Below are 56,731 nucleotides of genomic sequence, written 5' to 3' on the forward strand. Positions count from 1 at the left end.
TCTCAGGGTCGAACTGGGGGCCCTCCCTGATGCCCCCGCCCGCACGGGCATGTGACGATCGGGTCATGCCAGCCGCCACCGCCCGAGCCACAAGCTCCCACGCCCCCGACCCGGAGGAGCCCCCGCTGCGCAAGCTGTACCGCAGCGCCGACGGCCGGCTGCTGGGCGGAGTGGCGCGCGGGCTCGCCGGGCATCTCGGACTGCCGGTCGCCTGGCTGCGGTTCGTCTTCCTGGGCCTGTTCTTCGCGGACGGTCTCGGCGCTCTGCTGTACGCGGTGTTCTGGATCGTGGTCCCGCTCGGCGTCGGCGGCGTGGACGGACCCCGGTCCGTCTTCGAGACCGCCCCCGACGGCACCCGCAGGCTCCGCAAGCCCGACAAGGGCCAGGTCTTCGCCCTCATCGCGCTGCTCGTCGGCGCCGCCGTCTTCGTCGGCAACGTCGACATGGGCAGCAAGGCCGACCGCTACATCTGGCCCAGCCTCCTCATCGGCGCCGGCTCCGTCCTGGTGTGGCGCCAGGCGGACAACGCCCGCCGTGCCCGCTGGATGGAGGTCGGCAGCCGCCGCCGCGTCCTGCACCTGGCCCGCGCCCTCGCCGGGGTCGCCCTGGTCGGCCTCGGCCTCGCCGCGTTCATGGTCGTCCGCGGCTCCGCCGCCCAGCTCGGCAACGTGCTCACCGCGGCCATCGCCGTGCTCACCGGCATCGCCCTCCTCGCCGGCCCCTACCTCGTCCGCATGACGCAGGACCTCTCCGAGGAACGGCTCATGCGCATCCGGGCCCAGGAGCGCGCCGAGGTCGCCGCCCACGTCCACGACTCCGTGCTGCACACCCTCACCCTGATCCAGCGCAATGCCGACGACGGCGGCGAGGTCCGCCGGCTGGCCCGCGCCCAGGAGCGCGAGCTGCGCAACTGGCTGTACAACCCCGAGGGCACCGGCAAGGACGAGGACGACGAGCCCGAGACCCTGGCCGAGGCGGTCAAACGGGCCGCCGCCGAGGTCGAGGACAAGCACGGTGTGCCGCTGGAGGTCGTCGTGGTCGGCGACTGCCCGCTCGACGAGAAGCTGGCCGCGCAGATGCAGGCCGCACGCGAGGCGATGGTCAACGCCGCGAAGTACGGTGGCGAGGGCGGCGCCGTCCAGGTCTACGCGGAGGTCGAGGGCCGCACGGTCTTCGTCTCCGTGCGCGACCGGGGCCCGGGATTCGACCTGGACTCCGTACCGGGGGACAGAATGGGCGTACGAGAATCGATCATCGGCCGGATGCAGCGCAACGGCGGTACCGCCCGGCTGCGTTCGGTGCCCGGCGGGGGCACCGAGGTCGAGCTGGAGATGGAGAGGACGAGCGATGAACGGGACCAGTGAGGCGACCGGGGGCCACGAGAGCCCGGAGCGCCGGGTACGAGTCGTGCTCGTCGACGACCACCGGATGTTCCGCACCGGCGTACAGGCGGAGATCGGCCGCACCGAGGAGACCGGCGTCGAGGTCGTCGGCGAGGCGGCCGACGTCGACCAGGCGGTCACGGTCATCACGGCGACCCGCCCCGAGGTCGTCCTCCTCGACGTCCATCTCCCCGGTGGCGGCGGTGTCGAGGTGCTTCGCCGCTGCGCACCCCTGATGGGCGCCGCCGAGAACCCGGTGCGCTTCCTCGCACTGTCCGTGTCGGACGCCGCCGAGGACGTCATCGGGGTCATCCGGGGCGGCGCCCGGGGTTACGTCACCAAGACCATCACCGGCACCGACCTGGTCGACTCGGTCTTCCGGGTCCAGGACGGCGACGCGGTGTTCTCTCCCCGGCTGGCCGGCTTCGTCCTCGACGCCTTCGCCTCCACGGACGCGCCCCCGGTCGACGAGGACCTCGACCGGCTGACCCAGCGCGAGCGCGAGGTCCTGCGGCTGATCGCCCGGGGCTACGCGTACAAGGAGATCGCCAAGCAGCTGTTCATCTCGGTGAAGACCGTCGAGTCCCATGTGTCGGCGGTGCTGCGCAAGCTCCAGCTCTCCAACCGCCACGAACTGACCCGCTGGGCGACGGCGCGCCGGCTCGTCTAGGGCCGCCTCGCGGGACAGACCCCGGGGCTTGCGTCCGGGTCAGGCCGGGTCCAGCGAGATGTTCAGCTTCTCGCCGACCCTGCGGTAGCCGATGGACGCGTAGATCCGTTCCACGTCGGCGTCGCCCGGCTCCAGCCACACCACCCGGCAGCCCCGCTCGAACGCGGTGCGCGTCAGGTGGGCGGAGAGCGCGGCGCCGATGCCCCGGCGGCGGAAGTCCGCGCCGACCGCGAGACCAGCGAGCTCGCTGAGGCCGTTGACCGGGACGGAGCAGCCGCCCGCGCCCGCCGGTGTGCCGTCGACGGTCGCGAGTGCGGCGACCCCGCCGCCGGCCACCGCGTTCCGCAGCCACTCGGCCGTGCCGTCCTCGGGCTCGCCCTCTCCGCCGTAGCCCAGGTGCTGGACGAGTGCGGCGGCCGCGAACTCCGCGTCGGTGGCGGGCTCCACGACGGCCAGGTCCGCGACCGGCTTCGGGTCCACCAGGTCACTGGGGGCGCAGGCGAGGATCGGGGCGCGGTTCTCGACGGTGAACCCGGCGGCGAGCAGCGCGGGTTCGACGGCGGGCGCCCAGCCGGGCAGGAACTCCAGGCGGGGCATCCGGTCCCGCTCCCGGAAGGCGGCTATGAGGGCGTCGAGTTCGGCGGGCGTCGGCGCGGCGTCCTGGTCCGGGATCGCGTAGTTGGCGTACTTCAGCGACCAGTTCGGGTTGTAGCGGATCACGAACGGCCCCACCCGGACATGGTCCGGGGAGCGCAGCGTGAGCGTACGGGCATGGGTCTGGACGTCGGCGTCCATCGGCATGTGCGGGTGTCCTTCGGGCGGTCGGGGCCAGGGCTCGGAGGCCGGAGCCTATGCCACCCGGGTCGCTCCCGCGAAAGGCATTTCGTCGATCGGCGCGACGCGCACCGGCGCTCCCGGGCGCGGGGCGTGGATCATCTTCCCGTTCCCGATGTACAGGCCGACATGGCTGATACCCGAGTAGAAGAACACCAGGTCCCCCGGAGCCAGTTGGGACCGGGGGACTCGCTGACCCGCGTTGATCTGGGTGTACGTGGTCCGAGGGAGGGAGACGCCCGCGGAGCGCCAGGCGGCCTGGGTGAGGCCGGAGCAGTCGAAGGACGCGGGTCCGGTGGCGCCCCAGACGTACGGCTTGCCGAGAGCGCTGTACGCGAAGGCGACGGCCTGGGCGGCGCGCGGGTTCGGCGCGGCGACGGCGCCGCGCGGGGCGCTGCGGTCGGCGTGGCCGGGGCCGCGGCCGTCCTCGGACGCGTCGTAGGCGGCGCGCTCGGCCGGGGTGAGGCGGGCCAGCAGGCGGCGCGCCTCGGCCAGCTTGGCCTGAACCGTCGCCCGGTGCTCCTTCAGGGCGGCCTGCTTGGCGGCCAGCACGGTCAGCTTCCCCGCGGCCTCGGCGCGTACCTGGGCGATCTCCGCGACCTGGCGCCGCACCGAACGCACCTCGGTGGCCCGGCGCTCACCGGCCTGCTCGGCGTAGGTGGCGCGGCGCAGGTACTGGTCCGGGTCGGAGGAGAGCGCCAGCTGCACGGAGGGGTCGAGCCCGGCGGAACGGTACTGCGCGGCGGCGTAGGCGCCGAGCACATCGCGGGCGGCGTTGAGGCGCTGGGTCCTGCGGGCGGCCTCGTCGCGCAGGGCGTCGACCGACTTGGCGGCGGCGGCCGCCTCGGTCTTCGCGCCGTTGTACTTCTCGGTGGCGGCCTCCGCCTCCCGGTACAGCCGGTCCACCTGGGCCTTGACCTGCGCGGCGGTGGGCGCCGGGTCGGCGTGCGCGGCTCCCGGCAGCACGGCGGCCGTCGCGGCCCCGGCGAAGGCGAGGGTCGCCGCGGTGCGGGCCGCGGAGCCGGCGGTGAGGCGCTGCCTGGGTTTGCGATGCGCTGCCACGAGGGCGGGCGTCCTTCCGTGCGACGGCCCGGCGGGGTCTACCGGCGGGCTGGTTCGGTGGTCCGGAGAGGACGGTGCCTGGGGCCGGCCACCGGGAAGGGACGCTAATCGGAGGTCACGGGAAGGTGTCGATATGGCGGTTATTGCCCGCTCTTGGCGTGGCGCTGTCGGTGACTGACCGCATATGAGCCATAAGTGACCGGAAAAATAGCCGCAGATACTGGCAAACAGTGCATTCATCATTCAAGCGGCCTGTAGGCCCCACCCTGCCCGCGAGGTGCCGGAACCTCCGGGGCTAGGGTGCGAAACCATGCGCGTACTCATCGATTTCGTCGTCGCCCTGCACATCATCGGCATCGCCGCCCTGCTCGGCGGCTTCCTCGGCCAGATGAAGGCGATGAAGGCCGGCACCGCCCGGTTCGTCCCCGGGATGCTGCACGGAGCGCTGACCATGCTGGTCACCGGCGTCGCCCTCGTCGGCCTAGACCAGGCCGACGACCACCCCGTGAACAACGTCAAGATCGGGATCAAGCTGCTGATCCTGGTCGTCATCCTGGGGCTCGTCTACGTCAAGCGGGACGAGGAGAAGGTCGAGAAGGGCCTCTTCGCGGCGGTCGGCGCCCTGACCCTCGCCAACGTCTTCATCGCGACGCTCTGGACCTGAGAGACGGACGGGCCGGCCCTGGGGAACGTACGGGCCGATGCCCGCGCTCGGACCGGTCAGGAAAAGCAGTAAGGGGGCCGACCCGTACGGGTCGGCCCCCTTTTTTCCGGTCAGGCGGGGCGCACGCTCCCGTAGATCGGCATGTAGTAGATCGACTCCTCGCGCACGTTCGCCCCGGGCTTCGGCGCGTGGATCATCATCCCGTCGCCCTTGTAGATCCCCACGTGGCTGATGTCGTCGTAGAAGAACACCAGGTCACCGGGCTGGAGGTCGGCCGTGGCGATCCGCGTGCCGACCTTCACCTGGTCCCAGGTGGTACGCGGGATGTCGACGCCCGCCGCCTTCCAGGCCGCCTGTGTCAGCCCCGAGCAGTCGTACGAGGCGGGGCCGGTCGCCCCCCAGACGTACGGCTTGCCGATCTGGGCGCGGGCGAATGCGAGGACCTTCTCCGCCTTCGTCGAGGCGCTGCTGCCGGAACCCGAACCGGAACCCGAACCAGAACCCGTCTCCGTACCACTGGCGCCCGATTTCTCGGCCTTGCGCGCGGCCTCCTTCTTGGCGGCGGCCTGCTTCTTCGCCAGCTCCTGCGCCTTGCGCTTGGCCTCCGCCTCCTTCTTGCGCTCCAGCTCCGCCAGGCGCGCCTTCTCCTCGGCGGTCAGCTTCGACAGCAGCGTCCGGGCCTCGGTCAGCTTCGTCTGGACGTTCTGCTTGCTGGTGCGCAGCGCGGTCTGCGACTCGGTCAGCGTCTCCAGGCTCTTCACGGCCTCGGCCCGCTGCTTCGACGCCTGCGCCTGCTGCGTACGGAACTCGGTGACCGCCTGCTGCTGGCGCTCGGCCATCCGGTCCATGAGGTGGGTCTGGTCGAAGAACGACTGCGGGTCGTCGGCCAGGAAGAAGGTCGCGGTCGGCGCGAGGGCGCCGTCGCGGTACTGGGCGGCGGCGTAGTTGCCGAGCGTCCTGCGGGCGTCGTTCACCTTCGCGGTGCGCTTGGCCACGTCGTCCAGCAGCGTGTCGACCTTGGTCTTCTGCTTGTCCGTGGCCTCTTTCGCCTGGTTGTACTTCTGGGTCGCGGTACCCGCCTGCCGGTACAGGTCGTCGACCTTCTTCTGCACTTCCTCGATGCTCGGCTTCGGCGCCGGCGCGGCCATGGCGCTCTGCGAGGACAGCAGGGTCACCGATGCCAGTGCGGCCGAGGTGAGCCCGACAGCGGGGGCGGTGGCGCGCACCCGGGTGCGCGGTTTGCGATGCGACGCCAAGGCCGGCATCTCCTTCCGTGGACCGCCTACCGGGTTAGCTGTCGGGTTCGGGCGGAACGGAAGGCTGCCCTACGGTCCCATGGGGACGGACCGATTCACCCCGGTGATGCGTGTGGGTCCCCGGTTCCGGGCGGACCCGGATTCGGCGTGGCGGCACGTTCGGCGTGGGTCGCCTCTGGGGGTACGGGCCGTCCGAACGAGCACGCTAGCCAACTCATGGGGCCGCTGTGAAGGTTGATGTTCGATATGCCCGATACATTTTCGTGACCTTTTCGGAGCGGGGCCGGGTGTCAGTCGGGCGCCTTAGACTCGGACAGCGATGAGCAGCCTCTTTGACGACAGTTTCCTGGCCGGCCTCCAGAACGAGGAGGAAGGGCCCCCGCCGCCCCCCGAGGACTCCGCACCCGAAGCGGTGCCGGAGGACCTGTTCGCGGGCGTGTTCGACGGGCCCCCGCCCTCGCGCGACGCGTACTACCGCGATGGCGCGCACCGCCCCGTCATCGACGCGGAGGCCCTGCTCGACGGGCTGAACACCGAGCAGCGCGCCGCCGTCGTGCACGCCGGATCGCCCCTGCTCATCGTCGCGGGCGCCGGCTCCGGCAAGACACGGGTGCTCACCCACCGCATCGCTCACCTGCTGGCCGAGCGGGGCGTGCACCCCGGCCAGATCCTGGCGATCACCTTCACCAACAAGGCCGCCGGCGAGATGAAGGAGCGCGTCGAGCAGCTGGTCGGACCCCGGGCCAACGCCATGTGGGTCATGACCTTCCACAGCGCCTGCGTCCGCATCCTGCGCCGCGAGTCCAAGAAGCTCGGCTTCACGTCCTCCTTCTCGATCTACGACGCGGCCGACTCCAAGCGGCTGATGGCCCTGGTCTGCCGCGACCTGGAGCTGGACCCGAAGCGCTACCCGCCGAAGTCCTTCACCGCCAAGGTCTCCAACCTCAAGAACGAGCTCATCGACGAGGAGACCTTCGCCGGCCAGGCCTCCGACGGCTTCGAGAAGACGCTCGCCCAGGCCTACGCGATGTACCAGGCGCGGCTGCGCGAGGCCAACGCGCTGGACTTCGACGACATCATCATGACGACGGTCCACCTGCTCCAGGCCTTCCCGGACGTCGCCGAGCACTACCGCCGCCGCTTCCGCCATGTGCTGGTCGACGAGTACCAGGACACCAACCACGCGCAGTACACCCTCGTACGCGAGCTGGTCGGCCCGGCCGGTCCCGAGGACGCCCCCGCCGAGCTGTGCGTCGTGGGTGACGCGGACCAGTCGATCTACGCCTTCCGCGGCGCGACCATCCGCAACATCCTCCAGTTCGAGGAGGACTACCCGGACGCGACGACGATCCTGCTGGAGCAGAACTACCGCTCCACCCAGACGATCCTGTCCGCCGCCAACGCGGTCATCGAGCGCAACGAGAGCCGCCGCCCCAAGAACCTCTGGACCAACGCCGGCACCGGCGCCCGCATCACGGGCTATGTCGCGGACACCGAGCACGACGAGGCGCAGTTCGTCGCCGAGGAGATCGACCGCCTCACCGACGCGGGCGACGCCAAGGCCGGCGACGTCGCCGTCTTCTACCGGACGAACGCGCAGTCCCGTGTCTTCGAGGAGATCTTCATCCGCGTCGGCCTGCCCTACAAGGTCGTCGGCGGCGTGCGCTTCTACGAGCGCAAGGAGGTCCGGGACGTCCTGGCCTACCTGAGGGTCCTCGCCAATCCCGAGGACACCGTCCCGCTCCGCCGCATCCTCAACGTCCCCAAGCGTGGCATCGGCGACCGTGCCGAGGCGATGATCGACGCCCTCTCGCTGCGCGAGAAGATCACCTTCCCGCAGGCGCTGCGCCGCGTCGACGAGGCGTACGGCATGGCCGCCCGCTCCGCCAACGCGGTGAAGCGGTTCAACACGCTGATGGAGGAGCTGCGCACGGTCGTCGAGTCCGGTGCCGGCCCCGCCGTGGTACTGGAAGCGGTCCTGGAGCGTACGGGCTACCTCGCTGAACTCCAGGCATCCACCGACCCGCAGGACGAGACCCGTATCGAGAACCTTCAGGAGCTCGCCGCCGTCGCCCTCGAATTCGAGCAGGACCGGGGCGAGGAGGAGGGCGCGGGCACGCTCGCCGAGTTCCTGGAGAAGGTCGCGCTCGTCGCCGACTCCGACCAGATCCCCGACGAGGACACCGACGGCTCCGGCGTCATCACGCTGATGACCCTGCACACCGCGAAGGGCCTCGAATTCCCGGTGGTCTTCCTGACCGGCATGGAGGACGGCGTCTTCCCGCACATGCGGGCGCTCGGCCAGGTCAAGGAGCTGGAGGAGGAGCGCCGCCTCGCGTATGTCGGCATCACGCGCGCCCGCGAGCGGCTCTATCTGACCCGGGCCGCCATGCGCAGTGCCTGGGGCCAGCCCTCGTACAACCCGCCGTCGCGGTTCCTGGAGGAGATCCCGGACCAGCACCTGGACTGGAAGCGCAAGGGACCGATGGCCGCCCCGGCGGGCCCCACCTCGGGCATCACCTCGTCGCTCTCCGCCTCCCGCGCCCGCTCCGGCCCCTCCGGCTTCGCGACCCGGCGGACCTCGGACAAGCCGACGATCACCCTGGTGGCGGGCGACCGGGTCACGCACGACCAGTTCGGCCTGGGCACGGTGACGGCGGTCGAGGGCGTCGGCGACCAGGCGAAGGCCACGGTCGACTTCGGCGACGACCGCCCCAAGAAGCTGCTCCTGCGGTACGCGCCGGTGCAGAAGCTCTGAGAGCACCGGCCCTGAGACACGCGTAACGGCCGGAGCCCCCGAGGCCCCGGCCGTTACGACGGTCTGTCACGACGGTCCGTTACGGATTTACGTCGGGTTGACGCCGTGGCTGCGCAGCCACGGCAGCGGGTCGATCGCCGCGCCGCCGCCGGGCCGCACCTCGAAGTGCATGTGCGGACCGGTCGAGTTCCCGGAGCTGCCGGAGTACGCGATGACGTCGCCGGCCTTGACCGGGCCCGAGCGGATACGGGTGCTGCTGAGGTGGCAGTACCAGGTCTCCGTGCCGTCGGCCATGGTCACGATCGCCATGTTGCCGTAGGCGCTGTTGTACTGCGTACGGACCGTGCCGTCGGTCGCGGCCATCACCGGCGTGCCGTACTGGACCGGGAAGTCGATGCCCGTGTGCACGGACATCCAGTTGACGCCCGCCTGGCCGAAGTACGCGCTCAGCCCGTGCTGCTTGACCGGCAGCACGTACTTGGGGCGCAGGGCCTCCTTGCGGGCGGCCTCCGCCTCGCGCTTCTTCTTCTCGGCCGCCTGCCGCGCCTTCAGGTCGATGCGTTCCTGGGTGCGGCTCGCGCGGTCCGCGAAGTTCTCCGCGTCAGCACTGAGGTTGGCCAGTTGGGTGTCCAGCGCGTTGTTGGCCGCGACCGGCTTGACCGTGCCGGGGTCGGCGGCGGCCATGGTGGTGGTCGCGTCCTTCTTCGCCTCGTCCCCGCCCATGCCGCTCACGGAGGCGGCGGCGATCCCGGCCACGCTCATCACGCAGGCGGAGGGGACGGCGACGGTGAGGAGTGCGGAACGCTTCGCGGGGGAACGCCTGCGGCTGCGGCCACCGCCGCGGGTGACGGGCCGGCCGGCGGGGCGGTGGGCCTCGGCCGGGGCGAGATCGGGGTGCTGCTCGTCGGCGTCGTCCGGTTCGGGACGGTCGCCGGTCTCCTCGGCGCTTCCCCCGGCTTCGCCGGCGGTGCGGTACGGCTCGTAGGGGTCGTAGTCGTAGGAGCCCGCGTGGTCGTACGCCGCGTAGCTCTCGTACGTCTCCGCCGCCGTGTGCTGTTCGGCTTCGTTCGACGCGGCCGGGCTTTGCACATTTTGCTCTTCGTGCTCGGGCGTGGCGGCGGTGTTCCAGGCGGTGGCGTCATACACGCCGGTGTCGTACGAGGCGGTGTCGTCGGACGGCCAGGCGGTCGCGGCGGTCCAGGTGGTGGTGTCCCACTGGCCGGAGGAGTCCGGGGCGCCGCCCTGGGACGGGATACCGGGGGCGTAGCCCTCCGTCGGCAGCCAGGTCGTGGCGGTGTCGTACTGCGGTGTTCCGTCGTACTGGGTTCCGTCGTACCGCGTCTCGTCGTACCGCGTCTCGTCGTACCGCGTTTCGTTGTACTGCGGGTGCTGCTGCGCCTGGCCGGCGTAGTCCGGGTAACCGTCGTAGTGGCCGGTCCCGAGGGTGTGGTGCGCGCCCGTGTCCCACTGCGTGGTGTCGTACGAGCCGCTGTAGTCGGCCTGTCCGCCGGTGTACGGGATGCCGTAGCCGGTGGTGTCGTACGAGGCGTCGTAGGTGCCGGGGAGGGAGCCGAAGAGCGGGTCACTGTCGAAGCTGTCCGTGGAGTGACCGTCGTATCCGGCATACCCGGCGGCGTGGGGGTGCTGGTCGTTCACCAACTTCTCTCTCGCCTCGGCAGCAGGACCAGTCCGGGGCGTGGGGGACCCCGGGGCTAAGCAGTGGCCGCGACTGTACCCGGCGGTATCCGCCGCCGACAATCTTCGACGGCACCACGGGGCTCGGGAAAACGGGCAATCGGCCGTCTTTCGGCGGAGCCCGCACAGACCCTTGGCTCTATGTTCGAAACCTGTTCGGTTTCAGGCGACCGATGCCGGGCCGGTGGCCCCGGGAGCGGGTTCCACCGCGTCCAGCGACTGGCGTACGGCTGCCGCCACCGCCGGGTGCACCGGCAGTGCGAGGTGCCCGATGCCGGTGACGCGTACGTTCACCGCGTCGAGGTCCGGGTGGTCGACGCAGGCCGCCTCGGCGGGCACGATCACCCGGTCCAGCTCGCTCCAGAAGCTGACGAACCGGGTACGGCAGCCGGGCGCGGGCAGCCTCAGCTCCTCGATGGGGGCCGATCCCTTGCGCATCTGGCGCACGATGGGCAGCGCGCCGGCCAGCGGGGCGACGGCCGTGCCGGCGTGCGGCGTGCCCAGCGTGACCAGGGTGCGGACCCGGTGGTCACCGGCCAGTCGCTGCACGTAGTAGCGGGCGATGAGGCCGCCGAGGCTGTGCCCCACGATGTCGACCCGGTGGTGGCCGGTACGGGCGCAGATCTCCTCGATGTGCCGGTCCAGCAACTCGGCGGCCGTACGAATGTCGCTGGTCAGCGGGGAGTAGTTGAGCGACTCCAGATGGCGCCAGCCGTGCCGGGCCAGCGAGCGGCGCAGCAGGACGAAGACCGAGCGGTTGTCGATGAAACCGTGCAGAAAGACGACGGGTGGGCGGTCGGTGCCGGCGGCGGGCGGGATGTCCGTGCGGGGGCCCTCGACGGCGGCGCACCGGGCGGACGGGGTCCTGCCCGGACGCCGCTCACCGGTGATCCCGGTCGGATACAGCAGGGCGTGCCCGGCGAGCACCACGAGTTCCAGTGCGGTCGCTCTCAGCAGTGCGGTCGGCGGGGAGGGAAAGGGCAGGCTGGGGGTCCTCATGGTCGGCCTCCTGCTCCGGCGTGCCCGGTGCTCCGGTACGCCCGGGTGGGGGAGCCGTGGAGGCCCGCGCGGACGGTGGTCCGTGCGGCCCGAGACCCGTGTGGTCCGAGGCCCGTGTGAACGGGGCCCGTACCACCGTGCCGTGCGGCTGACGGCGCGGTGATACGGCGACCCGGTGCGGCTCCCCGGGCGTCCGGCCCCACACGGCGTCTGAGCCGCGGGCCCTGGAACCGGTGCCCGTGAACAATGTCCCATGTGTGATTTCCCCCTCCCGGCTCACCGCGAAACGGCGGCTTGCGGGATGCTGTGGATAACGTTCGTTCACATCCCCGGCCCTTCAGGCACGGGAGAGGCATGTGGAGGCAGTGATGGGTGTGACCGGTCCGATCCGTGTGGTGGTGGCCAAGCCGGGCCTCGACGGCCATGACCGCGGGGCGAAGGTGATCGCGCGGGCGCTGCGCGACGCCGGTATGGAGGTCATCTACACCGGGCTGCACCAGACGCCCGAGCAGATCGTCGACACCGCGATCCAGGAGGACGCCGACGCGATCGGCCTCTCGATCCTCTCCGGCGCCCACAACACGCTGTTCGCGAAGGTGATCGAATTGCTGAAGGAGCGCGAGGCGGAGGACATCAAGGTCTTCGGCGGCGGCATCATCCCGGAGGCGGACATCGCCCCGCTGAAGGAACAGGGCGTCGCGGAGATCTTCACCCCCGGCGCGACGACCACGGCGATCGTCGACTGGGTCAACGCGAACGTCCGGACCCCGGCGGAGGCGTAGCCGGCCGGGGTCCGGGGCGCTTGCGGGGGCCGGCGCGCCCCGTGGCCGGAAGGCCCCGCGCAACGCGCCTGCGGCCTCCCGCGCTTGAGCGCGGCACGGCGCTCCCGCAGGGCTCGCACCTGAGCGGTCGGGCCTGCGGCGACCTGCCGCCGCGTGGGCCGACGGGGCCTGCGCCGGCAACCGGCGGGGCACCTCTTGGCGCCCGCGCCGGGAGCAGCCGCCCTCGCTCAAGGGTCGCCGGCGCCAGGGGGCGGTCACGCCGGGATCGCGCGCGGGCGGTCGGTGCGTGAGCCGCCCGTGGGCGAGAATCCCGCACCGGACACGGCGGGTCCGCGTGCCGCAGCAAGGCCGCGAGCGGCCGCCCGGAGGCGGGTGGCCCGCGCCAGGCGGTGCGGGCCGGATACGGCGGGTCCGTAGGTCGCAGCGGGGCTGCGGACGGCGTCGCCGGCGCGGGCGGGCGGTCGGTCGGTACGCGAACGCCCGACCGGGGCGGGAGGCCACGCACCGGACACGGCGGCCCGTGCGCGGCCCCCGCTCAGCGCACCGAGGACCCGGACAGCTCGCTGTCCATCGTGGCGCGGAGGCGCAGCGTCGAGACCAGGCGTTGGAACGCCTCCGACCAGTAGCCGTTCGCTCCGGGGGAGGCGTCCGCCGGTTCGGCCGGGGTCGTGGTCAGGACCTCCAGGCGGCTCGCCTCCGACGGGTCGAGGCAGCGTTCGGCGAGGCCCATGACGCCGCTGAAGCTCCACGGGTAACTGCCCGCGTCCCTGGCTATGTCGAGGGCGTCGACGACGGCCCGCCCGAGCGGCCGTGCCCAGGGGACCGGGCACACCCCCAGCAGCTGGAACGCCTCCGACAGCCCGTGCGCGGCGACGAAGTCGGCCACCCAGACCGCCCGTTCCGCCGGGGGCAGCACCGCGAGGAGCTTCGCCCGCTCGGCGAGCGAAGCCGTACCGGGGCCGTTCGACGGAGGTGTCGACGGCGGGCCGAGCAGCGCCCGCGCCCACGCGGCGTCCCGCTGCCGCACGGCCGCCCGGCACCACGCCGCGTGCAGCTCCTCGCCCCAGCCGTCCGCCACCGGCAGCGCCACGATCTCCTGCGCGCCGCGCCCGCCGAACCGCGCCGGCCAGACGCCGAGCGGGGACGCCTCCACCAACTGGCCCAGCCACCAGGAACGTTCGCCCCGGCCGGACGGCGGGAGCGCCACCACTCCGTCCCGCTGCATCGCCTCGTCGCACTCGTGCGGCGCCTCCACCGCGACGAACGGCTCGTCGCCGGTGAGCCCGGGGCTCACGCAGGACAGCGCACGGTCCGCCATCCGCCGGGCGAGCGCCGAACCGGGCAGCGCGGACAGCAACTCGGCGGCCGTCGCCCGCACATTGCGGCTCCGGTCGGCCAGCGCCTGCTCCAGGAACTCCTCGTCCTCGGCGGACAGCCCGGTGCGCAGCGAGTCGACGAACATCAGCCGGTCCTCGGCCCGTTCCGTCTTCCAGGTGGCGGCGAGCAGTGCGCGGGCGGCGTCCGCGTCCCGCGCCCGTACGGCCCCGAGCAGGGCGATCCGTTCCGCGAACAGGCCCTCCTCCCAGAGCCGGCGCACCGCCTCCGGGTCGTCGAGCGAGGGCAGCAGCGCGCTCCCGGACGCGCCGCGCAGCGCGAACTTCCACTCCGGGTTCAGCGCGGCCAGCCAGAGGCCGCGCGGCCCCGCGAACTCCAGGGTCTGCGGGCGCAGATCGGTCCGGGACCGGGCCGCGTCCAGCAGGGCGGGCAGGGCGGAGTCCGGCGCCCGGTAGCCGTGCTCATTGGCGGTGGCCAGCCACTGCGGGATCAGCTCCGTCAGGTCCGGGGCCGAACCCCGCCGGCCGCCGGAACCCGCCGCCCGGTCCGCGAGCAGCTGGGCCAGCCGGCCACGGGCCGCCTCCGGCAGATGCGGCCGGGGATCCCCGGGCGCCGGTGCCGGGCGTGGGTAAGCGGTGGCGGGCAGCAGCCCCGCCCGGCGCCGCACGGTGTGCAGCGCGGCGGCGTCCAGCAGTGCGGCGGCCGTGCCGTCGGGACCGGTGCCGGAGGCACCCTCGGGCGGGCGGCGGTCCGTGCCCAGCAGGGCCGAGGTGACGAGCTCCTCCCACGGCGTGGCCGCGAGCGCGTCGGTGAGCCCGCCGTGCGCGGGTGCCGCGCCCGCCGCCGTGGGCGGGGCGGCTGTCGGGGTGGCGGGTGGTGTGGTCGTACGGGACATCGCCCCTCCTTCGGAGCCGGACTACGGAGTCAGATGAGCGCGACGGTCTCGATACCGGCGGACCCGGCGGACCCGGCGGACCCGGCGGACCCGGCGGACCCGGCGGACCCGGCGGGCGCGGCGGGTGCGGACGCGCCCGCGTGGGTCGCAACCGCCGTCGGCGGCCACGCCGCCAGCGGGTCGAAGCCCCGGTGTCCGCACTCGCCGAAGACGGTGACCGGCTCGCCGCCCGAGACGGCGACGAGCTTCCAGAGCGCCGGCCGGTTCAGCGCGGCGGGGGTCACCGGCAGGGCCTCACCGCCCTCCGCGTCGATCAGCTGCCAGCCGTCCGGGGCCGGCACGGGTATGACATCGCGCAGCGTCACCGGCCAGGACTCCAGCCAGGGATCGTCGCCCAGCGCCCGGCCGTAGGAGCCGATCGCCTCGGTGGCCGTGACCCCCGCCGGGGGCGTAACGGCGGGCTCCGGCACGCCGAACCGTTCGCCCAGCTCGGCCCGCAGCTGTCCGGAGCCCGGATGGGGCGTCAGCTCGGCGTCGATCGTGACGCCCACGGGCAGCGCCTGGGCGGGGGAGCGGCCGGCCGCGCCGAAGGACAGCAACAGCGCCGTGCGGCCCGACTCCTCGCCGTACAGCCAGATGCGGCGGGTGACGATCTTGCCCTCGGGGGTGTCGTACTGGGCGAGGACCAGCCAGCGGTCGCGGACCGGCGGGCCCTCCGGGGAGGCCGGCAGGCCCACCCGGGTGCGGACCGTGGCCGCCAGCGCGGGCGGCAGCCGGTCGCGGCCCAGCCACGCCGAGTCCAGCAGATGGAGCAGCGCGCACTCCTCCAGGAGCCGCACCGGCCAGCCGGGGCCGGAGGCCGGGACGGCGCCCAGCTCCCGCACCCGGCCCGCGAGTCCGGGCGCCTGCGCGTCGACCATGCGGGCCGCCGTCTCCTCCCACATCCCGTACCCCGCCTGCTCGGCCGTCGCGAGGCCGCCGCGCAGCAGGTCGGTCAGCCGCTGCTCCAACTCCCGCGCACCGCCGCCGATCCGCTCGGCGCGCTTTTCCGCCCGCTTGCGGGCGGCCTCCGGATCGGCGGGTCCCGCCGCGCCGTCACCCGCGGCGGGCCGCGCCTTCGCCTCCGCGCGGGCGCGGCGGCCGGTCAGCCATTCCCCGGCCCAGTCCGGCGGCGTCCCGGCGGGCACCGCCGCGTCGTCGGCGGCGCGGAGCAGCAACAGGCCCAGCGCGTGCTTGCACGGGAACTTCCGGCTGGGGCAACTGCACTTGTACGCGGGGCCGGTGGTGTCGACCACCGTCCGGTACGGCTTGCTTCCGCTCCCCTTGCACAGCCCCCAGACCGCACCCGTCACGTCCCACCCGGTGTCCGACCAGGAGCCGGCCGCACCGAGCTTGTTCCCCGCCTTGCGTGAGGCGTCGTCAGGAGCCAGGGCCAGTACCTGCTCCACCGTCCAGCGCGCGGCCGAGGCAGCGGCGCCCAAGGGTTCTCCCCCGTCAGTCAGCAGCATGCCAACGACGTTAGGCGGCCCCACTGACAATCGCGCTGACCTGCGCAAAGGTCGATTGTCAGTGCCATGGTGCACGGTGGAAACCACAACCGGCCGACCGATGGGGCGACCGATCCGGAGGGGGATCCATGACCGTGTCCGAAACCACCGAAGCACACACCGGCGAGGCCCTGCGCCCGCATGCCGAGGACGCCTTCGCCGACGAGCTGAAGGCGCTCGCGGCGGCCGACGACCGCCCCAGGCCCGAGCGCTGGCGCCTGTCGCCGTGGGCCGTCGCCCTGTACCTGCTCGGCGGCACCCTGCCCGACGGCACCGTCATCACACCCAAGTACGTGGGCCCGCGCCGTCTCGTCGAGGTCGCCGTCACCACGCTCGCCACCGACCGGGCCCTGCTGCTCCTCGGTGTCCCCGGCACCGCCAAGACCTGGGTCTCCGAACATCTGGCGGCCGCCGTCAGCGGTGACTCGACGCTGCTCGTCCAGGGCACGGCGGGCACCCCGGAGGAAGCCGTCCGCTACGGGTGGAACTACGCGCAGCTGCTCGCCAACGGCCCCAGCCGCGACGCGCTGGTGCCCAGCCCACTGATGCGCGCCATGTCCCAGGGCATGACCGCCCGCATCGAGGAACTGACCCGCATCCCCGCCGATGTGCAGGACTCGCTGATCACGATCCTCTCGGAGAAGACCCTCCCGCTGCCCGAACTGGGCCAGGAGGTCCAGGCGGTGCGCGGGTTCAACGTCATCGCCACCGCCAACGACCGGGACCGGGGGGTCAACGAGCTGTCGAGCGCGCTGCGCCGCCGGTTCAACACCGTCGTCCTGCCGCTGCCCGCGACACCGGAGGCGGAGGTCGACATCGTCTCCCGCCGCGTCGACCAGGTCGGCCGCTCACTCGACCTGCCGGCCGCGCCCGACGGCCTCGCCGAGATCCGCCGCGTCGTCACGGTCTTCCGCGAACTGCGCGACGGCGTCACCACCGACGGCCGCACCAAGCTCAAGTCCCCCTCGGGGACGCTCTCCACGGCCGAGGCCATCTCCGTCGTCACCAACGGCCTCGCGCTCGCCGCCCACTTCGGGGACGGGGTGCTGCGCCCGGGGGACGTCGCGGCCGGCATCCTCGGCGCGGTCGTCCGCGATCCGGCGGCGGACCGGGTGATCTGGCAGGAGTACCTGGAGACCGTGGTGCGCGAGCGCGACGGCTGGAAGGACTTCTACCGCGCCTGCCGGGAGGCGTCCGCATGACCGGCACCCGCGCACCGGGGCCGCTGCTGCTGGGGGTGCGGCACCACGGCCCCGGCTCGGCCCGCGCCGTCCGCGCCGCCCTCGACGAGGCGGGCCCCCGGGCGGTCCTCATCGAGGGCCCGCCCGAGGGCGACACCCTGCTGGCGCTCGCGGCCGACGAGGAGATGCGGCCGCCCGTCGCCCTGCTCGCCCACGCGGTGGACGACCCCGGGCGGGCGGCGTTCTGGCCGTTCGCCGAGTTCTCCCCCGAGTGGGTCGCGATCCGCTGGGCCCTCGCCCGGGACGTGCCCGTCCGGTTCATCGACCTGCCCGCCGCCCACTCGCTGGCGATGGAGGCCGACGCGGAGGCGGACCGGGACGACACCGACGGGGAACAGCTCGTTCCCGTCGACCCGATCCGGGTGCTCGCCGAGACGGCGGGGTACGACGACCCCGAGCGCTGGTGGGAGGACGTCGTCGAACACCGCGTGCCCGGCAGCGAGGCGGCGGCCGGACCGCTCGCCGCGTTCGCCGCGCTCGGCGAGGCGATGACCGCGCTGCGCGAGGCGTACGGGGACGGCGGGCACCCCAGGGACGCGGTGCGCGAGGCGTACATGCGCATCCAACTGCGCACCGCGGCGAAGGAGTTCGGCGACGAGTTCGCCGTGGTCTGCGGCGCCTGGCACGTCCCCGCCCTGCGTATGCGTACGACGCTCACCGCCGACCGGGCGCTGCTCAAGGGCCTGCCCAAGGTCAAGGCCGAACTGACCTGGGTGCCCTGGACCCACCGCAGGCTCGCCCGGCACAGCGGATACGGCGCCGGCATCGAGTCGCCCGGCTGGTACGAGCACCTTTTCGCCGCCCCGGACCGCCCGGTCGCACGCTGGATGACGAAGGTCGCCGGACTCCTGCGCGACGAGGACCGGTTCGTGTCGTCCGCCCATGTCATCGAGGCCGTCCGGCTCGCCGAGACGCTCGCCGCGATGCGCGGCCGGCCGCTCGCCGGGCTGAGCGAGACCACCGACGCGATCCGGGCCGTCATGTGCGAGGGCTCCGACGTGCCCCTCGCGCTCGTCCACGACCGCCTCGTCGTCGGCACCACGCTGGGCGAGGTTCCCGACACCGCCCCCGCCGTCCCCCTCCAGCGCGACCTCAACCGGCAGCAGCGCACCCTGCGGCTCAAGCCGGAGGCGGACGAGCGGGAGATCGAGCTCGACCTGCGCAAGGACACCGACGCCTCCCGCAGCCGCCTGCTGCACCGCCTGCGCGTCCTCGGCATCGGCTGGGGCGAACCCGCCACCGGCCGGGGGAGCACCGGCACCTTCCGGGAGAGCTGGCGGCTGCGCTGGGAGCCCGAGCTGTATGTGCGCGTCGCGGAGGCGGGCGTCTGGGGCACCACCGTGCTCTCCGCCGCCACCGCCCGCGCCGAGTCGGACGCCCTGGCCGCCACGGCGCTCGCCGAGGTGACCGCGCTGGCCGAGCGCTGCCTGCTCGCCGATCTGCCGGACGCCCTGCCGGTCGTGATGCGCGCCCTCGCCGACCGCGCCGCGCTCGACTCCGACGTCGGCCACCTCGCGGACGCCCTGCCCGCGCTGGCCCGCACCCTGCGCTACGGCGACGTCCGCGCCACGGACACCACCGCCCTGGGCGAGGTCGCGGCCGGACTCGCGGAACGCATCTGCGTCGGCCTGCCCCCCGCCTGCACCGGGCTCGACGCCGACGGGGCCGAGGCGCTGCGCCGCCAAGTGGACGGCGTCCACACCGCGATCGGGCTCCTCGCCGGCGCCGTCCCTGCGAGCGCGGACGGGCTGCGCGAGCGGTGGCGCGCGGTGCTCCACAAGCTCACCGTCCGGGACACGGCCGCGGGCGTGATCCGGGGCCGGGCCGCCCGGCTGCTTCTGGACGACGGCCACCTCGACCAGGACGCCGCCGCCCGGCTGATGGGCCTCGCCCTGTCCCCGGGCACCCCGCCCGCCGACGCCGCCGCCTGGATCGAGGGCTTCGTCGGTGGGGCCGCGGGCGGCGGCATGCTCCTCGTCCACGACGAACGGCTCCTCGCCCTGGTCGACTCCTGGCTCACCGGCGTCCCCGCCGACACGTTCACCGATGTCCTGCCCCTGCTGCGGCGCACGTTCTCGGCGTACGAAGCGGGCGTACGGCGCACCCTGGGCGACCTCGTCCGGCGCGGCCCCGTCGCCGGCGGGGCCCCGGGCGCCGGTGCCCCGGCGGGGGCGGGTGCGACGGCCCCGGGCTTCGGGCCGGTCCTCGACACGGCCCGCGCGGACGCGGTGGTCCCGGTGCTGCGCCTGCTCCTCGGCCTGGACGAGCACCCCGTGGCCAAGGCCCCCGGCACGCAATACGACCCGGCCCGCCACACCCCCGACCCGGCCCGCCACACCCCCGCCCACCGCACCCCCGCCCACCACGACGACCCGCACCTGGGGGAGACGGCATGACGACCACCGACACCACCACCTCCGCCCACGACGAGCGGCTGCGGCGCTGGCGCATGGTGCTGGGCGCCGACAGCGAGGAGAGCACCGGCCGCAGGCTCACCGGCCGCGACGCCGCGATGGACCAGGCGCTCACCGCGCTCTACGAGAACGGGGGACGCCCCGGCGGCCGGAGCGGCGGCGGGCGCTCGGCCGGACTCGGTGCCTCCGCGCCCTCCGTCGCGCGCTGGCTCGGCGACATCCGGACGTACTTCCCCAGCTCCGTCGTCCAGGTCATGCAGCGCGACGCCATCGACCGCCTCGGCCTCTCCGCGCTCCTGCTCGAACCCGAGATGCTGGAGGCCGTCGAGGCGGACGTGCATCTCGTCGGCACGCTGCTCTCCCTCAACAAGGCCATGCCGGAGACGACGAAGGAGACCGCCCGCGCCGTGGTCCGCAAGGTCGTCGAACAGCTGGAGAAGCGGCTGACCACCCGCACCCGGGCCACGCTCACGGGCGCGCTCGACCGGTCGGCGAAGGTCACCCGCCCCCGCCACCACGACATCGACTGGGACCGCACCATCCGGGCCAACCTCAAGAACTACCTGGAGCTGCCCGGCCGGGACGGCGCCGGCACCGTCGTACCCGAACGGCTCATCGGCTACGGGCGGGCCGCGCAGTCCGTGAAGAAGGACGTCATCCTCTGCATCGACCAGTCCGGTTCGATGGCCGCCTCCGTGGTATACGCCTCCGTCTTCGGCGCCGTGCTCGCCTCGATGCGTTCCCTCCGGACCCGCCTCGTCGTCTTCGACACGGCGGTCGTCGACCTCACCGACCAGCTCGACGACCCCGTCGACGTCCTGTTCGGCACCCAGCTCGGCGGCGGCACCGACATCAACCGGGCGCTGGCCTACTGCCAGTCCAAGATCACCCGGCCGGCCGACACCGTCGTCGTGCTCATCAGCGACCTCTACGAGGGCGGCATCCGCAACGAGATGCTGAAGCGGGTCGCCGCGATGAAGGCGTCCGGGGTGCAGTTCGTCACCCTGCTCGCCCTCTCCGACGAGGGGGCCCCGGCCTACGACCGCGACCACGCGGCGGCCCTGTCCGCCCTGGGAGCCCCCGCCTTCGCCTGCACGCCCGACCTGTTCCCGGACGTCATGGCCGCCGCGATCGAGAAGCGCCCGCTGCCGATACCGGACCCGGAGAACGCCGCCACCAGGGCGATTCTGTGACCGTAATCACCGCCCGGGTGTGATCTGCGATTTAGGGTCACGCGGGGCTCGGGGATAACCTGCGAGATGGACATGCCGCGTATCCGGTCACCGTGTGCGCCTTCCTAGTGACACCGCAGTCACGTTGCCCCTCGCGGCACGCCCACGCAGAAAACCAACCGCGAGACCATTGATAAGGGACGGACGCGCGTGGACCTGTTCGAGTACCAGGCGAGGGACCTCTTCGCCAAGCACGGTGTACCGGTGCTGGCCGGTGAAGTCATCGACACGCCTGAGGCAGCCCGCGAGGCGACCGAGCGGCTGGGCGGCAAGTCGGTCGTCAAGGCGCAGGTGAAGGTCGGCGGCCGCGGCAAGGCCGGCGGCGTGAAGCTGGCGGCGAACGCCGACGAGGCGGTCGCCCGCGCGACCGACATCCTCGGCATGGACATCAAGGGCCACACGGTCCACAAGGTGATGATCGCCGAGCTGTCCCCGGAGATCGAGGCGGAGTACTACGTCTCGTACCTGCTGGACCGCACCAACCGCACCTTCCTGGCCATGGCCTCGGTGCAGGGCGGCATGGACATCGAGGAGGTCGCGGAGAAGACCCCCGAGGCCCTCGCGAAGGTTCCGGTCAACGCCGTGGACGGTGTCGACATCGCCAAGGCCCGCGAGATCGTGGCCCAGGCGAAGTTCCCGGCCGACGTGGCCGAGGGTGTCGCCGAGGCCCTGGTCACCCTGTGGGAGACCTTCGTCGCCGAGGACGCGCTCCTCGTCGAGGTCAACCCGCTGGTGAAGACCAAGGACGGCCGGATCCTGGCCCTGGACGGCAAGGTCTCGCTCGACGAGAACGCCGACTTCCGCCAGCCGGAGCACGAGGCCCTCGAGGACAAGGCCGCGGCCAACCCGCTCGAGGCCGCCGCCAAGGCCAAGAACCTCAACTACGTCAAGCTCGACGGCGAGGTCGGCATCATCGGCAACGGCGCCGGTCTGGTCATGTCGACCCTGGACGTCGTCGCGTACGCCGGTGAGAACCACGGCAACGTGAAGCCCGCCAACTTCCTCGACATCGGTGGCGGCGCCTCCGCCGAGGTCATGGCGAACGGCCTGGAGATCATCCTCGGCGACCCGGACGTGAAGTCCGTCTTCGTCAACGTCTTCGGTGGCATCACCGCCTGCGACGAGGTCGCCAACGGCATCGTCCAGGCCCTGGAGCTGCTCAAGACGAAGGGCGAGGCGGTCACCAAGCCGCTCGTCGTGCGTCTCGACGGCAACAACGCGGAGCTGGGTCGCAAGATCCTCTCCGACGCCAACCACCCGCTGGTCCAGCGCGTGGACACCATGGACGGCGCGGCCGACAAGGCCGCCGAGCTCGCCGCGGCTGCGAAGTAAGGAAGAGGGACTCAGACCACCATGGCTATCTTCCTCACCAAGGACAGCAAGGTCATCGTCCAGGGGATGACCGGCGCGACGGGCATGAAGCACACCAAGCTCATGCTCGCCGACGGCACCAACATCGTCGGTGGCGTGAACCCGCGCAAGGCCGGCACGACCGTCGACTTCGACGGCACCGAGGTACCGGTCTTCGGCTCCGTCGCCGAGGCGATGGAGAAGACCGGCGCGAACGTCTCCGTCCTCTTCGTGCCGCCGGCCTTCTCGAAGGCCGCCGTCGTCGAGGCGATCGACGCCGAGATCCCGCTCGCCGTCGTGATCACCGAGGGCATCGCCGTCCACGACTCGGCCGCCTTCTGGGCGTACGCCGGCTCGAAGGGCAACAAGACCCGGATCATCGGTCCGAACTGCCCCGGCCTGATCACCCCCGGCCAGTCCAACGCCGGCATCATCCCGGGCGACATCACCAAGCCCGGCCGCATCGGTCTCGTGTCCAAGTCCGGCACGCTGACCTACCAGATGATGTACGAGCTCCGTGACATCGGCTTCTCGTCCGCCGTCGGCATCGGTGGCGACCCGGTCATCGGTACGACGCACATCGACGCCCTCGCGGCGTTCGAGGCGGACCCCGACACCGACCTGATCGTCATGATCGGCGAGATCGGCGGCGACGCCGAGGAGCGCGCGGCGGACTTCATCGCGAAGAACGTCACCAAGCCGGTCGTCGGTTACGTCGCGGGCTTCACCGCCCCCGAGGGCAAGACCATGGGCCACGCCGGCGCCATCGTCTCCGGCTCCTCCGGCACCGCGCAGGCCAAGAAGGAGGCCCTTGAGGCCGCCGGCGTGAAGGTCGGCAAGACGCCGACCGAGACCGCCAAGCTGGCGCGCGAGATCCTCGGCGCCTGACGCCGCCGCCGCGCCTGCGCGGCAGGGTGTCACCGTACGCACGAAGCGGGCCCGTCCCCCTCACCGGGGGCGGGCCCGCTTCGTTGTGCGCACCGGCCGGTTCAGCCGGCCTCGGGGACCAGGCGGTCCGGGCCGTGGAACGGCTCGTCGCCGAGCTTCTTCCGCAGCTTCACGTCCTGCGGGGTCAGTTTCTGCGGGCCGCCGACGGGTGGTACGCCGCCCACCTTCTGGGCGGGCGCCGGGGGCGTCTCGTACTTCCGGGGCGCCGTCGCCAGGGTGATCAGCGTGAGCCCGACGATCAGCACGGTGAACGCGATGGCCGTCCTGGCCCACAGCTGTGCCTTGCGTTCGCTGCCGGTACGGATCAGCTCCGGTACGGGCAGCGAGGAGGCGGGCCGGCTGCGGGCGAGCGTGCCCAGGTGCTCGTGGATCAGCGCGGACTGCTCGGCGGGCGACGCGGGCCCGCCGACCTCGGGCAGCCGCTCGGCGACGGCCGCGCGCGCGGTCACCAGCCGCCCGGCCGCCGCCCTGGTGCTCGCCTCGGTCTCCGCCGCGGTGTCCGGCAGCCCGAGCCCGACACCGTCGTGGAGCACCAGCGTGCGACGGTACGAGGGGGGCAGGGCCAGCAGCGCGTCGAGCAGTGCGCGCGAGGCGGGGGCCTCGGGCGGCGGGTCGAGGCGGCGGTGCTCACGGTTCAGCCGGCGCCACGGGGACATCGCGTACTCGTAGGCCGCGGCCCGCACCCAGCCCACCGGGTCCCGGTCCACCGCGACCTCCGGCCAGCGCTCCCAGGCCAGCTCGAACGCCTTGGCCACCGCCGCGCGGGACAGAGCGCACCGCCCGGTCAGCAGATAGGTCTGCCGGAAGAGGGCGGACGCGGCATGCCGGTACAACGCGTCGAACGCCTCCTCCGGCGAGGTGCCGCCTTCGGCGGCGCCATCCGGACCGGGGGCGCCGGGGGGCGCCTCGGGCACGACGGCCTCGGGCTCAGGCACGACGGCCTCGGCCTCGGGCACGCCTGCCTCAGGCACGCCTGCCTCGGCCGCAACGGCCTCGGGCGCACCCGCCTCAGCCGCCTCGCCGGTCTCGTCCGGTTCAACGGTTTCGCCGGGTTCGGTGGCGGCCATGGCAACGCTCCCGGTGGCTTCGACGGGGGCCGGTGGAGGGGGTGCCGACGGCGGCTCGGGCGGCGATACGGCGGGCCCGGGTGCCGGCTCCGCCGTTCCGTCCGGCGGCCTCGGCGTGGTGTTCGATGGGTTCTCGGGGGCCGAAGAGTTACCCGGGACCGGCGCGGCGGCGTCCGTCGTGGCCGTGCCGATCAGGCGGGCGTACGCCTCGCGCTTGCGGCCGCGCGGGCTGGTGCGGCCCGTTTCCCACGCGCGCACCGTCGCCCGGGTGACGCCCATGGCCGCCGCGACCTGCTCCTCCGTCAGGGACCTGGCCTCCCGCAGCCTGCGCCGCTCCTTCGGGGAGGGGAGCGGGGGAGCGGCGGCCGTGCCGGACGTGCTCTGCGTCATGAGGGCCGCCCGCATGGCCTGCACCGGGTGAAAAAGTACATAAACGTATATTGAGCGACACCACGGCCGTTCGCCCGTTACACGGAATAAGCGCGTGTCGTTGGGAGCATGACCGCGTGACCCAAGTGACCGAACGCAGCCCGTCGTTGTCGGCCGGACAGGGGCGCCCCGCCGTGCTGGTCGCGGCCGTGCTGCGCGGGGCCGTCGCGGCCGGGCTCGGCCTGGGCTCCGTCGCCGTCCTCGTCGCCGCGCTCTGGATCACCTCGCCGGCGCCGGACAGCGGACCCGGCGAGGCGTTCCACACGGCGGCCGGCCTGTGGCTGCTCGCGCACGGTGCCGAACTGATCAGGACCGAGACGCTGACCGGGGCCCCGGCTCCGATGGGGGTCGTCCCCTTGCTGCTCTCCGTCCTGCCGGTGTGGCTGGTGCACCGCGCGGCCCGGGACGTGATGGAGCCCGACGAGGGACGCGGCGTCCCGACGCCCGGGGGTGCGTTCGCCTCGGTGACGGGCGGGTATCTGCTGGTCGGCGGGGCGGTCGTGCTCTACGCGCGGGGCGCCTCGCTGTCCGCCCGGCCGCTCTCGCTGCTCCTTCCAGCCGCTCTTGTCGTGGCGGGCGCCGCCGCGGCCGGCGTGTGGACGGCCTGCGGGCGCCCGCTCGGCCCGCCACCCACCTGGGCGCCGGTGCGGCTGCACGAGGCGATGGCGCGCACCCGCTTCCTGCGGCGGGCCGACGCGGTGGGCCGGGCGGCGGCGGCCGGGACGGCGGTGCTGCTGGGCGGCGGCGCCCTGGTCGTCGCCTCGGCCCTGGTCTGGCACGGGCAACCGGTGCAGGAGTCCTTCCTGCGGCTCTCCGGTGACTGGGGCGGCCGCGTCGCGGTGCTCCTGCTGGCGCTGGGGCTGGTGCCGAACGCGGCGGTGTGGGGCGCGGCGTACGGACTCGGCCCGGGTTTCTCCCTCGGTACGGCGTCGACGGTCGCCCCGCTCGCCTTCACCGGGCCCCCGGCCGTCCCCGACTTCCCGTTGCTGGCCGCGATGCCGGCCCAGGGGCCGGGCACACCCCTGAACTGGGCAGCCGGCGCGGCCCCGGTGGCGGCGGCACTGACGGTCGCCTGGTTCACGGTACGGAGGGCGGTCCCGGCCCCCGGCGAACCGGAGGGGCCCTGGAGCCTGTGGGAGACCGCGCTCACCACCGCGCTGGGCGCGCTGGGGTGCGGGACCGGCGTGGCGCTGCTGGCGGCGGCGGCCGGAGGCCCGCTCGGCACGCACGCCCTGGCGGACTTCGGGCCCGTGTGGTGGCTCACCGGGGCGGCGGCGCTGGCGTGGACGACCGTCATCGGGGTCCCGGCGGCCCTGCTGCTGAGGGCCTGGCGGCTGCGCGGACGTACCGGCGAGGACACCACCGCCAAGAAGGCCCGAAAGGACACCGCGAAGGAATCCCGGAAGGACACGGCCAAGAAGGCCCGGAACGACACCGCGGACCGCCCCGCCGTCGTGCCCGTACCCGCCGCACAGGTGGCGGCCGGGCCCGCGAACGCGTCCCGCCGCGGCTGGTGGTCCCGCAGCGGCCGCCGCACCGCCGAGGAGGCGGAGCCGCAGCCCGACGGAGCGCCCGCCCCCGCCCCCGTACCGGCGTCCGACGGGGGAGAGGAGGACGTCGACGCGTACGACTTCCTGCCGACCGACCCCTGGCACGCGCGAACCGCGGCTGAGCAACCCTCGGCCCCGCGACCGGAGCCGGCGGAGGACGAAGCGCCCCGCGATCCGGGTCCGCCGGCCGCTAGCGCTTGACGCCGAAGAAGGGCTCCAGCGGCTTCGGGAGCAGATCGTTGCAGCTCAGCTGGCCCGACTTGGTGAGAGCGTCGTTCACGCACGTGTAGTAGTCGCGGTAGACCAGTTGCACGGTGAACGTCGTCGCGACGATCACCAGCGCGACCAGGCCCGTCACCAGACCGCTCACTGCGGCCGTGGTCTGCTGCCGGCCCCCGCGCTGGGCGGCCTGGGTGCCGGGCGCGGCAGGCCCCCGGGCTCCGGCACCGCCCGCACCACCGGACCCAGCGCCACCGGCGCCACCGTCGGCAACGGCGCCCGGTCCCGGCGCAAGCGCTCCGCCCGGCACCGGCGGCTTCGGCTTGGCCCGCAGGGCGCTGATCGCCCAGTACGTGGCGAGCGCGCCGAGCAGCAGGGCGATCTCGGAGAAGTCGAAGATCGCGAAGAAGACGGCCCACATGCCGGTGAGCAGCGCGTAGCGGGCGCGGCGCTGGATGGGGTCGGTCGGGTCCCAGCGCGGTCCGGCCGGGGCTCCCTCGGGGCCGCCCCTCCCATTCGGGCCGCCCGGCCCGGCGGGCCGGCCGCCGAAGGGGCCGTTCTGACGGCCCGGCTGCCTGCTGCTCCACTGGCTGCCCCAGGCGGGCCGGCTGTCGGAGGACCCGCCCTCGGGCGTGTCCCCGCCGTTCCCGTCGCCCCCGCCGTTGCCGTCCGTACCGCCGCCGGACGGGTGACGCGGCTGCCAGGGCTGGTCGGGCCGGCCCTCGGGCGGCGGCGCGAACGGGTTGTCGTCGTCCCGACGGCCCCCGGACGAGTCGGAGGAGCCGGAGGACGAGGAGGAGGAGCGCTCGCGCATCAGCAGGGTGGCCCGCTCGGGCAGCGGCTGGCGGAAGGCGGTGCGGCGGCGTCGGTCCGGCATGTGGTGAACGTCTTCCCCATCTCGTCGTTTCCGCCCGGCGGACGGTTCGCTGCCCCTGACGCTACCTTCCGGCGAGGAGGCGCCGATAGCGGGGAGCGCGGGCGCGCGGGCCCGTACGCGCGGGCGGCCGGGCCGGGGCCTGCTCACCCCGTCAGCCAAGGGCCCGGCGAGGTGCCGGTATCGTTGCTGACGGTCGGCCCGTTCGTAGAGTTCCCCATATCGGGGAGTGCGCTCCTTTCGTACGACCGTACACATCGCATGCCGTCGCCCCGGAGCCGTGGTGGCGGGCCGGCCGATTCGAACCGCACGCACGCGAGAAAGGGCCCAGCCGTGGCCTCCCCGCTCTCCTCCGCCCGCCCGGCCCGTGTGGTCGTCCTGGTCTCCGGGTCCGGTACGAACCTCCAGGCCCTGCTCGACGCGATCGGCGACGACCCCGACGGCTTCGGCGCCCGGATCGTCGCGGTCGGCGCCGACCGCGACGGCATCGCCGGCCTGGAACGGGCCGAGCGCGCCGGGCTCCCGACCTTCGTGTGCCGCGTCAAGGACCACGCGTCGCGGGAGGAGTGGGACGCCGCGCTCGCCGGGGCGACCGCCGCGCACCGGCCGGACCTCGTGGTGTCCGCCGGGTTCATGAAGATCGTGGGCAAGGAGTTCCTCGCCCGGTTCGGCGGCCGGTTCGTCAACACCCACCCCGCCCTGCTCCCCAGCTTTCCCGGTGCCCACGGCGTGCGTGACGCGCTCGCGTACGGCGTGAAGGTCACCGGGTGCACCGTCCACTTCGTCGACGACGGTGTCGACACCGGTCCGATCATCGCGCAGGGCGTGGTCGAGGTGACCGAAGAGGACACCCCGGAGGGCGAAGCGGCCCTCCACGAACGCATCAAGGAAGTCGAGCGCAAGCTGCTCGTCGAGGCCGTGGGGCGGCTCGCCCGTGACGGCTATCGCATTGAGGGACGAAAGGTTCATCTCGGTCATGTCGGTGAATAAGCCCATCCGCCGCGCCCTGGTCAGCGTCTACGACAAGACGGGGCTCGAAGACCTCGCCCGCGGTCTGCACGAGGCGGGTGTCGAGCTGGTCTCCACCGGCTCCACCGCCGGAAGGATCGCCGCCGCCGGCGTCCCGGTCACCAAGGTCGAGGAGCTGACCGGCTTCCCCGAGTGCCTCGACGGCCGCGTCAAGACGCTGCACCCCCGCGTCCACGCCGGCATCCTCGCCGACCTGCGCCTGGACGCGCACCGCGAGCAGCTCGCCGAGCTGGGCGTGGAGCCGTTCGACCTGGTGGTCGTGAACCTCTACCCGTTCAAGGAGACCGTCGCCTCCGGCGCCACCGCCGACGAGTGCGTCGAGCAGATCGACATCGGCGGCCCGTCGATGGTCCGCGCCGCCGCCAAGAACCACCCGTCCGTGGCCGTCGTCACCAGCCCGGAGCGTTACGCCGACGTGCTCGCCGCGGTCAAGGAGGGCGGCTTCGACCTGACCGCCCGCAAGCGGCTCGCCGCCGAGGCCTTCCAGCACACCGCCGCCTACGACGTGGCCGTCGCCGGCTGGTTCGCCGACGAGTACGCCGCCGCCGACGACTCGGGCTTCCCGGACTTCCTCGGTGCGACCTACGCCCGCGAGAACGTCCTGCGCTACGGCGAGAACCCGCACCAGCCCGCCGCGCTCTACACCTCCGGCACCGGCGGCCTCGCCGAGGCGGAGCAGCTGCACGGCAAGGAGATGTCCTACAACAACTACACGGACACCGACGCCGCGCGCCGGGCCGCGTACGACCACGACGAGCCGTGCGTCGCGATCATCAAGCACGCCAACCCCTGTGGCATCGCGATTGCCGACGACGTCGCGACCGCGCACCGCAACGCGCACGCCTGCGACCCGCTCTCCGCGTTCGGCGGTGTCATCGCCGTCAACCGTCCGGTGACCGTCGAGATGGCCGAGCAGGTCGCGGAGATCTTCACCGAGGTCATCGTCGCCCCGGCGTACGAGGACGGCGCGGTCGAGATCCTGTCCCGCAAGAAGAACATCCGCGTGCTGCGCTGCCCCGAGGCCCCGGCCGCCGAGGTCGAGGTCAAGCCGATCGACGGCGGCGCGCTGCTCCAGGTGACCGACCGTCTCCAGGCCGAGGGCGACGACCCGGCCAACTGGACGCTCGCCACGGGCGAGGCGCTCTCCGCCGACGAGCTGCGCGAGCTGGCCTTCGCCTGGAAGGCGTGCCGCGCGGTCAAGTCCAACGCGATCCTGCTCGCCAAGGACGGCGCCTCGGTCGGCGTCGGCATGGGCCAGGTCAACCGCGTCGACTCCGCGAAGCTCGCCGTCGAGCGCGCGGGCGAGGAGCGGGCGGCCGGTTCGTACGCGGCGTCCGACGCGTTCTTCCCCTTCCCGGACGGGCTGGAGATCCTGACCGCGGCCGGCATCAAGGCCGTGGCCCAGCCGGGCGGTTCGGTCCGCGACGAGCTGGTGGTCGAGGCCGCGAAGAAGGCGGGCGTGACGATGTACTTCACGGGGACGCGGCACTTCTTCCACTGACCCGTACGACGAAGGGCCGGTCTCCCCGAACGAGTTCGGGGAGACCGGCCCTTCGTGTATCGCCCGCGGCGTTACTTCTTGATGACCAGGGTGTTGGCGGCCTTGTCGTGCCAGCCGCGCAGCTGCCCGGTGTTGTCGAAGAACGGCGAGATCACGATCAGGACGTAACCCAGGAAGCAGGTGATGTAACCGAGGCCGATCGGGAAGCCCCAGCGGACCAGCGCCGGGCCGAAGGTCGGCTTCTGGCCGGTCCGGGAGTTGACGATCCGCATGCCGAGGATCATCTTGCCGGGGGTGGTGCCCATCGCGCTGACGAAGATGACGTCGTAGAAGATGAACGTCAGGGCCGAGACGAGCACGGCCCCGAAGATGGAGCCCAGGGCCAGCCCGGCGGAGCTGTCGTCGTCCGCCTTCATGCCGGCGAAAGCGGCCCCGAAGATGATCATGTTGAGCACGATCACCACGATGTAGGCGAAGATCATGTCGAGCAGACGCGCGCCGAAGCGGGCGCCGTACGTGCCGACCTCCACCGTGCCGAGACCGGGGACGTTCGCGTAGCCCTCGGGCGCCGGGCCACCGGGCTGGCCCGGGTACTGCGGCGGGACCTGGCCGTACGGGGCCTGGCCCGGCTGCTGCGGGTAGCCGTAGCCCGGCTGGCCCTGCGGCGGGACACCCTGGGGAGCCTGCGGGTAGCCGTATCCGGGCTGGCCCTGCGGCGGCTGGCCGGGCTGCTGCCCGTAGGGGTTGTTCGGGTTCGGGTCGCCGAAGCTCATCTGGGCGTTCCTCCAACGGACGTACGGGGACGGGTGCGGCCGCGCGGAGGAAAGAAAACGTCAGTGGTCCGCCCCCCGGGTACTTCTGCGGCACTGCGGCCTTCATCGTTATAAGTGGAAAGTAAGTTTGTCCAGTCGTGCCCGAAGAAGTTGTGCAAGTGCAACCTGGCCTGCCCGAACCCTGGGCGGAATTGGTCCGGGGGCGGGGTCATCCGCGAGTATGGGCACATGACTGCCCAGATTCTCGATGGCAAGGCCACCGCAGCCGCGATCAAGTCCGATCTGACCGCCCGCGTGGCGGCCCTCAAGGCCCGGGGCATCACCCCCGGCCTGGGAACCCTGCTGGTCGGGGACGACCCGGGCAGCAGGTGGTACGTGAACGGCAAGCACCGCGACTGCGCACAGGTCGGCATCGGCTCCATCCAGCGCGAACTGCCCGACACCGCCACGCAGGAGGAGATCGAGGAGGTCGTCCGCGAACTCAACGCCGACCCCGCCTGCACGGGTTACATCGTGCAGCTTCCCCTCCCCAAGGGCATCGACACCAACCGCGTCCTGGAACTCATGGACCCGGCCAAGGACGCCGACGGCCTCCACCCGATGAACCTCGGCCGGCTGGTGCTCAACGAGACCGGCCCGCTCCCCTGCACCCCGCAGGGCGTCGTCCAACTGCTGCGCCACCACGGCGTGGAGATCAACGGTGCGCACGTCGTGGTCGTCGGACGCGGTGTCACCATCGGGCGGTCCATCCCGCTGCTGCTCACCCGCAAGTCGGAGAACGCCACGGTGACCCAGTGCCACACCGGTACGCGGGACCTGGCCGCCCACCTGAAGCAGGCCGACATCATCGTCGCCGCGGCGGGCGTGCCGCACATCATCAAGCCGGAGTACGTGAAGCCGGGCGCCGCGGTCCTCGACGTCGGCGTCAGCCGTGACGAGGACGGCAAGATCGTCGGCGACGTCCACCCGGGCGTGGCCGAGGTCGCCGCCTGGATCTCGCCGAACCCGGGCGGTGTCGGCCCGATGACCCGCGCCCAGCTGCTCGTCAACGTGGTCGAGGCCGCCGAGCGCGACGCGTCCGCCGTCTCCGCCGGCTGATCAGGTCCGGGAGGAACCCCATGGGTGCGACGAGCGGCGCCGCCGAAGAGGCCGGCACGGGGGCGCCCGGGGCCCCGGCGGAAACGCCAGGGGCGCCGGCACGGACGCCCGGGTCCGCGGCCGGTGACGCGAGCGGTGCGGAGGCCGGCGGTGCGGACGCCAACGGTGCGGACGTGACGGTCGCGGACGAGGGCGGTGCGACGCGGAGCGATGCGAGCGCGTCCGGCGCCGACGAGGACGGTGGGCCGGACCCCGCGCCCGACACCGGCGCCACCGTCGCCGACACGCGGCGGTCGCGGCGGTTCTCGCTCACCCGGGACACCGCGCGGCCCGAGGGCGGCGGCCGGGCGGCCGGGGGCGACGCGCCCGCGCCGGCCCGGCAGTGGCCGCTGCTCGCGGTGCTCTGCACGGCCGGTGCCGGACTGCTGATCGTGGCCGCCGACCCCTTCGAGCAGGCGTTCCGCGTCGGCACGATACTGATCGGCATCGCCCTCGTCGCGGGCGCGGTCCTGCGTATCGCCGTGCGTTCGGTGGGCATGCTCGCTGTGCGGTCCCGCTTCACCGACCTGGTGACGTACGGGCTGCTCGGCACCCTCATCGTGCTGCTCGCGCTGGTCGCGCAGCCGCAGCCGTGGCTGGACATCCCGTTCCTGGAGGACGCGGTCCACTTCACGGTCCGCTGACCTGTGGTCCGTATGACCGGTGCCCGTCCCCTCCCCCGAGAAGGGACGGACACCGGAGCGGGGGCAACCCGGAGCACGTGGCTCCGAAAGCGGCGATCGAGCGGCCTTGCCCCGGCCTGTGTCCAGCCTTGTTGACAGGCCTCACCCGTTCAAGGGATGGCTGGGGCCTGTGGCACGGAAGTGACCATTCCGCCACTGTGTGATCGTCAGGCAACGGGGGCCGGGCGGCCGTGCGGTTCCGGGTCGGATAGCCTGGCGGGCGGATATCTCTTCACATCAAGATTCAGGGATGTCCCGCACCAGGGGCCAGGAGCCCGGACCGCCAGCTGTCTAACGGAGATCGCCATGACCCGCACTCCCGTGAATGTCACCGTGACCGGCGCAGCCGGCCAGATCGGCTACGCGCTGCTCTTCCGCATCGCCTCCGGCCACCTGCTCGGCCCGGACGTGCCGGTCAACCTGCGTCTCCTGGAGATCCCCCAGGGGCTGAAGGCCGCCGAGGGCACCGCGATGGAGCTCGACGACTGCGCCTTCCCGCTGCTGCGCGGCATCGAGATCACCGACGACGCCAACGTCGGCTTCGACGGTGCGAACGTCGCCCTCCTCGTCGGCGCCCGCCCCCGCACCAAGGGCATGGAGCGCGGCGACCTGCTCTCCGCCAACGGTGGCATCTTCAAGCCGCAGGGCAAGGCGATCAACGACAACGCCGCGGACGACATCAAGGTCCTCGTCGTCGGCAACCCGGCCAACACCAACGCGCTCATCGCGCAGGCCGCCGCCCCGGACGTCCCGGCCGAGCGCTTCACCGCGATGACCCGCCTCGACCACAACCGCGCGATCTCGCAGCTGGCCGCCAAGACCGGTGCCGCCGTCTCCGACATCAAGAAGCTGACGATCTGGGGCAACCACTCGGCCACCCAGTACCCGGACATCTTCCACGCCGAGGTCGCCGGCAAGAACGCCGCCGAGCTCGTCAACGACGAGGCCTGGCTGGCCGACACCTTCATCCCGACCGTCGCCAAGCGCGGCGCCGCGATCATCGAGGCCCGTGGCGCGTCCTCGGCCGCCTCCGCCGCCAACGCCGCCATCGACCACGTGTACACCTGGGTCAACGGCACCGCCGAGGGCGACTGGACCTCCATGGGCATCCCGTCGGACGGCTCCTACGGCGTCCCCGAGGGCATCATCTCGTCCTTCCCGGTCACCACCGAGAACGGCACCTACAAGATCGTCCAGGGCCTGGACATCAACGAGTTCTCCCGTGCGCGCATCGACGCGTCGGTGAAGGAGCTCACCGAGGAGCGCGACGCGGTCCGCGAGCTCGGCCTCATCTGATCCACCACGCACCACGCCCCCGGCAGCCGCAGCGCTGCCGGGGGCGTGGTGTTTTTACGTCAGCAAAGACCGTCCGCGATGTCCCGCACGGCCGCCATGGCCCGCCGCAGGAGCCCGGGGCCGAACGTGATCCTGGTCGCGCCCCGCTCACCGAGGAGGCGCGGCCCCGGCCCGTCCGCGACGGCCAGCGCGTTCAGCGGCTGCCCCGGCAGGGCCCCGGCCAGCAGGCCGAACACCTCGGCCGGGGCGGCGATCGGATAGAGGCAGTCCGCCCCCGCCGCCGTGTACAGCCGGGCCCGGCGCAGCGTCTCCGCCGCCGGGTCCACGGAGTCCGGGACGCCCGTGACGTACGTGTCGATCCGGGCGTTGACGAACAACGCGTCCCCGGCCGCCGCCCGCACCGCCGCCAGCCGGTCCGCCTGCCGTCCGGCGTCCACCAGGACCCCGTCCACGGTGTCCTCCAGATTGCAGCCGACGGCCCCCGTGACGAGCAGCCGCTCCACCAGCTCACCGGCCGCCAGCCCGTACCCGGCCTCGATGTCGGCGGACACCGGTACGCACACGGACCGGGCGATCCGCGCCACCGCCGCGAACATCTCGTCGGCGGGCGTCGCGCCGTCCTCGTAACCGAGGGACGCGGCCACCCCCGCGCTCGGTGTGGCGAGCGCGCGGAAGCCGGCGTCCGCGAAGGCCCGCGCGCTCGCGGCGTCCCACGGGCCGGGGAGGACCAGCGGGTCGCCGGGGGCGCGGTCGTGGTGCAGGGCCCGCAGGCCGGAGGCGGTCACCGGGCCGCTCAGCCGTGGTCGCCGGGCGTGTAGTGGCCCGGCACCATGCGGGTGGACACGGCGAACCGGTTCCAGGCGTTGATCGTGATGATCGCGCCGATGAGGTGGGCCAGCTCCTCCTCGCCGAAGTGCTTCGCGGCCCGCGCGTACACCTCGTCCGGGACGAAGCCGTCGGTCAGCAGGGTCACCGCCTCGGTCAGCTCGATCGCCGCGATCTCCTTCGGCGTGTAGAAGTGCTGCGACTCCTCCCACGCGCTGAGCTGGATGATCCGCTCCAGCGACTCGCCCGCCGCGAGCGCGTCCTTGGTGTGCATGTCCAGGCAGAACGCGCAGTGGTTGATCTGCGAGGCCCGGATCTTCACCAGCTCGCCGATCACCGGGTCGATGCCCCTGCGCGAGGCGGCGTCCAGGCGGGCCATCGCCTTGTAGACGTCGGGGGCGTGCTGCGACCAGGCCAGCCGCTGGGTGTGCTCGGGGCAGTACTCGGTGGTGCTGTCGCTGTTCTCGTTCGTCGTCATGCCCCTCACGCTACGGGGTGAGTGGCGCAGCGGTATGGTCCATTTCCATGACGGATGCCTGGGCCACTTTCGGGACCGACCTCCACCTCGACACGACCGGCTCGACCGGGCTGCGGGCCGGCCTCATGGACGCCCTGCGCGAGGCCGTCCGCACCGGCCGGCTGGCCCCCGGCACCCGGCTGCCGTCCTCCCGCACCCTCGCCGCCGACCTCGGCATCGCCCGCAACACCGTCGCCGACGCCTACGCGGAACTGGTCGCCGAGGGCTGGCTCACCGCCCGCCAGGGCTCCGGCACCCGGGTGGCGCGGCGCGCCGAGCCCCGGCCCCCGGCCACCGCCGCACCCCGCACCCGCCCGCCGCGCAGCACACCGGCGTACAGCCTGAAGCCGGGCACACCGGACCTGGCGACGTTCCCGCGCGCCGAGTGGCTGAAGGCCGCCCGCCGCGCGCTCGCCGCCGCGCCGTACGACGCCTTCGGCTACGGCGACCCGCGCGGCCGGATCGAGCTGCGCACCGTCCTCGCCGAGTACCTGGCCCGAGCCCGGGGGGTGTACGCCGACCCGGACCGGATCGTGGTCTGCGCCGGCTTCGTGCACGGCCTGATGCTCATGGGCAAGGTGCTGCACGGGCGCCGGGTGCGTGAGGTGGCCGTCGAGTCGTACGGGCTCGGCATCCACACCCGCCTGCTCACCGAGGCCGGGCTGCGCATCCCCTGCCTGCCGCTCGACCGGTACGGCACCCGCACCGGCGAGCTGCACACCCTGCGGAACGCGGGCGCGGTCCTCCTGACACCCGCCCACCAGTTCCCGACGGGGGTGCCGCTCCACCCGGACCGGCGGGCGGCGGCGGTCGACTGGGCGCGGTCCACCGGCGGGCTGATCCTGGAGGACGACTACGACGGCGAGTTCCGCTACGACCGCCAGCCGGTCGGCGCCCTCCAGGGCCTGGACCCGGAACACGTCGTGTACCTGGGCACGGCCAGCAAGTCCCTGGCGCCGGGGCTGCGGCTCGGCTGGATGGTGGCGCCGAGCGCCATGGCCGCCGAGATCGCCGGGGCGAAGGGGGCCAGCGACTGGGCGCCGAGCGCGCTGGACCAGCTGACGCTCGCGGAGTTCATGGCCTCCGGCGCGTACGACCGGCATGTGCGGTCCATGCGGCTGCGCTACCGCAACCGGCGCGACCAGCTCGTCGCGGCGCTGGCCGAGCGCGCCCCGCGGATCCGGGTCAGCGGGATCGCCGCGGGGCTGCACGCCGTCCTCGAACTGCCGGAGGGCAGCGAGGCCGAGGTGATCCGGGCGGCGGCCTGGCAGGGACTCGCGGTCGAGGGCCTGGCCTTCTACCGCCACCCGGGCGCGGACCCGAGGCGCGAGGCGCTGGTCATCGGCTACGGGACCCCGACCGACAGCGCCTGGACCGGTGCGCTGGACGCACTGCTGCGGGTGCTGACGTAGCCGGGGCCTCACAGCCCCCCGGCCTCAGCCGCGCAGGACCGCCCGCAGCTGGTCGAGGCCCCAGTCCAGGTCCTCCTTGTTGATCACCAGCGGCGGGGCGATCCGGATCGTGGAGCCGTGCGTGTCCTTCACCAGGACCCGGCGCTCCATCAGCCGCTCGGAGATCTCCCGGCCCGTGCCCAGGGCCGGTTCGATGTCCACGCCCGCCCACAGCCCGCGTCCCCGTACGGCCCGCACCGCGCCCCCGCCCACCAGCAGTCCCAGCTCCTGGTGCAGATGGTCGCCCAGCTCGGTGGCGCGCTGCTGGTACTCGCCCGTGTTCAGCATCGCGATGACCTCCAGCGCCACCGCGCAGGCCAGCGGATTGCCGCCGAAGGTCGAGCCGTGCTCCCCGGGCCGGTACACCCCGAGCACCGCCGCCGACGACACCACGGCCGACACCGGCACCACCCCGCCGCCGAGCGCCTTGCCCAGCAGATACATGTCGGGCACCACGCCCTCGTGCTCGCAGGCGAAGGTCTTCCCGGTCCGGCCCAGACCGGACTGGATCTCGTCGGCGATGAACAGCACGTCCCGCTCGCGGGTCAGCTCACGGACCCCGGCGAGATAGCCCGGTGGCGGCACCAGCACGCCCGCCTCGCCCTGGATCGGTTCGATGAGCACCGCCACCGTGTTCTCCGTCATGGCCTCGCGCATCGCGGTGAGGTCCCCGTACGGCACGATCTCGAAGCCGGGGGTGTACGGGCCGAAGTCGGCGCGGGCCTCCGGGTCCGTGGAGAAGCTGATGACCGTCGTCGTCCGGCCGTGGAAGTTGTCGGCGGCGACGATGATCTTCGCCATGCCGTCCGGGACGCCCTTGACCCGGTAGCCCCACTTGCGGGCGGTCTTCACCGCGGTCTCCACGGCCTCCGCCCCGGTGTTCATCGGCAGCACCATCTCCATGCCGCACAGCTCCGCCAGGCGCGTACAGAAGTCGGCGAACCGGTCGTGGTGGAAGGCCCGGGAGGTGAGCGTCACCCGCTCCAGCTGCGCCCGCGCCGCGTCGATCAGCCGGCGGTTGCCATGGCCGAAATTGAGCGCCGAGTAGCCGGCGAGCATGTCGAGGTGGCGCCGGCCCTCGACATCGGTCATCCAGGCCCCTTCCGCCGTGGCGACGACGACGGGCAGCGGGTGGTAGTTGTGCGCGCTGTGCGCCTCGGCGGAGGCGATGGCGTTGTCCGTGGTCGACACGGGATCTCCGATCGTCGTGCGGCGTGGGCCGGGGTTGGGCCCACTTTGTATCGTCGGTCGGTTCTCCCGCGAGGAAACCTTCACTTCACGGCGCGCCCGCGTTTTCCGCTGCCGGCGGCGGTACGTGAGGCCGCCGGACGATTCCTCCACCGGCTGCCCGAGATGGCCCGCACACCTGAGACAATGACTCCATGGCCTCTGAACGTCCCCGTGTGCTCTCCGGAATCCAGCCCACCTCCGGCTCGTTCCACCTCGGCAACTACCTCGGCGCGGTCCGCCAGTGGGTGGCGCTGCAGGAGTCCCACGACGCCTTCTACATGGTGGTCGACCTGCACGCGATCACCGTCGCCCAGGACCCCGCGCAGCTGCGGGCCAACACCCGCCTCGCCGTTGCGCAGCTGCTCGCCGCCGGGCTCGACCCCGAGCGCTGCACGCTGTTCGTCCAGAGCCATGTGCCCGAGCACGCCCAGCTGGGCTGGGTGATGAACTGCCTGGCCGGGTTCGGCGAGGCCTCCCGGATGACGCAGTTCAAGGACAAGTCCGCCCGGCACGGCGCCGACCGGACCACGGTCGGCCTGTTCACCTATCCGATGCTGATGGTCGCCGACATCCTGCTCTACCAGGCCGACGAGGTCCCGGTGGGCGAGGACCAGCGCCAGCACCTGGAGCTGACGCGCAACCTCGCCGAGCGGTTCAACACCACCTACGGCGACACCTTCACCGTCCCGGACCCGTACATCCTCAAGGAGACGGCGAAGATCTACGACCTCCAGGACCCGTCGTCGAAGATGAGCAAGTCGACGGCGAACCCGAAGGGCCTGATCAACCTCCTCGACGAGCCGAAGACCACCGCCAAGAAGGTGAAGAGCGCCGTCACCGACACCGACACGGTGATCCGCTTCGACCGGGCGGAGAAGCCGGGCGTCAGCAACCTGCTGACCATCTACTCGACGCTCACCGGTGCGTCGGTGCCGGAGCTGGAACAGAAGTACGACGGCAAGGGCTACGGTGCGCTGAAGACGGACCTCGCCGAGGTCATGGTCGACTTCGTCACACCGTTCCGCACCCGCGCCCAGGAATATCTGGACGACACGGAGACGCTGGACTCCATCCTGGCCGAGGGCGCGGAGAAGGCGCGGGCCGTGGCCGCCGAGACCCTGGTGCTGACCTACGACCGGATGGGCCTTCTGCCGGCGAAGCACTGAGTCCAAGGACCCTGGCGGCGAGGCACTCGCAGGCGGCACACTTGCGGCGTGAAGCCTGTGGCCGTCCGTGGCTGAAAACAGACCACCGAGGATTGAGGAGAACGATGTGGGGACCGTAACGCTCGGCGTTTCGATCGCGGTCCCGGAGCCCTACGGCAGCCTGCTCCAGGAGCGGCGCACGAGCTTCGGGGACCCTGCCGCACACGGCATTCCCACCCACGTCACCCTCCTGCCGCCGACCGAGGCGGACGCGGCCCGGCTGCCGGCGATCGAGGCGCATCTCGCCTCGATCGCGACCGGCAGCCGCCCCTTCCCGATGCGGCTGTCCGGCACGGGCACCTTCCGCCCGCTCTCGCCGGTGGTCTTCGTCCAGGTCGTGGAGGGCGCCTCGGCCTGTTCCTGGCTCCAGAAGCGGGTCCGGGACGCCTCCGGGCCGCTGGTGCGCGAGCTCCAGTTCCCGTACCACCCGCACGTCACCGTGGCGCACGGCATCACCGAGGCGGCGATGGACCGGGCCTACGCCGAGCTCGCCGACTACGAGGCGTCCTGGACCTGCGGCGCCTTCGCCCTGTACGAGCAGGGCCCCGACCTGGTCTGGCGCAAGATCAACGAGTTCCCGTTCGGAGCGGGCGGAGCCGGGCCCGCCGTCCCCGCCCAGAGCGGCAGCTCCCTGGACGAGCCCTCGCTCCACCCGTAACGGGGCCCCGCCCGCCGCTCAGACCGGCAGGCGGCGGAAGAGCGGCCTCGGCACGTGCCGCAGCGCCGACATCACCGCGCGCAGCGCCCCCGGCACCCACACCGTCTCCGAACGACGCCGCAGCCCCGTCACGATCGCGTCCGCCACCGCACCCGGCGTCGTCACCAGCGGCGTCCGGGTGAACGGGATCGTCGTGAGCGGCCCCCCGGCCCTCCGGACCGCCGCCCCATCGGGGACCACGGGGCCGGGGCGCACGACCATCACATGCACCCCCGTGCCGTGCAGCGCGTCCCCGAGGCCCTGGGTGAACACGTCCAGGCCCGCCTTGCTCGACCCGTAGATGAAGTCCGCGCGCCGGGCCCGCTCACCGGCCACCGAGGACAGCACCACCAGCGAACCGTGCCCCTGCGCCTGGAGCGCGCCCGCGCACACCAGCCCGGCGGAGACCGCGCCGGTGTAGTTCGTCTGCGCGACCCGGACCGCCGCCAGCGGTTCCTCCTCGTCGCGCTCCTGGTCGCCCGGGATGCCGAAGGCGAGGAGCACCATGTCGATGTCGCCCTCGGTGAAGATCTTGCCCAGGACCGTCTCGTGGGACTCGGTGTCCAGCGCGTCGAACGCCACCGTCTGCACGTACGCCCCCCGGTGGCGCAGGTCCTCCGCGGCGGCCTCCAGGGCGGGCGAGGGCCGGCCGGCCAGCCAGACCGTGCGGGTGCGGTGGGCGATCAGGCGGCGTGCGGTGGCGAGCCCGATCTCCGACGTGCCGCCGAGGACGAGCAGGGACTGCGGGGCACCGAAGGCATCCTTCACGGGAACGCTCCTAGGAGGGGAAGAGGGGGTCTACAGCGACAGCCGGCGGGACAGGTCCGAGCGGAACGCCCCGTTCGGGTCCAGCTCGGCCCGCAGCGCCCGGAAGTCGGGCAGCCGCGGGTACATCGCGGCGAGCGCGCCGGGGCGCAGCCGGGAGTCCTCCGTCAGCGAGACCCGGCCGCCCGCCGCCGCCACCTCCTCGTCCAGGGAGTCGAGGAAGCGGGCGAGCCGCGGCAGGCCGGCCGGCAGATCGAGAGCGAGGTTCCAGCCCGGCGCGGGGAAGGAGAGCCAGCCCGAACCGCCCTCGCCGCACCGCCTGAGCACGGCCCGGAACGAGGGACAGCGGCTGCGGGCGATCCGCCCGACGATCCGGCGCAGGGTCTCCTCCTGCCCGTGCCCGACCAGGAACGCGTAGTGCACCCGGCCGCCGGTGGGGGAGACGCGGTTGCTGTGGGGCGTGGCGTCCAGGGCGCGGAAGAAGGCGGCGAGCGACTGGAGTTCGCCGGTACGGGACCGGGGCGCGGAGCGGTAGCCGATCTCGTTGAGCGCGGTGGCGGTCAGCCGCCCGAACAGGCCCGACAGGAACGGGAGGGCGGCGGGCCCGCGCGCCGGGCGGAGCGCGAGCGCGGTACGCCGAGCGTGCGCGGGGAGCGCGTGCACCGGGACATGGCCCGCCCGGACCAGCACGCCGCGCCCGGTGGCCCGGCCCCGGGCGGTGAGGTCGATTCTGGCGTACTCGTAGGGGCGGCCGCCGCGCGTCATCCGGGCCAGCAGGTCGTCGAGGCCGCCCGCCCGCTCGGTGTCGACCGCCATCAGGGAGGTGGTGACGGGGCGGAACCGGAGGGTGGCCGACAGGATCACCCCGGTCAGGCCAAGACCGCCGGCGGTCGCGTCGAAGAGGGGAGTGCCGGGGTGGACCGTACGCACCTCGCCGTCCGCGGTGAGCAGCGTGAACTCCATGACGTGGCGGGAGAAGGAGCCGGCCGCGCGGTGGTTGTCGCCATGGGCGTCGGAGCCGATCGCGCCGCCCACCGTGACGTACCGCCCGCCGGGCACCACCGGCAGGAACCAGCCGAGCGGCAGCATCACCTCGCGCAGCCGGTGCAGGGTCGTGCCCGCGTCGCACACCACCAGACCGGCCGCCGCGTCGATCGCCCGGACGCGGTCCAGGGCCGTCATGTCGAGCACCGAACCCCCGGCGTTCTGCGCCGCGTCACCGTGCGCCCGGCCCAGGCCCCGGGCGATCGAACCGCGCGGCCCGCAGCCCAGCACGGTCGCCGCGGCCTCCTCGTAACTACGGGGGCGGAAACGCAGCGCGGTCGTCGGGGCGGTGCGGCCCCAGCCGGTCAGGGACACGGTGTCGACAGACATGAGGGTGACCGTATCGCCCGGGATAACACCTTTGAGGGATTTGTTACAACACTCACCGAAATGGGTGATTGAAGCTCCGTCATCTCCTCCACCCCGCACCGGATTTCGGTTTTCCCGGCCCCGAGGGGTAGTCGTGACCCATGGACTGGCTGAAAAAACTCCCCGTCATCGGGCCACTCGTCTCCCGGCTGATGGAGACGCACGCGTGGCGCAGCTACGAGACGCTGGTGCGGGTCCACTGGACCCGGCTCGCCGCGGCGATCACGTTCATCAGCTTCCTCGCCCTCTTCCCGCTGATCGCCGTCGGCGCGGCGATCGGCGCCGCGCTGCTCACCGACAAGCAGCTGGACAAGATCGAGGACAAGCTCGCCGAGCAGGTGCCCGGCATCTCCGACCAGCTCGGCATCGACGGCCTGGTCGCCCACGCGGGGACGATCGGTCTGGTGGCCGGTGCGCTGCTGCTCTTCACCGGTATCGGCTGGGTCGGCTCGATGCGGGACTGTCTGCGCGCGGTCTGGGAGCGGGACGACCTGGACGAGGGCAATCCGGTCGTCCGCAAACTCAAGGACGCGGGGGTGCTGTTCGGCCTGGGCGGCGCCGCGCTGGTGACCTTCGCGATCTCCTCGGTCGGCTCGGTGGCCATCGGCTGGGTCGCCGACCTGCTCAACATCCCGGAGAACGGGGCCGGCGGGGTGCTGCTGCGGATCGCCGCCCTGCTGGTGGGGGTGGCCGCCGACTTCCTGCTGCTGCTCTATCTGCTGACGCTGCTGCCCGGCGTCGAACCGCCGCGCCGCCGGCTCGTCGTGGCCGCGCTGGTCGGCGCGGTCGGGTTCGAACTGCTGAAGCTGCTGCTCGGCAGCTATATGAGGGGCGTCGCGTCCAAGAGCATGTACGGGGCCTTCGGGGTGCCGATCGCCCTGCTGCTGTGGATCAACTTCACGGCCAAGCTGCTGCTGTTCTGCGCCGCCTGGACGGCGACGCCGAGCAAGGAGGACGACCCGGCGGTGGACGCGGAGGAGGACCCCGCGCCCGCCGCCCGGCGCGTCACGGGCGAGGACGGCGACGCATCAGGTCCGGCAGCGGCCAGCGCCGGTTGACCAGGAACACCGCGCCGGCCAGCAGGACCAGCACGCCGCCGGCGATGCCCAGCGCGATCCCGGCCCCGCTGGAGCCGTCGGTGGCGGCCGCCGCCTGCGCGGCCCGGTCGGGACCGTGGTCGCCCTTGCCGCCGGCCGTGTCCGCCTCGGCGCCCTTGCCGGCGCCCTCGGTGTCCGAGCCCTCGCCCACGACCGCGGACTTCGGCGGGACCAGCTCACCGACCGGGGTCACCTTGCTGTGCGCGGCGAACCCCCAGTCCAGGAGCCGGGCCGCCTCCTTGTAGACCGCGTGCGTCTCGTCGGAGGACGGGTTCATCACGGTGACGAGGAGGACCTTGCCGTCGCGCTCGGCGACACCGGTGAAGGTGTTGCCGGCGTGCGTCGTGTAGCCGTTCTTGACGCCGGCGATGCCCTTGTACGCGGTGACGCCGTCGGCCCCGGTGAGCAGTCGGTTGGTGTTCTGGATGCCGAAGGTCTCGCGCTTCTTGCCCTTCTTCTTCTCACCGGGGAACTGGGCGGTCGCGGTCGAGCAGTACTCCCGGAAGTCCGCGTTCTGCAGTCCGTCGCGGGCGAAGAGCGAGAGGTCGTACGCGCTGGAGACCTGCTCGGGCGCGTCGTACCCGTCGGGCGACACCACGTTCGTGTCCAGCGCCTGGAGCTCCACCGCGCGGTCCCGCATGGCCTGGACGGTCTTCGGGACGCCGCCGTACATCGAGGCCAGTACGTGCACCGCGTCGTTCCCGGAACGCAGGAAGACCCCGAGCCACAGGTCGTGCACCGTGTAGCTGAGGTCCTCCTTGATCCCCACCAGGCTGCTGCCCTCACCGAGATCGGCGAGGTCCTCGTCCTTGACCGTGTACTCCCGCGTCTTCGGCTGGAGCGCCGGGTCGTCCAGCAGGGTGTCCGCGAAGAGCATCTTCAGCGTGGACGCCGGGGGCAGCCGCCAGTGGGCGTTGTGCGCGGCGAGTACCTTGCCGCTCTCCGCGTCCGAGACCATCCACGACCGGCCCGTCAGGTCCTTGGGCAGCACCGGGGCACCCGCCATGAGATTGACCTGGGTGCCGGACCGCCCCAGCTGTGCGCCCCCGACCTGCGACATGTTCGAGGGAGGCTTGGGGGCGTCGTCGTCCCCACCCGCCGCGGAGGCGGGCGTCACGACAAAAGCGGACAGCAGGGCGGCAGAGGTGACCGCCAACGCGGCCTTCTTGAGAGCTGGCACGGTCGAAAACGTACATGCAGTTGATGTGAATATATGTATCGGCGTCGTGACCCGCCGTGCGGACCGCCGGGACGGACCACCCCGCCCGAGCCACCCGGAGCGCGGCGGCGATACTGAAGCCATGAAGCTCAGCCGCCCGGTGTCCTGGTTCCTGCTCGCCTTCGGGGCGTGGTCGTGGGTCATCTGGGTCACCTTCGCTAAAAACTTGTGGAAGGACGGCAGCGGCCTCGCCTTCGACGACGCCGGTGACCCGACCGCGTACTTCTGGGTGCATCTGCTGCTCGCCATCACGTCCTTTCTTCTGGGGACGGCCGTGGGATGGATCGGGTTCCGGGGCGTCAGGGCCCTGCGCACCGAGAAGGCTTGAAAGCGTCGGCCCCGTCCGTGGGTCGAATCGGGCGATACAGGGGCGAACGGGGCTAAGGGGCAGCCGTGCGGATCGTGGGGTTCACTCTGGTGGCGGTCGCGGTGCTCGCGCTGCTCGTGGCCGTCCACCGCTATGTGTGGCGCCGGTTCGTCGGTGACACCACGACACCCGGCAGCCCATGGCGGCGGGCCGGCACGATCGCCGCGTACGTGCTGCCGCTCCTCAGCGTCGGTGCCCTGGTCTCCGGCCGTGCGGGTGCGCCCTTCCGCATCCAGCAGGTGCTGGCCTGGCCGGGGTTCCTCTGGCTCGCCGCGCTGCTCTATCTGACGCTCGCGCTGCTGGTGGGCGAGGCCGTGCGCCCGCTGCTGCGCCGGTGGCTCGCGCGCCGGGCGGCCGCCGCGCCGGAGCCCGAACCGGAACCCGCGCCCGTGTCCGTACCCGCGTCCGCGCCGGAGGCCGCCCCCGTGACGGAGCCGGCCCCCGGACCCGTACCGGAACCCGCCCGCGGGTCCGCCCCCGGCGACCCGTCGCGGCGGCTGTTCGTGGCGCGGGCCGTCGGGGGCGCCGCCGCGGCCGCCGGGTTCGGGACCGTCGGCTACGGGACGTACGGGGTGCTGCGCGGGCCCCGGGTGAAACGGGTCACCGTGCCGCTCGCCCGGCTGCCCCGGTCCGCGCACGGATTCCGGATCGCCGTCGTCAGCGATATTCACCTGGGCCCGATCCTGGGCCGGTCCCATACGCAACGGATCGTGGACGCCGTCAACCGGACGCAGCCCGATCTCGTCGCGGTCGTCGGTGATCTGGTCGACGGATCGGTGGACGATCTCGGTCCGGCCGCCGAACCGCTCGCCGCTCTCCGTGCCCGGCACGGCGCGTTCTTTGTCACCGGCAATCACGAGTACTACTCCGGTGCGGCCCAATGGGTTGATCACATAAGGGAATTGGGACTGCATCCGCTGGAGAACGCGCGGGTGGAGACCGGCGGTTTCGATCTGGCCGGGGTCAATGACATCGGTGGCGAGAGCGAAGGGCAGGGCCCGGATTTCGCCCGCGCCCTCGGCGACCGCGATCCCGGCCGCGCGGCCGTGCTCCTGGCCCACCAGCCGGTGGTCATCGACGAGGCCGTCGAATACGGCGTCGACCTGCAGCTCTCCGGGCACACCCACGGCGGCCAGCTCTGGCCCGGCAACTACATCGCGGAGCTGTCGAATCCCACGGTCGCCGGACTCGAACGCTACGGCGACACCCAGCTCTACGTCACACGCGGCGCCGGTGCCTGGGGCCCGCCCGTGCGGGTCGGAGCACCCTCCGACATCACCGTCGTCGAGCTCGCGTCCCGGCAGGCCTAAGTGCCTGCGCGGACGTTCCGGAATGGCTGATCCGGTGACCGGTGGTGAACCCTCTGTATTCGAGGTAACGGGCAGAAGGTTTCGACTGACCAACAATTGACTGTGAGCCTCTGATCTCCCCTTCCAGATGTGAAAATCGTGTGATTGGCTGAGCGCGAACGTGCGGTGATCTGCGTATCTGAGCGCGACACCGAGGTGGGGCAGTTAAGGGAGAGCACGTCAATGCGGTCGATCCGGCTACGGATTCTCGCGATTTTCGCGGTATTGGTCATCGCAGGCGTGGTCGCCTGGCAACTGCTTCCCTCGGAGGAGGGCGACTCCGACCCGGTCGTCGTCGGCACGACCGACGCGGTGACCTCGCTCGACCCGGCGGGCGCCTACGACGCCGGTTCCTGGGCGATGTACAGCAACGTCTACCAGTCGCTGATGACGTTCAAGTCCGGGGCGATCGTGCCCGAGCCGGACGCCGCCGAGAGCTGCGGCTTCATCGGCGGGAAGCTGCAGACGTACCAGTGCAAGCTCCGTGACGACCTGACGTTCTCGGACGGCAAGGACGTCACCGCCGAGGACGTCAAGTACTCGTTCGACCGGATGCTGGAGATCAAGACGGACGTCGGTCCCTCGGTCCTCTTCCCCAGCCTGAAGAACGTGGTCGTCGACGGGCGGGTCATCACCTTCAACCTCTCCTCGCGTGACGCGACCTTCCCGCAGAAGATCGCCACCGGCGCCGGCGCGATCGTCGAGAAGGACGCCTACGCGGAGCACAAGCTGCGCAACGACAACAAGGTGACGGGCTCCGGTCCGTACGTCCTGAAGTCGTACGAGCCCGGCGTCAAGGCCGAACTCGTGCCGAACTCGCGGTACAAGGGAGCGCTCAAGGAGACCGGCGGCCCGGTCACCGTGCGCTACTACAAGGAGTCGGAGGACCTCCTCGCGGCCTGGAACTCCGGCCAGGTCGAGGTCACTCACCGTCAGCTCCCGCCGGCCACGCTCGCGAGCCTGAACCCGGGCGACACCGACAAGCGCGTCACCGAGGCCGACAGCGCCGAGATCCGCAACCTCGTCTTCAACGTCCGCAAGGACTCCCCGCTCGCCGACCGCCGGGTCCGCCAGGCCATCGCGGCGGTCATCGACCGCGGTCCGCTGGTGAGCGACGTCTACAAGGGCACCGTCGACCCGCTCTACTCGCTGATCCCGCAGGGCACCATCGGGCACAGCACCCCGTTCTTCGACGCCTACCCCTCGCCGGACGCCAAGCGCGCGAAGGCGCTCATGGAGGAGGCGGGCGCCCAGACGCCGCTGCCGGTCACCTTCGCCTACCGCGACGGCGACCAGTACATCGAGGAGACGAAGGAGATCCAGCGGCAGCTGAACGCCACCGGGCTGTTCAAGGTCAAGATCAAGGCCGTCGAGTGGACCCGGTTCCAGAAGGGCTACGCGAACGGCGAGTACGACATGTACACCGTCGGCTGGCTCCCGGACTACCCGGACCCCGACACCTTCAGCCAGCCGCTCGTCGGCCGCGACAGCAGCCTTCACAACGGTTACACCAGCAAGAAGATGGACCAGCTGATCAGCTCCACGCTGCAGTACAGCGACCGCAGTCGGGCCTCGGCGGACTTCAAGGCGCTCCAGAAGCTGGTCGGCGAGGACGTGCCGCTGGTGCCGCTGTGGCAGAAGAAGGACTACGTCGTCGCCAAGGCCGACATCTCCGGTTCGCAGTACCTCTCCGACGGCACGGGCGTGTGGCGCCTGTGGGAGCTCGGCCGGATCTGATCCGTACGGCAACGGCGCACGCGGGCGGTCAGGACTTCTCCGGTCCTGCCGCCCGCTTCGTCGTTCCCGGCATGAACTCGTCCAGCACCTCGTGCACCTGGCGCACCAGCGGCCGCAGTACCCGGAACCGGGACAGCGCCACCGCGCGGGCGGCGATCGGGACGGTGCGCGCGACGAGCCGGCGGCTGCGTTCCGCGCCCTGGGTCCGGTCGTACACCCAGAACAGCACCAGGCCCATATGCATGAGCCACATCAACTCCGGGAGCTGCGGGCCCAGTTCGGGGTCGGTCCGGGTGGTGGAGCCGGTCAGGCACTCCTCGTGGAGGGCGATGACCGCCTCGCGGGCGGCGGCCGACTCCGCCGAGAACGGGCTGAGCGGGCTCTCGGGGTCGGCGGCGTTCTTGAAGAACTGGGTGGCGAAGGGGCGGTACGGCTCCGCCACGTCCAGCCACGCGAGGAGCACCCCGCGCATCCGCGCCGCGAGGTCCTTCTCGCCGTCCAGGACCGGCCGCACCGCCGCCGCGTGCTCGGCGGCGAGCCGGTCGTAGAAGCCCTGGACCAGGTGCTCCTTGGACGAGAAGTAGTAGTAGGCGTTGCCCACGGAGACGCCGGCCTCCTGGGCGATGGCCCGCATCGTCGTCCGGTCGAAACCGCGCTCCTGGAAGAGCCGGAGTGCGGTTTCGAGGATCAGGGCACGGGTCTGCTCGCTCTTGGGGGCCTTGACCGCCTTGGCGTCCTTCTCTTCCTTCACCACGGGCCCGAGCGTATCCGGGTCGCGCCCCCTACCCGGCCGCGGGCGTCCCCGCCGGTGCCCCGGCCTCGTGCGCCTTCCCGGCGGCGGGGGCCCCGAAGCGCCGCACGCCCGGCACGGCGGCGGTGCCCGCGCAGGCCGCACCGGCCACCAGACCGGCCACCGCGAGCGGGATCTCCGCGTCCCAGGCGGAGGCGGCGAGCGGGGCGAGGGCGTAGCCGAGCGGCATCGCGGCGAAGGACAGCAGCCAGTCGTACGAGGTCACCCGGGCCAGGGTGTGCGCGGGTATGGCGGACTGGACGGCGGTCTCCCAGACCGGGTTGAGGAAGCCGAGACCGGCCATGGCGATCCCGTACGCGGCGAGGGACACCGCCATGGGCGCGTGCCCGGCCAGCAGGCAGAGCGGCAGGAAGTACAGCGAACCGGCCAGGTTGGCGGCGAGGACCGGGCGGCGCGGCCGGACCCGGCCGGCCACCAGCGAACCGAGCAGCAGACCGACCGCGCCGGTCTGGAGCAGCACGACCCAGCTCCCCTTGCCGCCGGGGCCGTTGAGGAAGAGGGCCGGGCCGAGCGTCATCAGTGTGGCCGATGCGCCGTTCCAGACGGCGTGCGCGATCAGGCTCGTCCAGTACCAGTCGCGGCTGCGGACCTCGGTCCAGCCCTCCTTGAGGTCGCTGAGCAGAGAGCGCCGGGGGATCGGTACATGCCGGACCCGGATCACGTACAGCAGGGCGGCGCTGACCGCGAAGCTCGCGCCGTCCAGCACGAAGGCCCAGCCCGGTCCCGCCGTGAGGATCAGGACACCGGCGACGGCGGGCCCGCCGATCCGGGCGGCCCCGGAGACCACCGCCATCAGGGAGTTGGCCCGCAGCAGTCCCGCCTCGTCCACGGTGCCCCGGATCAGCGGGGACGAGGTCGGCATCGCGAAGGCCCCGGCGGCGCCGCCGACCGCCTCGGCGAGGGCGATCTGCCAGAGGGCCGGGGTGCCGGACAGCAGTTCGGCGCCGACGAAGAGCTGGGTGGCGCACCGCACGAGGTCGGTGGTCAGGGCCACCGTGCGCGCGTTGAAGCGGTCGCCGACAACCCCGCCGAGCGGGAGCAGCAGCAGCTTGGGCACCATCGCGCACGCCAGGACCAGGGCGAGGGCCCCGGTGGAGCCGGTGGCCAGGTAGACGGCGAGGGTGAGCGCGGCCGGGATCGCCGCGTCGCCCAGCATCGACAGGGACCGTCCGATGAAGAGCAGCCGGAAGGAGCGTGTGCGTAAGGGATGAGCCGTGGAAGCCATGGGCGGCAATTTATTTCGGTTCCGAAGTATCCGTCAACGAGATTTTCGGTCCCGAAAGGTCCAGGGGTGCCGCGTAGGCTGAGGCGCATGGAGCTACGCGACTGGACCGACGGGCATGTCGAGCGGTGGAGACCCGTGCTTCCCGAGCTCGATCCGGACATCGAGGGCGCGGTGACCCGGATGAAGAAGCTCTCCGTCCATCTGCGCCGGGTGCGCGAGCAGTCGCTCGTCGACTTCGACCTGGACCGGCAGGAGTTCGACACCCTGCACAAGCTCGCCGGACGCGGCGGCACGGCGGCCCCGTCCGAACTGGCCGCCGACCTCGACCTCGCCCCCGCCTCCGTCACCGGCCGGCTGGACGCGCTGGAACGCCGCGCGTTCGTCCGGCGCACCCCGTCCACGACGGACCGGCGCCGCGTCGACGTCCAGCTGACCGACGAGGGCCGGGCGACCTGGCTCGGTGCGATGGGCATCCTCGGACACGAGGAGGAACGGCTGCTCGGCGTCCTGGACAAGGGCGAACGGGCCCTGCTCAACGACATGCTGCGCCGGATCATGGTGGTCGCCGAGGACCGGGGCGGCGCCGCCTGGGACTGAGTCAGCCCTTCGGGGAGTCCTCCTCCGGCCGCCCCCGCGCCATCTGCCGGGCGAGCTCCTCCCTGATGCCCTCGGGGCCGAGCGCCAGCAGCTCGGCCACCGCCTCGTCCCACCCCCGGGCCGCCCGTTCCACCGCGTCCCGGAAGCCCCGCCGCAACGGGCCCCCGGCCAGCAGCAGGACGACGGCGGCGACCGGACGCAGCAGCCAACGGCCGCGCACCGAGGCCGCCGCCTCCACCAGCCAGCGGCCGTCCTCCGCGCGCCGGGGCCGCAGATACAGCCGCGCCTCGCCCAGCAGATGCTTCACCCGTGCCCTCGCGGGGGCACGCGCGTCCGGCGGCGCGCCGGGCACAAGCGCCGCCGCGTCCCACCACGCGGCCAGATCGACCCGCGCCCGTCCCGAGCCCCGCTGGATCGCCCCCGAGCCGTCCGGCCCCCACATCCGCCCCCGCGCATCGAGCAGCCGGGGCCGGTCCGGGGAGGTCAGCCGCAGCGTCAGCCGGCCGTTCAGGTCCGGCGCGCTCACCTGCTGCTCCACCTCGACGGCACTTGTGCGCCGCCACTCGCGTACGCCCAGCGTCATGCGCTCCGCGTCGTCGGGCCGGCCGATCTCGTACCGCGCGCCGGGTGTGAGGTGACGGCCCTTCACCAGCCGCAGACCGTCGGCCGGCTGCCCGTCCGGCATGAGCACGCTCTGCCCACGCACCCGGCTGGATTCGGCCGCGTCCCAGAGCAACGAGGCCAGTTCACCGGCCAGTTCGGGGCCCACGGCCAGGACGGTGACGGAATGCCTCAGGACGGTCATCGCAGGGCCGCCGCGTACGGATCGGTCGCCTTCACAACGCTTCCCCCGCTCTCGTGCCGGCTCCGCACGACGGTACCGCCCGGGGCGGCGGGCACGGCAAGAGGCCCGGTCCCCCGCGGGGGACCGGGCCTCTTCAGGTGCTCGGGGATCAGAAGCGACGCGTGATCAGGGCGCGCTTGACCTCCTGGATCGCCTTGGTGACCTCGATGCCACGCGGGCAGGCGTCCGTGCAGTTGAAGGTGGTGCGGCAACGCCACACACCGTCACGGTCGTTGAGGATCTCCAGGCGCTGCTCGCCGCCCTCGTCGCGAGAGTCGAAGATGAAGCGGTGCGCGTTGACGATCGCCGCCGGGCCGAAGTACTGGCCGTCGTTCCAGAACACCGGGCACGAGGACGTGCACGCGGCGCACAGGATGCACTTGGTGGTGTCGTCGAAGCGCTCGCGGTCCTCGGGGGACTGCAGACGCTCGCGGGTCGGCTCGTTCCCCTTGGTGATGAGGAAGGGCATGACGTCGCGGTAGGCCTGGAAGAACGGGTCCATGTCGACCACCAGGTCCTTGAGGACCGTGAGGCCCTTGATGGCCTCGATCGTGATCGGCTTCTCCGGGCTCAGGTCCTTGATCAGCGTCTTGCAGGCGAGCCTGTTCTTGCCGTTGATCCGCATGGCGTCCGAACCGCAGATGCCGTGCGCGCAGGAGCGGCGGAACGTGAGCGTCCCGTCCTGGTTCCACTTGATCTTGTGAAGGGCGTCGAGCACACGCTCCTTCGGGTCGATCTCGATCTGGAAGTCCTGCCACTGGGCCTCGTCGGAGACCTCCGGGTTGAACCGCCGGATGCGGAACGTGGCCGTGATGTACGGCGAGTCGGCGAAGCCGGCCTCGGGCTCGGGAGCCTTGTCGGCCTTGTCCAGGGTGGGTGTAGCCATCAGTACTTACGCTCCATCGGCTGGTAGCGGGTCTGGACGACCGGCTTGTAGTCCAGCCGGATCGACTCGGTGCCGTCCTCGGCGACCTCGCGGTACGCCATGGTGTGGCGCATGAAGTTGACGTCGTCGCGGTTGGGGTAGTCCTCGCGGTAGTGACCGCCGCGGGACTCCTTGCGCGCCAGCGCCGACGTCGCCATGACCTCGGCGAGGTCGAGCAGGTTGCCCAGCTCGATGGCCTCCAGCAGGTCCGTGTTGAACCGCTTGCCCTTGTCCTGGACCGACACGTCGAGGTAGCGCTTGCGCAGCTCCGCGATCTTGTCGACCGCGGTCTTGATCGTCTGCTCGGTGCGGAACACCATCACGTTGGCGTCCATGCACTCCTGGAGCTCCTGGCGGATCGTCGCGACCCGCTCGGTGCCCGTGGAGTCGCGCAGCCGCTCGACCTGGTCGACGACCAGCTGCGCCGGGTTCTCGGGAAGCTCGACGAAGTCGCTCTTCTCGGCGTACTCGGCGGCGGCGATGCCCGCGCGGCGTCCGAAGACGTTGATGTCGAGCAGCGAGTTCGTGCCGAGGCGGTTGGCGCCGTGCACCGACACGCAGGCGACCTCGCCGGCGGCGTACAGGCCCGGGACGACGGTGGTGTTGTCGGCCAGCACCTCGCCCTCGACGTTGGTCGGGATGCCGCCCATGGCGTAGTGCGCGGTCGGCTGGATCGGGATCGGGTCCGTGTAGGGCTCGATGCCGAGGTACGTACGCGCGAACTCGGTGATGTCCGGGAGCTTGGCGTCCAGCTGCTCCGGCGGCAGGTGCGTCAGGTCGAGGTAGACGTGGTCGCCCTCGGGACCGCAGCCGCGGCCCTCGCGGATCTCCGTGTAGATGGAGCGGGACACGACGTCACGGGACGCGAGGTCCTTCATGACGGGCGCGTACTTCTCCATGAAGCGCTCGCCGTCCTTGTTGCGGAGGATGCCGCCCTCACCGCGGGCGCCCTCCGTCAGCAGGATGCCCATGCGCCAGATGCCCGTCGGGTGGAACTGGAAGAACTCCATGTCCTCCAGCGGCAGACCCCGGCGGTAGCAGGCGGCCTGGCCGTCACCGGTCAGGGTGTGCGCGTTCGACGTCACCTTGAAGAACTTGCCGGTGCCGCCCGAGGCGTAGATGACCGACTTCGCCTGGAAGACGTGGATCTCGCCGGTGGCCAGCTCGTAGGCGACGACGCCGGCGGACTTCTTGACGCCGTCCACCTCGACGACCAGCTGGTCCAGGACGTAGAACTCGTTGAAGAACTCCACGCCCTCCTTGACGCAGTTCTGGTACAGCGTCTGGAGGATCATGTGGCCGGTGCGGTCGCCCGAGTAGCAGGCGCGGCGGACCGGGGCCTCACCGTGGTTGCGGGAGTGACCGCCGAACCGGCGCTGGTCGATGCGGCCCTCGGGCGTACGGCCGAACGGCAGGCCCATCTTCTCCAGGTCGAGAACGGCGTCGATGGCCTCCTTCGCCAGGATCTCGGCGGCGTCCTGGTCGACCAGGTAGTCACCGCCCTTGATCGTGTCGAAGGTGTGCCACTCCCAGTTGTCCTCCTCCACGTTGGCCAGCGCGGCGGCCATGCCGCCCTGCGCGGCGCCCGTGTGGGAGCGGGTGGGGTAGAGCTTGGTCAGCACGGCGGTGCGGCTGCGCTTGGTCGACTCGATGGCCGCGCGCATGCCGGCGCCGCCGGCGCCGACGATGACGGTGTCGTACTTGTGGATCTGCATGGTTTACCTCTGGTCCTTCGGGCCCGGCGCCTAGCGGATGTTCGGGTCGAAGGTGAAGATCACCAGCGTGCCCAGCAGGACGGTGAACACCGTGGCGGTGTACAGCAGCATCTTCAGCCAGAAGCGGGTGTTGTCCCGTTCGGCGTAGTCGTTGATGACCGTACGCAGACCGTTGGCGCCGTGCAGCATGGCGAGCCACAGCATCGCCAGGTCCCAGACCTGCCAGAACGGCGAGGCCCAGCGGCCGGCCACGAAGGCGAAGCCGATCTTGGAGACGCCGCCGTCCAGCACCAGCTGGATCAGCAGGTGCCCGATGACCAGGACGACCAGGACGATGCCCGACAGGCGCATGAAGAGCCAGGCGTACATCTCGAAGTTGGTGCGCGAGCCCTTGGGGGTCTTGCCGGTCCGCTTGCGCGGCGGCTCGATGACGGGGGCCGGGTTGTCGACGTCGTACAGGCTCACGCCTTCGACTGCGCCGATCGCGGAAGTCTCGGTGGACATGGGCCTCAGCTCCCGAAGAGTTCGCGTACGGCGTGGCCGAGGACGGGGTACAGGGCCCCGACCATGAGCACGATCCAGATGCCGAGCACGCCCCAGAGCATCTGCTTCTGAACGCGCGGGCCCTTGGCCCAGAAGTCGACGGCGACGATGCGCAGGCCGTTCAGCGCGTGGAAGAGAATCGCGGCCACCAGGCCGTATTCGAGGAGCGCGACGATCGGCGTCTTGTACGTGGACACGACGTCGTCGTAGGCCTCCGGGGAGACGCGGACGAGGGCGGTGTCCAGGACATGCACGAACAGGAAGAAGAAAATGAGGACACCGGTGACTCGATGAGCCACCCAGGACCACATGCCTTCCCGGCCGCGGTACAGCGTTCCAGCCGGCACGGAAGAACCCTCCGGGAGCGGGGATTGGGGTCGGCCGGCTTGACTGTCGGTCTGACCCGGCCGGGTACGGTCCACCGGCCCCGGCCATCGTAGCGACGGATTGTCGGTTCGATCGCGCGGGGGCCTCTGGTGTGATCAAAGTGGCAACGAAACAGGCACGGACGGGCTATGGACAGGCCCCCGACGCCCTGCTCACCCGCCTGCGGCCGGGGATTCCGGGCCGCGCCGCCCGCCGCCCACCCGTTACCGACTCGATACCAGCGCGGCCAGGCGGCCCCGGGCGAGTCGCCGCATCTCGTCCGCCGTGACCGCCCGCTCCCGCTCCTCCTCGTGCGCCAGCCGGGCCCGGATGCCGGCCAGGACCTGGTCGGGGTGTTCGGCGGGCGGATAGCCGTCCAGGCAGATCACGAAGACATGGCCGAACTTGCGTTCGTACTCGGCGTGTGCGGCGGCCAGCGCGAGATGGGCGGAGCGCGGCGCGTCCGGCCGCAGCCCCGGGGAGGCCTCGACGGCCAGCGCCTCCGCGTGGTCGGTGGGGGAGAGGTCGTAGACCGCCTCGTCGGCCGCGGCGAGCAGTGCCTCCACGTCCGGGTAGGGGCGGTGGGCGGCCAGCCGCTGCGCCCAGCCGTGGCTGCCGAAGCACTCCAGCAGCGCGGCCTCGGCCTCCGGGGCGGGCGCGGTGTTGAAACGGGGCAGGTCCCAGAGGTGCGCGGTGGGCCGGGCGGTGGCGCAGCCGCGGTTCTGCACGGGCACGGCGGTGCGCCGGGCGGGCCGGGGCGGCTGCTCGGGAAGGCCGGCGTGGGACTCGCTGGACCTGGACAGCGTGGACTCCTGTGATCAACGGCATCTGTGAACCTGGAGGGGGTGGGACCGACGGGACCAGGCGGATGCGGGGCGAAAGGAGAGACGAATGGGGCTCAACGCTAGCGATACGGGGAAACGGCCGGGCCAAGGATGCGCGAATTTCACCCGGACGGGAGAGTTTCCTGATGCCTGGAGAGCGGATGTGTGAGGAGAATGCCCGGTTACCTCCCTACATCCGCCCTGTTTTCTCGTGGTTCTGCTCCCTTTCCCCGAATTCCCCGAATTCCCCGAACCGGAGGTTTCTGACTGATGGCACCTTCACGCGGCGCCCTCCTGGCCGTGGCGGCGGCGGCCGCGGCGAGCGTGGCCCTCGTCGGCTGCGGCGGCTCCGGAACCGAACACGGCAACGGCCCCGAGACGTCCCGCGCGGCGTCGTCCCCGTCCCCCAAGCCCTCGCCGACCCGGAGCTACCCGCTCTCCAAGACCCCCCGCACCATCCCGGCCGTACGGGAGCACACCCCCGCCCACGGGCCCGGCTGGAAGCCCGGCGAGGACAGCGGTGTCGTCGTCGCGAAGGGCAGCGGCAAGCTCGCCGACGAGGGGAAGCTGCTGGCCGGCGAGCTGAAGATCCACTACCGGGGCGAGGTGGCGGCCCGCGCCGGTGACGTCGAACTGGCCCTCACCCCGAAGGCGTCCGGCGGCCCGGAGTCGTACACGCTGCGCACCGCCGACGGGCGCGTCAGGATCAGCGGACCCGGCGAGGCGGGCGTCTTCTACGGCACGCGCACCCTGAAGCAGTCGGTGCGCGCCGACGGCTCCATGCCCGAGGGCGAGGTGCGCGACCGGCCCGACAAGCCGCAGCGCGGCCTCAACCTCGACATCGCGCGCAAGCACTACACCGCGTCCTGGATCGAGGACCGGATGCGCGAGATGGCCGACCTCAAGCTCAACCAGCTCGGCCTGCACTTCTCCGACGACCAGGCCTTCCGCATCGAGTCCGACACGCACCCCGAGGTGGTCTCGCCGGACCACCTGACCAAGGCTCAGGTGCGGCACATCCTCGCGCTGGCCGGCCGGCTGCACATCCAGGTCGTCCCGGAGATCGACTCGCCGGGCCACCTCGGCGCGGTCCTGCGTGCCCACCCCGACCTCCAGCTGCACAACGTCTCCGGCGTCGCCTCGACCGGGTCGCTGGACATCTCCAAGCCGGGCGCGGCCAAGCTGATCGACGAGCTGCTGGGCGAGTACGCGGAGCTGTTCGGCGGCACGTACTGGCATCTGGGCGGCGACGAGTACCGCGCGCTGATGGCGAGCAACCCGGCCGCCTCCTACCCGCAGCTCCAGCGCGCGGCGGTCGCGAAGTACGGCTCCGCGGCCGGCATCTCGGACCTCGCCACCGGCTGGCTCAACGACCGGGCGGACGTCG

49 protein-coding genes and 1 riboswitch (1 of these 50 only partly in view) are annotated in these 56,731 nt (G+C 72.3%); of the genes, 25 read left to right on the forward strand and 24 right to left on the reverse strand.

The annotated features are described in order from the left end of the window. The first annotated feature begins 65 nt into the window (after positions 1–65). Complete coding sequence (locus EAO73_RS06765) at positions 66–1,364, forward strand: ATP-binding protein (protein WP_147970510.1); 1,299 nt, start codon at positions 66–68, stop codon at positions 1,362–1,364. Then, a complete protein-coding gene (locus EAO73_RS06770; protein WP_147970511.1) occupies positions 1,348–2,052 on the forward strand; it encodes a LuxR C-terminal-related transcriptional regulator in 705 nt (234 codons plus the stop codon). Before EAO73_RS06765 ends, EAO73_RS06770 begins: the two co-directional genes overlap by 17 nt. Before the next feature lie 39 nt (positions 2,053–2,091). Here EAO73_RS06770 and EAO73_RS06775 read toward each other — a convergent pair whose 3' ends face one another. Then, on the reverse strand, positions 2,092–2,853 hold the full coding sequence (locus tag EAO73_RS06775; RefSeq protein ID WP_147970512.1) for a GNAT family N-acetyltransferase: 762 nt from the start codon (positions 2,851–2,853) through the stop codon (positions 2,092–2,094). A gap of 48 nt (positions 2,854–2,901) precedes the next feature. Next, the gene (locus EAO73_RS06780) at positions 2,902–3,948 is read right to left on the reverse strand and encodes a C40 family peptidase (RefSeq protein ID WP_147970513.1); all 1,047 of its coding nucleotides are present in this window, start codon (positions 3,946–3,948) and stop codon (positions 2,902–2,904) included. A gap of 310 nt (positions 3,949–4,258) precedes the next feature. Here EAO73_RS06780 and EAO73_RS06785 point away from each other — a divergent pair, with 310 nt between their 5' ends. Continuing rightward, positions 4,259–4,612, forward strand: a complete 354-nt coding sequence (locus tag EAO73_RS06785) for a hypothetical protein (protein WP_147970514.1) — start codon at positions 4,259–4,261, stop codon at positions 4,610–4,612. Between the two features lie 110 nt (positions 4,613–4,722). Here EAO73_RS06785 and EAO73_RS06790 read toward each other — a convergent pair whose 3' ends face one another. Beyond that, positions 4,723–5,877 carry a C40 family peptidase gene (locus tag EAO73_RS06790; RefSeq protein WP_191133958.1) on the reverse strand — a complete coding sequence of 385 codons (1,155 nt, stop codon included), beginning with the start codon at positions 5,875–5,877 and terminating at the stop codon, positions 4,723–4,725. After that, positions 5,876–6,026: riboswitch (cyclic di-AMP (ydaO/yuaA leader) on the reverse strand. Its footprint overlaps the gene before it by 2 nt. 161 nt (positions 6,027–6,187) lie before the next feature. Between EAO73_RS06790 and pcrA the strand changes: the two genes are divergently transcribed. Further along, positions 6,188–8,626 (forward strand): DNA helicase PcrA, encoded by a 2,439-nt coding sequence (pcrA, locus tag EAO73_RS06795; RefSeq protein ID WP_147970516.1) that lies wholly within the window; start codon positions 6,188–6,190, stop codon positions 8,624–8,626. Positions 8,627–8,713: 87 nt separating this feature from the next. Here pcrA and EAO73_RS06800 read toward each other — a convergent pair whose 3' ends face one another. Together EAO73_RS06800 and EAO73_RS06805 are read right to left on the reverse strand one after the other, a co-directional pair. Beyond that, positions 8,714–10,282, reverse strand: coding sequence for a M23 family metallopeptidase (locus EAO73_RS06800; protein WP_147970517.1), 1,569 nt, complete (start codon positions 10,280–10,282; stop codon positions 8,714–8,716). 201 nt (positions 10,283–10,483) lie between these two features. After that, positions 10,484–11,320 (reverse strand): esterase/lipase family protein, encoded by an 837-nt coding sequence (locus tag EAO73_RS06805; RefSeq protein WP_147970518.1) that lies wholly within the window; start codon positions 11,318–11,320, stop codon positions 10,484–10,486. A 368-nt stretch (positions 11,321–11,688) separates the two neighbouring features. Here EAO73_RS06805 and EAO73_RS06810 point away from each other — a divergent pair, with 368 nt between their 5' ends. Next, a complete protein-coding gene (locus EAO73_RS06810; protein WP_147970519.1) occupies positions 11,689–12,102 on the forward strand; it encodes a cobalamin B12-binding domain-containing protein in 414 nt (137 codons plus the stop codon). A gap of 535 nt (positions 12,103–12,637) precedes the next feature. Here the strand turns inward: EAO73_RS06810 and EAO73_RS06815 are convergent. Next, entirely contained in the window at positions 12,638–14,332 is a 1,695-nt protein-coding gene (locus EAO73_RS06815; protein WP_147970520.1) for a DUF5691 domain-containing protein, read from the reverse strand. A 29-nt stretch (positions 14,333–14,361) separates the two neighbouring features. Then, the gene (locus EAO73_RS06820; protein ID WP_224756193.1) at positions 14,362–15,840 is read right to left on the reverse strand and encodes an SWIM zinc finger family protein; all 1,479 of its coding nucleotides are present in this window, start codon (positions 15,838–15,840) and stop codon (positions 14,362–14,364) included. A gap of 128 nt (positions 15,841–15,968) precedes the next feature. On the opposite strand from EAO73_RS06820, the gene EAO73_RS06825 reads away from it, so the two are divergent. The 5 genes from EAO73_RS06825 (at position 15,969) to sucD (ending at position 23,004) form a co-directional block, all read left to right on the forward strand. Beyond that, the gene (locus EAO73_RS06825) at positions 15,969–17,081 is read left to right on the forward strand and encodes an ATP-binding protein (protein WP_147970521.1); all 1,113 of its coding nucleotides are present in this window, start codon (positions 15,969–15,971) and stop codon (positions 17,079–17,081) included. Continuing rightward, a complete protein-coding gene (locus EAO73_RS06830) occupies positions 17,078–19,516 on the forward strand; it encodes a DUF5682 family protein (protein WP_224756194.1) in 2,439 nt (812 codons plus the stop codon). The genes EAO73_RS06825 and EAO73_RS06830 overlap by 4 nt, the downstream gene beginning before the upstream one ends. Then, complete coding sequence (locus EAO73_RS06835; protein ID WP_147970522.1) at positions 19,513–20,727, forward strand: VWA domain-containing protein; 1,215 nt, start codon at positions 19,513–19,515, stop codon at positions 20,725–20,727. Before EAO73_RS06830 ends, EAO73_RS06835 begins: the two co-directional genes overlap by 4 nt. A gap of 189 nt (positions 20,728–20,916) precedes the next feature. Then, positions 20,917–22,098: an ADP-forming succinate--CoA ligase subunit beta gene (sucC, locus tag EAO73_RS06840; protein WP_147970523.1), complete on the forward strand. Its 1,182-nt coding sequence runs from the start codon at positions 20,917–20,919 to the stop codon at positions 22,096–22,098. 21 nt (positions 22,099–22,119) lie between these two features. Then, positions 22,120–23,004, forward strand: coding sequence for a succinate--CoA ligase subunit alpha (sucD, locus tag EAO73_RS06845; protein WP_147970524.1), 885 nt, complete (start codon positions 22,120–22,122; stop codon positions 23,002–23,004). 101 nt (positions 23,005–23,105) lie between these two features. Here sucD and EAO73_RS06850 read toward each other — a convergent pair whose 3' ends face one another. Then, positions 23,106–24,521, reverse strand: coding sequence for a helix-turn-helix domain-containing protein (locus tag EAO73_RS06850; RefSeq protein ID WP_224756195.1), 1,416 nt, complete (start codon positions 24,519–24,521; stop codon positions 23,106–23,108). 125 nt (positions 24,522–24,646) lie between these two features. Between EAO73_RS06850 and EAO73_RS06855 the strand changes: the two genes are divergently transcribed. Continuing rightward, positions 24,647–26,311, forward strand: a complete 1,665-nt coding sequence (locus EAO73_RS06855; RefSeq protein WP_147971427.1) for a DUF6350 family protein — start codon at positions 24,647–24,649, stop codon at positions 26,309–26,311. On the opposite strand, the gene EAO73_RS06860 is transcribed toward EAO73_RS06855, so the two are convergent. Further along, on the reverse strand, positions 26,301–27,206 hold the full coding sequence (locus tag EAO73_RS06860; protein WP_147970525.1) for a hypothetical protein: 906 nt from the start codon (positions 27,204–27,206) through the stop codon (positions 26,301–26,303). The genes EAO73_RS06855 and EAO73_RS06860 overlap by 11 nt on opposite strands. 330 nt (positions 27,207–27,536) lie before the next feature. Between EAO73_RS06860 and purN the strand changes: the two genes are divergently transcribed. Together purN and purH are read left to right on the forward strand one after the other, a co-directional pair. Next, on the forward strand, positions 27,537–28,193 hold the full coding sequence (purN, locus tag EAO73_RS06865) for a phosphoribosylglycinamide formyltransferase (RefSeq protein ID WP_147970526.1): 657 nt from the start codon (positions 27,537–27,539) through the stop codon (positions 28,191–28,193). After that, the gene (purH, locus tag EAO73_RS06870; protein WP_147970527.1) at positions 28,180–29,733 is read left to right on the forward strand and encodes a bifunctional phosphoribosylaminoimidazolecarboxamide formyltransferase/IMP cyclohydrolase; all 1,554 of its coding nucleotides are present in this window, start codon (positions 28,180–28,182) and stop codon (positions 29,731–29,733) included. The genes purN and purH overlap by 14 nt, the downstream gene beginning before the upstream one ends. 71 nt (positions 29,734–29,804) lie before the next feature. Here the strand turns inward: purH and EAO73_RS06875 are convergent, their stop codons facing one another. Then, the gene (locus EAO73_RS06875) at positions 29,805–30,506 is read right to left on the reverse strand and encodes an RDD family protein (protein WP_147970528.1); all 702 of its coding nucleotides are present in this window, start codon (positions 30,504–30,506) and stop codon (positions 29,805–29,807) included. Positions 30,507–30,734: 228 nt separating this feature from the next. On the opposite strand from EAO73_RS06875, the gene EAO73_RS06880 reads away from it, so the two are divergent. The 3 genes from EAO73_RS06880 (at position 30,735) to EAO73_RS06890 (ending at position 33,622) form a co-directional block, all read left to right on the forward strand. Further along, positions 30,735–31,604, forward strand: a complete 870-nt coding sequence (locus EAO73_RS06880; protein ID WP_147970529.1) for a bifunctional methylenetetrahydrofolate dehydrogenase/methenyltetrahydrofolate cyclohydrolase — start codon at positions 30,735–30,737, stop codon at positions 31,602–31,604. Positions 31,605–31,624: 20 nt separating this feature from the next. Beyond that, positions 31,625–32,287, forward strand: a complete 663-nt coding sequence (locus tag EAO73_RS06885) for a DUF3017 domain-containing protein (RefSeq protein WP_147970530.1) — start codon at positions 31,625–31,627, stop codon at positions 32,285–32,287. A gap of 345 nt (positions 32,288–32,632) precedes the next feature. Continuing rightward, on the forward strand, positions 32,633–33,622 hold the full coding sequence (locus tag EAO73_RS06890) for a malate dehydrogenase (protein WP_147970531.1): 990 nt from the start codon (positions 32,633–32,635) through the stop codon (positions 33,620–33,622). 59 nt (positions 33,623–33,681) lie between these two features. On the opposite strand, the gene EAO73_RS06895 is transcribed toward EAO73_RS06890, so the two are convergent. Beyond that, positions 33,682–34,407, reverse strand: coding sequence for an isocitrate lyase/PEP mutase family protein (locus EAO73_RS06895; protein WP_147970532.1), 726 nt, complete (start codon positions 34,405–34,407; stop codon positions 33,682–33,684). Positions 34,408–34,415: 8 nt separating this feature from the next. Further along, on the reverse strand, positions 34,416–34,925 hold the full coding sequence (locus EAO73_RS06900) for a carboxymuconolactone decarboxylase family protein (protein ID WP_147970533.1): 510 nt from the start codon (positions 34,923–34,925) through the stop codon (positions 34,416–34,418). Positions 34,926–34,972: 47 nt separating this feature from the next. Between EAO73_RS06900 and EAO73_RS06905 the strand changes: the two genes are divergently transcribed. Next, positions 34,973–36,376 (forward strand): PLP-dependent aminotransferase family protein, encoded by a 1,404-nt coding sequence (locus tag EAO73_RS06905; RefSeq protein WP_147970534.1) that lies wholly within the window; start codon positions 34,973–34,975, stop codon positions 36,374–36,376. Positions 36,377–36,400: 24 nt separating this feature from the next. Here the strand turns inward: EAO73_RS06905 and rocD are convergent, their stop codons facing one another. Further along, positions 36,401–37,606 carry an ornithine--oxo-acid transaminase gene (rocD, locus tag EAO73_RS06910; RefSeq protein ID WP_147970535.1) on the reverse strand — a complete coding sequence of 402 codons (1,206 nt, stop codon included), beginning with the start codon at positions 37,604–37,606 and terminating at the stop codon, positions 36,401–36,403. Between the two features lie 191 nt (positions 37,607–37,797). Here rocD and trpS point away from each other — a divergent pair, with 191 nt between their 5' ends. Beyond that, positions 37,798–38,811 carry a tryptophan--tRNA ligase gene (gene trpS / locus EAO73_RS06915; protein ID WP_147970536.1) on the forward strand — a complete coding sequence of 338 codons (1,014 nt, stop codon included), beginning with the start codon at positions 37,798–37,800 and terminating at the stop codon, positions 38,809–38,811. A 106-nt stretch (positions 38,812–38,917) separates the two neighbouring features. Next, positions 38,918–39,508, forward strand: a complete 591-nt coding sequence (locus tag EAO73_RS06920) for a 2'-5' RNA ligase family protein (protein WP_147970537.1) — start codon at positions 38,918–38,920, stop codon at positions 39,506–39,508. Positions 39,509–39,526: 18 nt separating this feature from the next. On the opposite strand, the gene EAO73_RS06925 is transcribed toward EAO73_RS06920, so the two are convergent. Together EAO73_RS06925 and EAO73_RS06930 are read right to left on the reverse strand one after the other, a co-directional pair. Beyond that, positions 39,527–40,315 (reverse strand): decaprenylphospho-beta-D-erythro-pentofuranosid-2-ulose 2-reductase, encoded by a 789-nt coding sequence (locus tag EAO73_RS06925; protein ID WP_147970538.1) that lies wholly within the window; start codon positions 40,313–40,315, stop codon positions 39,527–39,529. Between the two features lie 30 nt (positions 40,316–40,345). Beyond that, entirely contained in the window at positions 40,346–41,686 is a 1,341-nt protein-coding gene (locus EAO73_RS06930; protein WP_147970539.1) for an FAD-binding protein, read from the reverse strand. Between the two features lie 140 nt (positions 41,687–41,826). Here EAO73_RS06930 and EAO73_RS06935 point away from each other — a divergent pair, with 140 nt between their 5' ends. After that, entirely contained in the window at positions 41,827–42,783 is a 957-nt protein-coding gene (locus EAO73_RS06935) for a YihY/virulence factor BrkB family protein (RefSeq protein ID WP_147970540.1), read from the forward strand. On the opposite strand, the gene EAO73_RS06940 is transcribed toward EAO73_RS06935, so the two are convergent. Next, positions 42,731–44,002: a D-alanyl-D-alanine carboxypeptidase family protein gene (locus tag EAO73_RS06940; protein WP_412074565.1), complete on the reverse strand. Its 1,272-nt coding sequence runs from the start codon at positions 44,000–44,002 to the stop codon at positions 42,731–42,733. The genes EAO73_RS06935 and EAO73_RS06940 overlap by 53 nt on opposite strands. Before the next feature lie 121 nt (positions 44,003–44,123). Between EAO73_RS06940 and EAO73_RS36390 the strand changes: the two genes are divergently transcribed. From EAO73_RS36390 to EAO73_RS06950, 3 genes are all read left to right on the forward strand, one after another. Continuing rightward, on the forward strand, positions 44,124–44,369 hold the full coding sequence (locus EAO73_RS36390; RefSeq protein ID WP_203602060.1) for an SCO4848 family membrane protein: 246 nt from the start codon (positions 44,124–44,126) through the stop codon (positions 44,367–44,369). A gap of 65 nt (positions 44,370–44,434) precedes the next feature. Continuing rightward, a complete protein-coding gene (locus EAO73_RS06945) occupies positions 44,435–45,718 on the forward strand; it encodes a metallophosphoesterase (protein ID WP_147970542.1) in 1,284 nt (427 codons plus the stop codon). Between the two features lie 222 nt (positions 45,719–45,940). After that, positions 45,941–47,494, forward strand: coding sequence for an ABC transporter substrate-binding protein (locus EAO73_RS06950; RefSeq protein ID WP_147970543.1), 1,554 nt, complete (start codon positions 45,941–45,943; stop codon positions 47,492–47,494). Positions 47,495–47,522: 28 nt separating this feature from the next. On the opposite strand, the gene EAO73_RS06955 is transcribed toward EAO73_RS06950, so the two are convergent. Continuing rightward, the gene (locus EAO73_RS06955) at positions 47,523–48,248 is read right to left on the reverse strand and encodes a TetR/AcrR family transcriptional regulator (RefSeq protein WP_147970544.1); all 726 of its coding nucleotides are present in this window, start codon (positions 48,246–48,248) and stop codon (positions 47,523–47,525) included. 28 nt (positions 48,249–48,276) lie between these two features. Further along, positions 48,277–49,530 carry an MFS transporter gene (locus EAO73_RS06960; protein WP_147970545.1) on the reverse strand — a complete coding sequence of 418 codons (1,254 nt, stop codon included), beginning with the start codon at positions 49,528–49,530 and terminating at the stop codon, positions 48,277–48,279. Between the two features lie 87 nt (positions 49,531–49,617). On the opposite strand from EAO73_RS06960, the gene EAO73_RS06965 reads away from it, so the two are divergent. Next, positions 49,618–50,127 carry a MarR family winged helix-turn-helix transcriptional regulator gene (locus EAO73_RS06965; protein WP_147970546.1) on the forward strand — a complete coding sequence of 170 codons (510 nt, stop codon included), beginning with the start codon at positions 49,618–49,620 and terminating at the stop codon, positions 50,125–50,127. A 1-nt stretch (position 50,128) separates the two neighbouring features. Here EAO73_RS06965 and EAO73_RS06970 read toward each other — a convergent pair whose 3' ends face one another. From EAO73_RS06970 to EAO73_RS06995, 6 genes are all read right to left on the reverse strand, one after another. Then, entirely contained in the window at positions 50,129–50,932 is an 804-nt protein-coding gene (locus tag EAO73_RS06970; RefSeq protein ID WP_147970547.1) for a hypothetical protein, read from the reverse strand. Between the two features lie 148 nt (positions 50,933–51,080). Next, positions 51,081–51,857 (reverse strand): succinate dehydrogenase iron-sulfur subunit, encoded by a 777-nt coding sequence (locus tag EAO73_RS06975; RefSeq protein WP_018519182.1) that lies wholly within the window; start codon positions 51,855–51,857, stop codon positions 51,081–51,083. After that, complete coding sequence (gene sdhA / locus EAO73_RS06980; protein WP_018519181.1) at positions 51,857–53,611, reverse strand: succinate dehydrogenase flavoprotein subunit; 1,755 nt, start codon at positions 53,609–53,611, stop codon at positions 51,857–51,859. The genes EAO73_RS06975 and sdhA overlap by 1 nt, the downstream gene beginning before the upstream one ends. Before the next feature lie 30 nt (positions 53,612–53,641). Next, positions 53,642–54,115 (reverse strand): succinate dehydrogenase hydrophobic membrane anchor subunit, encoded by a 474-nt coding sequence (locus tag EAO73_RS06985; RefSeq protein WP_073964328.1) that lies wholly within the window; start codon positions 54,113–54,115, stop codon positions 53,642–53,644. A 5-nt stretch (positions 54,116–54,120) separates the two neighbouring features. After that, the gene (gene sdhC / locus EAO73_RS06990; protein ID WP_147970548.1) at positions 54,121–54,501 is read right to left on the reverse strand and encodes a succinate dehydrogenase, cytochrome b556 subunit; all 381 of its coding nucleotides are present in this window, start codon (positions 54,499–54,501) and stop codon (positions 54,121–54,123) included. Positions 54,502–54,744: 243 nt separating this feature from the next. Next, the gene (locus tag EAO73_RS06995) at positions 54,745–55,254 is read right to left on the reverse strand and encodes a 2-oxo-4-hydroxy-4-carboxy-5-ureidoimidazoline decarboxylase (RefSeq protein ID WP_147970549.1); all 510 of its coding nucleotides are present in this window, start codon (positions 55,252–55,254) and stop codon (positions 54,745–54,747) included. A gap of 360 nt (positions 55,255–55,614) precedes the next feature. Between EAO73_RS06995 and EAO73_RS07000 the strand changes: the two genes are divergently transcribed. Continuing rightward, positions 55,615–56,731 carry the 5' portion of a beta-N-acetylhexosaminidase gene (locus EAO73_RS07000; protein WP_147970550.1) on the forward strand. Its footprint extends 479 nt past the window's final position, so only the first 1,117 of its 1,596 coding nucleotides appear in the window; its start codon is at positions 55,615–55,617; its stop codon lies off the right edge, out of view.

This window comes from Streptomyces sp. col6 (genome assembly GCF_008042035.1).
In the GTDB taxonomy this organism is placed as follows: Bacteria; Actinomycetota; Actinomycetes; order Streptomycetales; family Streptomycetaceae; genus Streptomyces.

What these genes read in the sequence shown, in the direction of transcription:
- EAO73_RS06765 (WP_147970510.1), top strand. Translation starts at nt 66, where the DNA reads ATGCCAGCCGCCACCGCCCGAGCCACAAGCTCCCACGCCCCCGACCCG.
- EAO73_RS06770 (WP_147970511.1), top strand. Translation starts at nt 1,348, where the DNA reads ATGAACGGGACCAGTGAGGCGACCGGGGGCCACGAGAGCCCGGAGCGC.
- EAO73_RS06775 (WP_147970512.1), bottom strand. Translation starts at nt 2,853, where the DNA reads ATGCCGATGGACGCCGACGTCCAGACCCATGCCCGTACGCTCACGCTG.
- EAO73_RS06785 (WP_147970514.1), top strand. Translation starts at nt 4,259, where the DNA reads ATGCGCGTACTCATCGATTTCGTCGTCGCCCTGCACATCATCGGCATC.
- EAO73_RS06790 (WP_191133958.1), bottom strand. Translation starts at nt 5,877, where the DNA reads ATGCCGGCCTTGGCGTCGCATCGCAAACCGCGCACCCGGGTGCGCGCC.
- pcrA (WP_147970516.1), top strand. Translation starts at nt 6,188, where the DNA reads ATGAGCAGCCTCTTTGACGACAGTTTCCTGGCCGGCCTCCAGAACGAG.
- EAO73_RS06805 (WP_147970518.1), bottom strand. Translation starts at nt 11,320, where the DNA reads ATGAGGACCCCCAGCCTGCCCTTTCCCTCCCCGCCGACCGCACTGCTG.
- EAO73_RS06810 (WP_147970519.1), top strand. Translation starts at nt 11,689, where the DNA reads ATGGGTGTGACCGGTCCGATCCGTGTGGTGGTGGCCAAGCCGGGCCTC.
- EAO73_RS06815 (WP_147970520.1), bottom strand. Translation starts at nt 14,332, where the DNA reads ATGTCCCGTACGACCACACCACCCGCCACCCCGACAGCCGCCCCGCCC.
- EAO73_RS06820 (WP_224756193.1), bottom strand. Translation starts at nt 15,840, where the DNA reads ATGCTGCTGACTGACGGGGGAGAACCCTTGGGCGCCGCTGCCTCGGCC.
- EAO73_RS06825 (WP_147970521.1), top strand. Translation starts at nt 15,969, where the DNA reads ATGACCGTGTCCGAAACCACCGAAGCACACACCGGCGAGGCCCTGCGC.
- EAO73_RS06830 (WP_224756194.1), top strand. Translation starts at nt 17,078, where the DNA reads ATGACCGGCACCCGCGCACCGGGGCCGCTGCTGCTGGGGGTGCGGCAC.
- EAO73_RS06835 (WP_147970522.1), top strand. Translation starts at nt 19,513, where the DNA reads ATGACGACCACCGACACCACCACCTCCGCCCACGACGAGCGGCTGCGG.
- sucD (WP_147970524.1), top strand. Translation starts at nt 22,120, where the DNA reads ATGGCTATCTTCCTCACCAAGGACAGCAAGGTCATCGTCCAGGGGATG.
- EAO73_RS06850 (WP_224756195.1), bottom strand. Translation starts at nt 24,521, where the DNA reads ATGACGCAGAGCACGTCCGGCACGGCCGCCGCTCCCCCGCTCCCCTCC.
- EAO73_RS06860 (WP_147970525.1), bottom strand. Translation starts at nt 27,206, where the DNA reads ATGCCGGACCGACGCCGCCGCACCGCCTTCCGCCAGCCGCTGCCCGAG.
- purH (WP_147970527.1), top strand. Translation starts at nt 28,180, where the DNA reads ATGTCGGTGAATAAGCCCATCCGCCGCGCCCTGGTCAGCGTCTACGAC.
- EAO73_RS06875 (WP_147970528.1), bottom strand. Translation starts at nt 30,506, where the DNA reads ATGAGCTTCGGCGACCCGAACCCGAACAACCCCTACGGGCAGCAGCCC.
- EAO73_RS06880 (WP_147970529.1), top strand. Translation starts at nt 30,735, where the DNA reads ATGACTGCCCAGATTCTCGATGGCAAGGCCACCGCAGCCGCGATCAAG.
- EAO73_RS06885 (WP_147970530.1), top strand. Translation starts at nt 31,625, where the DNA reads ATGGGTGCGACGAGCGGCGCCGCCGAAGAGGCCGGCACGGGGGCGCCC.
- EAO73_RS06890 (WP_147970531.1), top strand. Translation starts at nt 32,633, where the DNA reads ATGACCCGCACTCCCGTGAATGTCACCGTGACCGGCGCAGCCGGCCAG.
- EAO73_RS06900 (WP_147970533.1), bottom strand. Translation starts at nt 34,925, where the DNA reads ATGACGACGAACGAGAACAGCGACAGCACCACCGAGTACTGCCCCGAG.
- EAO73_RS06905 (WP_147970534.1), top strand. Translation starts at nt 34,973, where the DNA reads ATGACGGATGCCTGGGCCACTTTCGGGACCGACCTCCACCTCGACACG.
- trpS (WP_147970536.1), top strand. Translation starts at nt 37,798, where the DNA reads ATGGCCTCTGAACGTCCCCGTGTGCTCTCCGGAATCCAGCCCACCTCC.
- EAO73_RS06930 (WP_147970539.1), bottom strand. Translation starts at nt 41,686, where the DNA reads ATGTCTGTCGACACCGTGTCCCTGACCGGCTGGGGCCGCACCGCCCCG.
- EAO73_RS06935 (WP_147970540.1), top strand. Translation starts at nt 41,827, where the DNA reads ATGGACTGGCTGAAAAAACTCCCCGTCATCGGGCCACTCGTCTCCCGG.
- EAO73_RS36390 (WP_203602060.1), top strand. Translation starts at nt 44,124, where the DNA reads ATGAAGCTCAGCCGCCCGGTGTCCTGGTTCCTGCTCGCCTTCGGGGCG.
- EAO73_RS06950 (WP_147970543.1), top strand. Translation starts at nt 45,941, where the DNA reads ATGCGGTCGATCCGGCTACGGATTCTCGCGATTTTCGCGGTATTGGTC.
- EAO73_RS06960 (WP_147970545.1), bottom strand. Translation starts at nt 49,530, where the DNA reads ATGGCTTCCACGGCTCATCCCTTACGCACACGCTCCTTCCGGCTGCTC.
- EAO73_RS06965 (WP_147970546.1), top strand. Translation starts at nt 49,618, where the DNA reads ATGGAGCTACGCGACTGGACCGACGGGCATGTCGAGCGGTGGAGACCC.
- EAO73_RS06970 (WP_147970547.1), bottom strand. Translation starts at nt 50,932, where the DNA reads ATGACCGTCCTGAGGCATTCCGTCACCGTCCTGGCCGTGGGCCCCGAA.
- EAO73_RS06975 (WP_018519182.1), bottom strand. Translation starts at nt 51,857, where the DNA reads ATGGCTACACCCACCCTGGACAAGGCCGACAAGGCTCCCGAGCCCGAG.
- sdhA (WP_018519181.1), bottom strand. Translation starts at nt 53,611, where the DNA reads ATGCAGATCCACAAGTACGACACCGTCATCGTCGGCGCCGGCGGCGCC.
- EAO73_RS06985 (WP_073964328.1), bottom strand. Translation starts at nt 54,115, where the DNA reads ATGTCCACCGAGACTTCCGCGATCGGCGCAGTCGAAGGCGTGAGCCTG.